50 protein-coding genes, 2 tRNA genes, 3 rRNA genes and 1 other RNA gene (2 of these 56 only partly in view) are annotated in these 57671 nt (G+C 35.7%); 20 read left to right on the top strand and 36 right to left on the bottom strand.

Going from position 1 to position 57671, the window contains the following annotated elements; translation table 11 throughout:
* Positions 1-496: the 3' portion of a lysylphosphatidylglycerol synthase transmembrane domain-containing protein gene (locus tag M666_RS10455; protein WP_029445812.1), read on the top strand. 374 nt of this gene lie to the left of the window's left edge; only the last 496 of its 870 coding nucleotides appear in the window; the start codon falls outside the window, past its left edge; it ends in the stop codon at positions 494-496.
* On the opposite strand, the gene M666_RS10450 is transcribed toward M666_RS10455, so the two are convergent.
* From M666_RS10450 to mnmA, 7 genes are all read right to left on the bottom strand, one after another.
* A complete protein-coding gene (locus M666_RS10450; RefSeq protein ID WP_029445811.1) occupies positions 493-2154 on the bottom strand; it encodes an ArnT family glycosyltransferase in 1662 nt (553 codons plus the stop codon). The genes M666_RS10455 and M666_RS10450 overlap by 4 nt on opposite strands.
* Positions 2151-2720, bottom strand: a complete 570-nt coding sequence (locus M666_RS10445) for a phosphatase PAP2 family protein (protein ID WP_029445810.1) — start codon at positions 2718-2720, stop codon at positions 2151-2153. Before M666_RS10445 ends, M666_RS10450 begins: the two co-directional genes overlap by 4 nt.
* Before the next feature lie 5 nt (positions 2721-2725).
* On the bottom strand, positions 2726-2953 hold the full coding sequence (locus M666_RS10440) for a DUF8828 family protein (protein ID WP_013551396.1): 228 nt from the start codon (positions 2951-2953) through the stop codon (positions 2726-2728).
* A 74-nt stretch (positions 2954-3027) separates the two neighbouring features.
* A complete protein-coding gene (locus M666_RS10435; protein WP_029445809.1) occupies positions 3028-4398 on the bottom strand; it encodes an MATE family efflux transporter in 1371 nt (456 codons plus the stop codon).
* A 79-nt stretch (positions 4399-4477) separates the two neighbouring features.
* Entirely contained in the window at positions 4478-5251 is a 774-nt protein-coding gene (mazG, locus tag M666_RS10430; protein WP_029445808.1) for a nucleoside triphosphate pyrophosphohydrolase, read from the bottom strand.
* Positions 5252-5264: 13 nt separating this feature from the next.
* Positions 5265-6206: an NAD(P)H-dependent flavin oxidoreductase gene (locus M666_RS10425; protein WP_029445807.1), complete on the bottom strand. Its 942-nt coding sequence runs from the start codon at positions 6204-6206 to the stop codon at positions 5265-5267.
* A 3-nt stretch (positions 6207-6209) separates the two neighbouring features.
* Positions 6210-7400: a tRNA 2-thiouridine(34) synthase MnmA gene (gene mnmA / locus M666_RS10420; protein WP_029445806.1), complete on the bottom strand. Its 1191-nt coding sequence runs from the start codon at positions 7398-7400 to the stop codon at positions 6210-6212.
* A 251-nt stretch (positions 7401-7651) separates the two neighbouring features.
* Between mnmA and M666_RS10415 the strand changes: the two genes are divergently transcribed.
* Complete coding sequence (locus tag M666_RS10415) at positions 7652-8644, top strand: fasciclin domain-containing protein (protein WP_029445805.1); 993 nt, start codon at positions 7652-7654, stop codon at positions 8642-8644.
* Positions 8645-8921: 277 nt separating this feature from the next.
* Here M666_RS10415 and yidC read toward each other — a convergent pair whose 3' ends face one another.
* From yidC to M666_RS10395, 3 genes are all read right to left on the bottom strand, one after another.
* On the bottom strand, positions 8922-10781 hold the full coding sequence (gene yidC / locus M666_RS10405; protein ID WP_029445804.1) for a membrane protein insertase YidC: 1860 nt from the start codon (positions 10779-10781) through the stop codon (positions 8922-8924).
* 104 nt (positions 10782-10885) lie between these two features.
* Positions 10886-12499: a CTP synthase gene (locus M666_RS10400; protein ID WP_029445803.1), complete on the bottom strand. Its 1614-nt coding sequence runs from the start codon at positions 12497-12499 to the stop codon at positions 10886-10888.
* A 60-nt stretch (positions 12500-12559) separates the two neighbouring features.
* Positions 12560-12796, bottom strand: a complete 237-nt coding sequence (locus M666_RS10395; RefSeq protein ID WP_024479919.1) for a DUF3820 family protein — start codon at positions 12794-12796, stop codon at positions 12560-12562.
* Positions 12797-13021: 225 nt separating this feature from the next.
* Between M666_RS10395 and M666_RS10385 the strand changes: the two genes are divergently transcribed.
* A complete protein-coding gene (locus M666_RS10385) occupies positions 13022-13888 on the top strand; it encodes a hydroxypyruvate isomerase family protein (protein WP_029445801.1) in 867 nt (288 codons plus the stop codon).
* A gap of 11 nt (positions 13889-13899) precedes the next feature.
* Here M666_RS10385 and M666_RS10380 read toward each other — a convergent pair whose 3' ends face one another.
* The 4 genes from M666_RS10380 to guaA form a co-directional block, all read right to left on the bottom strand.
* Positions 13900-14382, bottom strand: coding sequence for a DUF922 domain-containing protein (locus M666_RS10380; protein ID WP_226989901.1), 483 nt, complete (start codon positions 14380-14382; stop codon positions 13900-13902).
* 32 nt (positions 14383-14414) lie between these two features.
* Positions 14415-14819, bottom strand: a complete 405-nt coding sequence (locus tag M666_RS10375; protein WP_024479916.1) for an OsmC family protein — start codon at positions 14817-14819, stop codon at positions 14415-14417.
* A 3-nt stretch (positions 14820-14822) separates the two neighbouring features.
* Positions 14823-16976, bottom strand: a complete 2154-nt coding sequence (locus M666_RS10370) for a LysM peptidoglycan-binding domain-containing protein (RefSeq protein ID WP_029445799.1) — start codon at positions 16974-16976, stop codon at positions 14823-14825.
* A 120-nt stretch (positions 16977-17096) separates the two neighbouring features.
* Positions 17097-18629 (bottom strand): glutamine-hydrolyzing GMP synthase, encoded by a 1533-nt coding sequence (gene guaA / locus M666_RS10365; protein ID WP_024479914.1) that lies wholly within the window; start codon positions 18627-18629, stop codon positions 17097-17099.
* Between the two features lie 140 nt (positions 18630-18769).
* Between guaA and M666_RS10360 the strand changes: the two genes are divergently transcribed.
* The gene (locus M666_RS10360; RefSeq protein ID WP_029445798.1) at positions 18770-19315 is read left to right on the top strand and encodes a pyridoxamine 5'-phosphate oxidase family protein; all 546 of its coding nucleotides are present in this window, start codon (positions 18770-18772) and stop codon (positions 19313-19315) included.
* On the opposite strand, the gene M666_RS10355 is transcribed toward M666_RS10360, so the two are convergent.
* Genes M666_RS10355 through bshC form a run of 3 tightly spaced genes read right to left on the bottom strand, consistent with a single transcriptional unit; the run spans position 19312 to position 23698 of the window.
* Positions 19312-20682 (bottom strand): pyridoxal phosphate-dependent decarboxylase family protein, encoded by a 1371-nt coding sequence (locus M666_RS10355; RefSeq protein WP_029445797.1) that lies wholly within the window; start codon positions 20680-20682, stop codon positions 19312-19314. The two genes, M666_RS10360 and M666_RS10355, sit on opposite strands and share 4 nt — an antisense overlap.
* Positions 20683-20710: 28 nt before the next feature.
* Positions 20711-22090 (bottom strand): ArnT family glycosyltransferase, encoded by a 1380-nt coding sequence (locus M666_RS10350; RefSeq protein ID WP_029445796.1) that lies wholly within the window; start codon positions 22088-22090, stop codon positions 20711-20713.
* Between the two features lie 3 nt (positions 22091-22093).
* Positions 22094-23698 (bottom strand): bacillithiol biosynthesis cysteine-adding enzyme BshC, encoded by a 1605-nt coding sequence (gene bshC / locus M666_RS10345; protein ID WP_029445795.1) that lies wholly within the window; start codon positions 23696-23698, stop codon positions 22094-22096.
* A gap of 161 nt (positions 23699-23859) precedes the next feature.
* On the opposite strand from bshC, the gene M666_RS10340 reads away from it, so the two are divergent.
* Positions 23860-26322, top strand: coding sequence for a M14 metallopeptidase family protein (locus M666_RS10340; RefSeq protein WP_029445794.1), 2463 nt, complete (start codon positions 23860-23862; stop codon positions 26320-26322).
* A 71-nt stretch (positions 26323-26393) separates the two neighbouring features.
* Here the strand turns inward: M666_RS10340 and M666_RS10335 are convergent, their stop codons facing one another.
* The 5 genes from M666_RS10335 to M666_RS10320 form a co-directional block, all read right to left on the bottom strand.
* Positions 26394-29264, bottom strand: a complete 2871-nt coding sequence (locus M666_RS10335; protein ID WP_029445793.1) for a M16 family metallopeptidase — start codon at positions 29262-29264, stop codon at positions 26394-26396.
* A 161-nt stretch (positions 29265-29425) separates the two neighbouring features.
* A complete protein-coding gene (rny, locus tag M666_RS10330; RefSeq protein ID WP_024479907.1) occupies positions 29426-30997 on the bottom strand; it encodes a ribonuclease Y in 1572 nt (523 codons plus the stop codon).
* A 50-nt stretch (positions 30998-31047) separates the two neighbouring features.
* Positions 31048-31156: non-coding RNA, 6S RNA (ssrS, locus tag M666_RS20245), on the bottom strand.
* A gap of 61 nt (positions 31157-31217) precedes the next feature.
* Entirely contained in the window at positions 31218-31514 is a 297-nt protein-coding gene (locus M666_RS10325; protein WP_029445792.1) for a cell division protein ZapA, read from the bottom strand.
* A 14-nt stretch (positions 31515-31528) separates the two neighbouring features.
* A complete protein-coding gene (locus M666_RS10320; protein ID WP_024479905.1) occupies positions 31529-31819 on the bottom strand; it encodes a coiled-coil domain-containing protein in 291 nt (96 codons plus the stop codon).
* A gap of 184 nt (positions 31820-32003) precedes the next feature.
* On the opposite strand from M666_RS10320, the gene M666_RS10315 reads away from it, so the two are divergent.
* From M666_RS10315 to M666_RS10305, 3 genes are read left to right on the top strand one after another with little or no spacing between them, the layout of a single operon-like run.
* The gene (locus tag M666_RS10315) at positions 32004-33695 is read left to right on the top strand and encodes a M23 family metallopeptidase (RefSeq protein ID WP_029445791.1); all 1692 of its coding nucleotides are present in this window, start codon (positions 32004-32006) and stop codon (positions 33693-33695) included.
* Between the two features lie 3 nt (positions 33696-33698).
* A complete protein-coding gene (locus tag M666_RS10310; RefSeq protein ID WP_029445790.1) occupies positions 33699-36143 on the top strand; it encodes a TonB-dependent receptor in 2445 nt (814 codons plus the stop codon).
* Positions 36144-36153: 10 nt separating this feature from the next.
* On the top strand, positions 36154-36807 hold the full coding sequence (locus tag M666_RS10305; protein ID WP_025614478.1) for a hypothetical protein: 654 nt from the start codon (positions 36154-36156) through the stop codon (positions 36805-36807).
* On the opposite strand, the gene M666_RS10300 is transcribed toward M666_RS10305, so the two are convergent.
* The gene (locus tag M666_RS10300) at positions 36804-37952 is read right to left on the bottom strand and encodes a cysteine desulfurase family protein (RefSeq protein ID WP_029445789.1); all 1149 of its coding nucleotides are present in this window, start codon (positions 37950-37952) and stop codon (positions 36804-36806) included. The two genes, M666_RS10305 and M666_RS10300, sit on opposite strands and share 4 nt — an antisense overlap.
* Before the next feature lie 216 nt (positions 37953-38168).
* Between M666_RS10300 and M666_RS10295 the strand changes: the two genes are divergently transcribed.
* Positions 38169-38675 carry a hypothetical protein gene (locus M666_RS10295; RefSeq protein WP_029445788.1) on the top strand — a complete coding sequence of 169 codons (507 nt, stop codon included), beginning with the start codon at positions 38169-38171 and terminating at the stop codon, positions 38673-38675.
* On the opposite strand, the gene M666_RS10290 is transcribed toward M666_RS10295, so the two are convergent.
* On the bottom strand, positions 38672-39217 hold the full coding sequence (locus M666_RS10290; protein WP_025614475.1) for a DUF8465 domain-containing protein: 546 nt from the start codon (positions 39215-39217) through the stop codon (positions 38672-38674). The genes M666_RS10295 and M666_RS10290 overlap by 4 nt on opposite strands.
* Position 39218: 1 nt before the next feature.
* Positions 39219-39401 carry a hypothetical protein gene (locus tag M666_RS10285; RefSeq protein ID WP_024479898.1) on the bottom strand — a complete coding sequence of 61 codons (183 nt, stop codon included), beginning with the start codon at positions 39399-39401 and terminating at the stop codon, positions 39219-39221.
* A 52-nt stretch (positions 39402-39453) separates the two neighbouring features.
* Between M666_RS10285 and M666_RS10280 the strand changes: the two genes are divergently transcribed.
* The 4 genes from M666_RS10280 to M666_RS10265 are packed head-to-tail and all read left to right on the top strand — an operon-like array spanning position 39454 to position 40799.
* On the top strand, positions 39454-39753 hold the full coding sequence (locus M666_RS10280) for a DUF2752 domain-containing protein (RefSeq protein ID WP_029445787.1): 300 nt from the start codon (positions 39454-39456) through the stop codon (positions 39751-39753).
* Between the two features lie 15 nt (positions 39754-39768).
* Complete coding sequence (locus M666_RS10275) at positions 39769-40107, top strand: CCC motif membrane protein (protein ID WP_029445786.1); 339 nt, start codon at positions 39769-39771, stop codon at positions 40105-40107.
* Between the two features lie 36 nt (positions 40108-40143).
* Positions 40144-40476 carry a CCC motif membrane protein gene (locus tag M666_RS10270; RefSeq protein WP_029445785.1) on the top strand — a complete coding sequence of 111 codons (333 nt, stop codon included), beginning with the start codon at positions 40144-40146 and terminating at the stop codon, positions 40474-40476.
* An 11-nt stretch (positions 40477-40487) separates the two neighbouring features.
* On the top strand, positions 40488-40799 hold the full coding sequence (locus M666_RS10265; RefSeq protein WP_029445784.1) for a CCC motif membrane protein: 312 nt from the start codon (positions 40488-40490) through the stop codon (positions 40797-40799).
* Positions 40800-40873: 74 nt separating this feature from the next.
* Here M666_RS10265 and rocD read toward each other — a convergent pair whose 3' ends face one another.
* Positions 40874-42154, bottom strand: coding sequence for an ornithine--oxo-acid transaminase (gene rocD, locus M666_RS10260; RefSeq protein WP_029445783.1), 1281 nt, complete (start codon positions 42152-42154; stop codon positions 40874-40876).
* 237 nt (positions 42155-42391) lie between these two features.
* Between rocD and rlmD the strand changes: the two genes are divergently transcribed.
* The 4 genes from rlmD to M666_RS20795 are packed head-to-tail and all read left to right on the top strand — an operon-like array spanning position 42392 to position 45257.
* Complete coding sequence (gene rlmD, locus M666_RS10255; protein WP_029445782.1) at positions 42392-43807, top strand: 23S rRNA (uracil(1939)-C(5))-methyltransferase RlmD; 1416 nt, start codon at positions 42392-42394, stop codon at positions 43805-43807.
* Positions 43808-43832: 25 nt separating this feature from the next.
* Positions 43833-44330, top strand: coding sequence for a DUF6452 family protein (locus M666_RS10250; protein WP_029445781.1), 498 nt, complete (start codon positions 43833-43835; stop codon positions 44328-44330).
* Entirely contained in the window at positions 44311-45108 is a 798-nt protein-coding gene (locus M666_RS10245) for a DUF6048 family protein (protein WP_029445780.1), read from the top strand. The genes M666_RS10250 and M666_RS10245 overlap by 20 nt, the downstream gene beginning before the upstream one ends.
* Before the next feature lie 14 nt (positions 45109-45122).
* Positions 45123-45257: a hypothetical protein gene (locus tag M666_RS20795; protein WP_255352108.1), complete on the top strand. Its 135-nt coding sequence runs from the start codon at positions 45123-45125 to the stop codon at positions 45255-45257.
* A gap of 86 nt (positions 45258-45343) precedes the next feature.
* Here M666_RS20795 and M666_RS10235 read toward each other — a convergent pair whose 3' ends face one another.
* Positions 45344-46507 carry a THUMP domain-containing class I SAM-dependent RNA methyltransferase gene (locus M666_RS10235; protein ID WP_034659622.1) on the bottom strand — a complete coding sequence of 388 codons (1164 nt, stop codon included), beginning with the start codon at positions 46505-46507 and terminating at the stop codon, positions 45344-45346.
* Positions 46508-46584: 77 nt separating this feature from the next.
* Here M666_RS10235 and M666_RS10230 point away from each other — a divergent pair, with 77 nt between their 5' ends.
* Complete coding sequence (locus M666_RS10230) at positions 46585-47256, top strand: ZIP family metal transporter (RefSeq protein ID WP_029445778.1); 672 nt, start codon at positions 46585-46587, stop codon at positions 47254-47256.
* A complete protein-coding gene (locus M666_RS10225; protein ID WP_029445777.1) occupies positions 47257-47685 on the top strand; it encodes a DUF4268 domain-containing protein in 429 nt (142 codons plus the stop codon). It abuts the gene before it with no gap.
* Between the two features lie 2 nt (positions 47686-47687).
* Here M666_RS10225 and trhA read toward each other — a convergent pair whose 3' ends face one another.
* The 7 genes from trhA to M666_RS10190 all read right to left on the bottom strand — a co-directional run bounded on the left by trhA (position 47688) and on the right by M666_RS10190 (position 54904).
* Positions 47688-48320, bottom strand: a complete 633-nt coding sequence (gene trhA, locus M666_RS10220; RefSeq protein ID WP_029445776.1) for a PAQR family membrane homeostasis protein TrhA — start codon at positions 48318-48320, stop codon at positions 47688-47690.
* Between the two features lie 103 nt (positions 48321-48423).
* Positions 48424-48535 (bottom strand): 5S ribosomal RNA (gene rrf, locus M666_RS10215).
* Between the two features lie 177 nt (positions 48536-48712).
* A 23S ribosomal RNA gene (locus M666_RS10210) occupies positions 48713-51547 on the bottom strand.
* Positions 51548-51782: 235 nt separating this feature from the next.
* Positions 51783-51856 (bottom strand) — tRNA-Ala (locus tag M666_RS10205).
* A 173-nt stretch (positions 51857-52029) separates the two neighbouring features.
* Positions 52030-52103 (bottom strand) — tRNA-Ile (locus tag M666_RS10200).
* A 139-nt stretch (positions 52104-52242) separates the two neighbouring features.
* A 16S ribosomal RNA gene (locus M666_RS10195) occupies positions 52243-53761 on the bottom strand.
* Together the 16S, 23S and 5S rRNA genes with 2 tRNA genes alongside form the textbook arrangement of a ribosomal RNA operon.
* A 417-nt stretch (positions 53762-54178) precedes the next feature.
* On the bottom strand, positions 54179-54904 hold the full coding sequence (locus tag M666_RS10190) for an NUDIX hydrolase (protein ID WP_025615609.1): 726 nt from the start codon (positions 54902-54904) through the stop codon (positions 54179-54181).
* A 210-nt stretch (positions 54905-55114) separates the two neighbouring features.
* On the opposite strand from M666_RS10190, the gene M666_RS10185 reads away from it, so the two are divergent.
* Entirely contained in the window at positions 55115-56605 is a 1491-nt protein-coding gene (locus M666_RS10185) for a mannitol dehydrogenase family protein (protein ID WP_029446812.1), read from the top strand.
* Positions 56606-56677: 72 nt separating this feature from the next.
* Here the strand turns inward: M666_RS10185 and M666_RS10180 are convergent, their stop codons facing one another.
* Complete coding sequence (locus M666_RS10180; RefSeq protein WP_029446813.1) at positions 56678-57559, bottom strand: carbohydrate kinase family protein; 882 nt, start codon at positions 57557-57559, stop codon at positions 56678-56680.
* A protein-coding gene (locus tag M666_RS10175) for a mannitol dehydrogenase family protein (protein ID WP_029446814.1) crosses the window boundary here: on the bottom strand, positions 57559-57671 show its 3' portion. It continues 1384 nt past the right edge of the window; only the last 113 of its 1497 coding nucleotides appear in the window; its start codon lies beyond the right edge, outside the window — the gene reads right to left on this strand; the stop codon is at positions 57559-57561. Before M666_RS10175 ends, M666_RS10180 begins: the two co-directional genes overlap by 1 nt.

Below are 57671 nucleotides of genomic sequence, written 5' to 3'. Positions count from 1 at the left end.
TCGTTTAAGCGGTTTGTTATTACTTTTTATATACGCATGCCTACTTATTACTTTTCTAGATGTAAGCTTCTTAAACGCTATTGAAATCTATGCTGTAGCTGCAATAGTTTTAAGTATCGTCGTGTTTTATGTTCTTACTAAAAAGTTTTTCAACTATGTGCTTCCCATTTTTTGGAAAACATTTGGGTATTCTGCTTTGGTGCAATTAGCACAATTAATAAGCGTCTTATTTATATTAAAAGCATTGAATTTTGAAAGTAATACGGTAGCCTATCTCTTTATCTTTCTTATATCGTCTATTGTATCTGTAATTCCGTTAACCATTGGCGGAATAGGAAGTAGAGAATTAACTTTCTTCTATGGAGCAACACTCTTAAATTTAGATGAGAACACTTCTATAAGTATCAGTATGGTATTTTTCTTAATTACAGCAGCCGTATCTTTTATAGGAATATATTACCACTTTAAAAGACCTAAGCTACAAACCAAGTCTTAATTCACAATATGAATCAAATATTTGTGCTTAATTACTTTCTTGCGTGTCGCAGGATTTAAAAACCTACCCTGAAGTCTAGTTATTCTAAAATCATCCACTTCATATTGTTGATCCCAGTCAAAACCAATATCTCGGAGTTGCAGTAATTCTTCTTCCGAAATATACACCCATGAATCTTCACTATCTTCCAAAGCATCTACTTTAGTAATTTGAACAGGTTTCTGATTGTAAAAATCTAAAGACCATGTGTGTTCTTCCGTTAGTTTAAAAATTTTATCTACTGGAATATCATTCTTAGAAATTACTTTTGCCATAGCAGAACCAGCTTGATATTCTAATAAATTAGGGTAAAAGTGAAAATTTAAAACTGAATTAATCAATACAGAAGCTAGCGCAGCGATAGTAACAATCCTAATGGCATAAGCTTCTCTTTTTAGTGTGAAATAGACGCCAATTACACCCGCTACAGCAAACAAAATATAGGATATAACAGACTCAAATTCGAACACGTAAAAGCAAAATAAGGAAACTACGACGAAGATAAGGCCGAATATAAAATACTGAACCCCTAAAATAATTTTTATCGTTTTATCCTGAGAGTGTACATTTAAACTATGCAAGTATGAGGCAGTAAGTATCGCAAATAAAGGAATTATAATGTTCAAATAATGCGGCAATTTAAATTGTGCAAAACTAATTAGTATAAAAATTAAGGTAATACCTCCTAAGGTTAGAAATTCATATTTAGGCTTATAGGCAAACTTGAGTTTTATAAATGTCTTTACTCGACAATAATAAGCGACCAAACCTATTACCGTCCATGGTAAAAATACCCACAAAAAGGTATGAAAAAAGAAAAAATAATCGCTACTGTTTTTTCCAATTCCTTCACCACTCATGCGTTCAAAACTTTGTTCCCAAAGAATAAAAAATATACCGCTCCTATTGCTACGGCCACGAATAATTTTTTCTGGATGTAGATCAAACTGAAGGTAATATGCATATAATATTGGTCCAATAGTTACTGCAAAAACTACAATAGCCACAAGAACACGCCAGTTTATAAATTGCATCCATTTGCGGGTATATGCCAAATGGCATAAAATAGGTAGTCCTAAAACAACCAAAGCTATTTGGCCCTTTGTAGAAAAAGCTATCCCAGCCCCAAAAGCTCCTAAGACAATATTTAAAAGAGAATTTTTATTGATATAACTAGTTAATTGCCAGAGTGCAAAAATTGTAAACCCCGTTAAAACAGCATCTGTTCTAACATCTATTACAGATAAAACAATAGTTTGAGAGGTAAGAAAAATTAGTGCGGCAGTTTTACCTACATACTCATTATACAACAATTTACCAAGACCGAAGCAACTATAAGCCCCTAAGAAAATGGCTAGCATTCCTGGAATTCTGTACGCCCAATCATGAAGCCCAAAAATTTTAAAAGATAATGCCGCAAGCCAATAGTGCATGTGTGGCTTATCTAAGTACTCATTAGTTCCTTTTATTAAATTTATAAAATCGTTTTCTTGAACCATTCTCATGGCCATTACTGCAAATTGCGCTGAATCATTTTCAAACAATGTAGAAAATAGTCCCGCTATATATACGACACTTATAAGAAACAATAAAAGCCAATACCTTGTATTAGATATCATAAACTAATCTTCTGAGTTGCAAATATATACAACTTTATAAATAACCAACTAAAAATGAAACCAATTACACCACCTGTTAGTACATCTAATGGAAAATGGACTCCAATATAGATGCGACTGTATGCCACTAAAAACGCCCAAAAAAGTAGTAAATAACCTATGAATTTAAATTTTTCTTTTAATAACGATCCTAAAAATAGGGCAATCGCAAAAGAATTAGAAGCATGAGCAGAAAAATAACCATATTGACCTCCACAAGATTTTTTAACCAAACGCACCAAATGCCCAATCTCTTCATCGTGGCAAGGCCTTAAACGTTTAAAACCATACTTAAATAGATTTGCAACTTGATCTGTAACCGTTATCATTAAGGCAACTACAACGAGTAAAATAAGTGTTTTCTTTAAACCGTAAGATTTATAAAAAAGAAAAGCTAATACTAAATAAAGCGGAATAGAACTCAATTTATTGGTTATAAACAGCCAAAAGGCATCCCAATTTGTAATTCCTAAATGATTTAAAAAGAGGAAAAGATTTTTATCGTATTGTAAAAGCTCTTCTAGCATCTGAATTATTCTTCGTAACGAGCTACCTCTCTATCATAAAAAGCTGTTGCCTGTTCTATAAGGTTCTCAGCTTCAGATTCTAATTCGTTCTCATCGTCTGCTGTAAAATCTTCTAACCACTCTACTTCATCATTCTCCAGATTAATGATAAACCTTGGATACTCTGTATGTATTACGAATATTGCGGTTGGGTAATCTGTATTATCGCCTAATAAGAATTTAGGAAACTCCATAGTTATTTTTTTAAGGGTGTTAAAAATACAATTATTTGATTGAAATTGATCAACTTATAGCCTTTAAAAGAAAATTATACTGCGGCTATTTTCTTTTTTGTTTGGGTATTAAATCTAATATATAACAAGATTGCAGAGGCTGTTAAGCCTGCTAATAAACCTATCCAAATACCTATACTTTTTAATTCTGTATACAAGCTCAAATAATAGCTTGTTGGAAACCCAATCATCCAATAGGCAACAAAGGTTATAAACGTAGGCACTTTTACATCCTGCAAGCCTCTTAAAGCTCCTAATATGACAACTTGTAATCCGTCTGATATCTGAAAAATAGCGGCAACAACTAAGAGCTGCGCTGCTATAGAAATCACTTCCATATTATCTACCTGATTGGCAACATCATCTACATTTAAGTATATAGTGGGTAGCCACTGATTAAAAATAAAGAAGATTGCTGCAAATACAATCTCTAACAAAAATGTTAAGAAAAATATCGAAATTGCTATACGCCTCAATGATTTAAAATCAGACAATCCTTTTTGGTTCCCTACCCGTATCATAGCGGCAACACCTAATCCCATTCCTACCATGAATGTCATACTAGAAAGGTTTAATGCTATTTGATTTGCGGCCTGATGATTTTTTCCAAGTACGCCACTCAACCAGACGGCAGAAGTAAAAATTCCAACTTCAAAAAACATTTGTAAAGCCGAAGGAAAACCAAGGTTTATAATTTTACTCATGACTTTATCCTCCAACTTGGCAAAATTAAAGCCTGTAACGTAGTCATGAAATTTCTTTTTACTACGTAATAGAAGCCAAATAAATAAAACCATAATCACCCGAGAAGCCAGCGTACCTATTGCTGCACCTACAATACCCATTTTAGGAAATCCTAGATTACCAAAAATTAAAAGATAGTTTAGTGTTATGTTCACCACGTTTGCTATAATCGTAGCATACATAGGATATTTAGTCTGAGACAGACCTTCGGAGAATTGCTTAAATGCTTGAAATATAATTAAAGGCACTAATGACAAGGCCACTAGATCTAGATACGGTAAGGCTAATTCTACGACCTCTGGAGGTTGCTTCATTAAATACATAACCGGTTTGGCTAACATAATGACCCCAAATAAAAGCAAGCCTAAAATAGTACATAGTAGTAACCCATGTTTCAAGGCGCTTTTTCCGTCTTCTTTTTTTCCTGCAGCATCTGCTTCTGCCACTAAAGGGGTAATTGCCGTAGAAAATCCAATTCCTAAAGACATGGCTACGAAAACAAAACTATTTCCAAGAGATACCGCTGCCAATTCTGCCGTACCCAACTGCCCTACCATGATATTATCTGCTAGTTGCACAAAAGTATGCCCCAGCATTCCCATAATAACAGGAACCGCAAGAGTCAGATTGTATTTAAATTCTTTAGTATATTGCTGTAACAAAGGGCTATTTATTTATTGGGCGGTAAAGATACGTGCTTCCTTTTTCTAATTCTTTGAATTAAAATTCTTTATTTAAATTTTAATGTTTTTTAGCTTCTTCCCAGAAAACATCCATCTCTGCCAGGGTCATATCCTGTAATTCCTTACCCAAGGTTTTTGCTTTACTTTCCAAATATTGAAATCTTCCTATAAATTTTTTATTTGTACGTTCCAAGGCATTTTCTGGATTTATTTTTAAGAAACGTGCGTAGTTGACCATCGAGAAAAATACATCTCCGAATTCTGCCTCCATCGCATCCGCATCTTTCTTTTCTACCTCTACTTGCAGTTCTTGTAATTCTTCTTGCACTTTTTCCCAAACCTGCTCTGGTTTTTCCCAATCAAAACCAACACCGGCAACCTTATCCTGTATTCTACTTGCTTTGACCAAAGCAGGCAATCCTTTGGGAACACCTTCTAAAACGCTAGTTTTCCCTTCATTAAGCTTTAATTTTTCCCAATTCTGTTTAACTTCCTCTTCATTCGCTACTTGTACATCGCCATAGATATGTGGGTGTCTATGAATTAATTTATCACAGATTTCATTTGCCACATCGGCAATATCAAAATCATTGGTCTCACTACCAATTTTTGCATAAAAAATGATGTGTAGCAACACATCTCCTAGTTCTTTTTTTACTTCTTGTAAATCATTCTCCAGGATAGCATCTCCTAATTCGTAGGTTTCCTCGATAGTTAAATGTCGCAAGGTTTCCATGGTCTGCTTTTTATCCCACGGACATTGCGCCCTTAATTCATCCATTATAGTTAGTAAGCGATCAAATGCTTCCAATTGTTTTTTACGCGAATTCATTATGCTATGTTCTTTATAAGGTACTTACTCTGGCTTTTGCTGTATTGTATTCTTGAACCATGTCTTCAATAATATTTTTTGCGGGTTTAATATCATGAATTATAGCAGATACCTGACCTATCTCTAATTCGCCCTCCTCCATATCGCCTTCAAACATGCCGCGTTTTGCACGCGCTCTTCCTAACAAAGTTATCAAGTCTTCTTTGGTTGTACCTGCTACATACTTGGCTTGTATATCTTCATAGAATTTATTTTTAAGCAGACGTACAGGAGCCAGTTCTTTTAATGTTAAATGTGTATCTCCTTCCTTAGCTGCAACTACGCTATCTTTAAAAGATTGGTGAGACGATGCTTCTGTACTCGCTACAAAACGACTCCCTACTTGTACCCCATCTGCTCCCAAAATCATTACCGCTAACATAGCATTTCCAGTAGCAATACCACCAGCAGCGATCAAGGGTATTTTAATTTTTTCTTTTACGGAAGGAATAAGTGTTAGTGTCGTGGTTTCATCTCTACCATTATGACCACCAGCTTCAAAACCTTCGGCTACAATAGCATCTACACCCGCTTCTTGTGCTTTTAAAGCAAACTTTACGCTACTTACTACATGTACTACGATAATTCCTCTTTCTTTAAAAAAAGAAGTCCATGTCTTAGGATTACCGGCAGAAGTGAAGACAATTTTCACCCCTAGTTCTGTAATGATATTCATTAGTTGATCTAAATCTGGATACAACATAGGTATATTCACCGCAAAAGGTTTATCTGTTGCTTTTTGGCATTTAATAATATGCTCTCGCAAGACTTCTGGATACATAGACCCCGCACCAATAACTCCTAGACCACCAGCATTAGAGACTGCAGAAGCCAAACGCCAACCGCTAGCCCAGATCATCCCTCCTTGTATAATAGGATATTGAATATCAAATAATTCTGTTATTCTATTTTGCATCATTTATGAGATTACACCTGAACCTATTAGATCATCCTCTAGATACCAAGCTACAAATTGACCTTCGGTTATTGCTGATTGTTTTTCTTCAAAATCTACATACATCCCTCCTTCAACCTTATACAAGGTTGCTTTCTGCAACTCTTGGCGGTAACGTATACGTGCCAGCACTTGCATAGAATCATCAGTTTTAAGGGCTAAATCTGTTCGTACCCAATGTAATTCTTCATTTGAAACAAACAAAGTTCTCCTGTATAAGCCTGGATGAGTTTTACCTTGCCCTGTGTAAATGACATTTTCATCAACATCTGTTTCTATTACGAACAAAGGTTCTTTAGTACCACCAACATCTAATCCTTTACGCTGCCCTTTGGTAAAATAATGCGCCCCTTGATGGTTTCCTACAACTTTTCCGTCTGTTACTTGATAGCTTGGCTTTTTAGAAAAATAAGCCAATTCTTCCTGCTTAGAAGAAAACTCAGAAGGCGCTGCATCAAATTGCGAAATCGTAGAAGGTACTTCTACTATCACCCCTTTTTGGGGTTTCAACTTTTGTTGTAAAAAATCTGGCAACCGCACTTTACCTATAAAGCAAAGCCCTTGCGAATCTTTTTTATCTGCCGTAATCAATTCATTTTCCGCAGCTATTTTACGCACCTCTGGCTTTAACAACTCGCCTATAGGGAAAAGTGTTTTTGCCAACTGCTCTTGTGATAACTGACACAAAAAGTATGATTGATCTTTATTAGGATCTTTCCCAGCCAACAATTGATACGTTTCTGAACCATCCTTATTCTCAATGGTTCCTTTTCTACAATAATGGCCTGTTGCCACAAAATCTGCACCCAATTGCAGCGCAATTTTCATGAAAACATCAAATTTTATTTCTCGATTACAAAGAACATCAGGGTTTGGTGTACGCCCTTTAGCATATTCATCAAACATATAATCAACGATACGCTCTTTGTATTCTACACTCAAATCTACCGTCTGAAAAGGTATTCCTAATTTTTCAGCAACAATCATCGCATCATTACTGTCTTCTAACCAAGGACATTCATCTGATATGGTTACCGTATCATCATGCCAATTTTTCATAAAAAGACCAATCACCTCGTACCCTTGCGCTTTTAATAAATACGCAGCAACACTAGAATCAACACCACCCGAAAGGCCTACAACAACTTTTTTCATTTTTTAAATAAATAGGAGCACAAAAATACAAAATTAGATGCTCAAAAACACGTACTCGCAGGCTCAGTTCCTAATTTCATTTCTGTTCCTTTAATTTAAAAGAGACAAGAATTCGATTAAACAATTCATGTTATTTTGTTAAACTTTTATTAAAATTAGTTAAACAAACGCAACCTTTTCAAAAACTTCTATCTTTATATTGTTTAACATTTAACTCATAACATTAAACAATTATTTAAAATTAAACATTTATGAAAACAAATTTCAAATTCAAATCCGTATTTTTCGCCCTATTCTTATTGACTTTTATTGTAGCTTGCGATGATGATGATTCCGATGATCCTGTAGTACAAGAATCTACTACTATAACAGCACTAGCTATTGCAGATCCAAACTTATCTAGTTTAGTAGCTGCACTTACTGCTGCAGATGGCGGATTACCGTCTGTATTACAGGGCGATGGACCATTTACCGTATTAGCACCAACAAATGAAGCGTTTGATGCCTTTTTGGGTGACAATTCTTTAGAGGACATCCCAACCGATGTATTGACACAAGTATTATTAAATCATGTAATTAGCGGTAAGATTGAAGCTGCAGACTTAGCTGCGCTTACTGCTGAAGGAAGCTACTATGCTTCTACGCTAGCAGATGGAGCCAAAGCAGATACTAACATGAGTATTTATTTTGAAACAGAAGGCGCAGTTACCTTTAATGGAATTTCTGAAGTTATCGATGCTGATATTCAAGCAAGTAATGGTGTAATTCACAAAGTGGATGCTGTTATTACACTACCTTCAGTTGTTGATTTTGCATTAGCAGATGATCGTTTTTCTTCTTTAGTTGCTGCTTTAACCGCCGATTCATCATTTGAATATGTAGGCGCTTTAAGCACAGCAAATGGTACTGCACCAGCACCGTTCACGGTATTTGCACCAACAAATGATGCCTTCACTGCGCTCTTAACAGATTTGGAATTAACACAATTGAGTGAAGTTCCTGTGGCAACACTACAAACAGTTCTAGAATTACATGTAGTTCCTAGTGCCAATGTAGTTTCTTCAGAATTAGCAAGCTTAGACGGTCAGGCAGTAGCCACACTAGGAGGTAGTGACATTACTATCAGTGCATCACCAGCTGGGATTGTAGGACCAGGGGAAGATACTACTCTAAATCCTATCGTCATTGCAGATGTACAAGCATCTAATGGAGTAATACATGCTATTAGCAGGGTTATTAGATAATACTTTAGATACCTTATTGGTATTATATAACAATATAGCAAAGAGGCTTACTAATATAATTAGTAAGCCTCTTATTTTATACCCTATATTTTTATGTTACAACACCATAGGTTTATTTAATATACAGAAATGGGCATTTGGCAACTATTATTTTAAAAAACTTAGTCTTTGTCGCATCTTTGAAGTCCCAAATCTTACCAAACAAACCGCAATAAAAAAGCTCCTAAGCAAGTATAAACTTGACTAAGGAGCTTTTTTTATTTGTAACAAATCTAGCTTACTTTTTTCCTGTATTTTTCTGAGCTTCTGCCTGTTCCATCATCTCACGCATTTTACGTTGGAATTTATTTTCTTTCTTAGGCTTCTTCTTATTCTCTTGAATTTGTGCATGTATTTTTGCATCATCAATGATGAAATTCTTGATCGCTAACATAATAAATATAGTAATTAAGTTAGAGATAAAGTAATACAAACTCAATCCGCTAGCATACCCGTTGAAGAATACTAACATCATTAATGGAGAAAGGTACATGATAAACTTCATGTTCGGCATTCCCGGTTGTTGTGTCATATTCTGTCCTGTAGTCATCATCATATAAAAGAAAATTGCAATAGATGCTAGAATTGGAAACAAACTAACATGATCACCATACACAGGTATTGTAAATGGCAACTGAGCTATTACATCATAAGATGATAAATCATCTGCCCATAAAAATGGCTTTTGACGTAAGGCAAAAGAAGTTGGAAAGAAACTAAACAGTGCGTAAAAAATAGGCATCTGAATTAATGCTGGAATACATCCACTTAATGGACTTACCCCTGCTTTGCTATTCAGTTTCATGGTCTCTTGCTGCTTTTTCATAGCATTGTCTTTGTATTTCTCATTGATCTCTGCAATTTCAGGTTTTAACACCTTCATTTTAGCTTGAGATAAATAGGATTTATACGTTACTGGAGACATGGCCAAACGTACCATTATAGTCATAATGATAATCGCTATCCCTGCAGGCAACATTCCACTTAAAAAAGTAAATAACGGAGTAAACACATACCTGTTAATCAACCCAAAGATTCCCCAACCAAAAGGAATAGAATCTTCTAAATTTAATTCTTTGTATTGCGCCAATACCTTTACATCCGTAGGACCATAATACCAGTTCATTGCATAGCTTAATTCACCTCCTACTAATTTCAGTGGTGCCTCAGAAGCATAATCTTTCATATATTTTTGCGTATGCGACTCATCTTCTACTAAATTCTTAGAAGACAAATTTGCGGTTGCAAAAGGAGTATCTGTGACCAAAATAGAACTAAAGAAATGCTGACGGTATGATAACCATTCTACATTCTCTTCCGTTTCATCATCCTCATCGCTACTATCCGACAATTTACTAATCTTACCATCCTCATGACTGTAGGTAAGTCTTGTATATCTGTTAGAGTATTTTATACTTTTAGAATGACGGATTGCTTTTAGTTTCCAATCTAAATTAATTGGCTTTTGAGCATTAATAATACTATTTAATCCTTGAGATTTTATAGAGAAATCTACCAAATAATCATCTGGTTTCATTTCATAACGGTACTCTAAAAACTGATTTTGAGAAACCTTAGCTTTCATAGAAAGCACTTGGTTAGCACCACTTGTAGTTAAAGAGGGCTCAAAAAATAAATCAGCAGTATTTAAATTGCGATTATCACTAGTAGAAAAATTTAAAGCGAATGAAGCATTACCATCTTTTACTAAGTAAACGGGAATAGAATCATAAGTATTGAAATTTTTCATCTTAGCCTCTATAATCTGGCCTCCTTTATTACTTATAACTAAATAAACAAGACTATTTTCTAGAACTGTAGTTCCTTCTGAAGGCTTTGTAAAACCAAAGGCTCCAATGGTACTCTTATAATTTGCTACAGCCGTAGAATCCTGTAAGTTTAGTACTGGTGCTTTTTCTATTTCGGTATTTGTTTCAACTTTTTGCTCCTGAGCTTTAGCATCAATTAGCTCTTGTTCTGCTTTTTTTGCGGCTACCTCTTCATCTGATGGCTGGTTTTGCCAAAACATAAAAAGTAATATTCCAAAAATTAATACAAAACCAATTATCGACTTAACGTCTAATTTCTTTTCTTCCATTTATCACTATTAAATAAATCTAATGCTATTGTTGCGCATTTCTATTTTGAACCGATGCAAATATAGCCCCAATTCTATTGTTTGTGCCATAGTGGCAGGTAATCTTATATTTTATGATCTAATGCTGCTTTCACAAAGCCAACGAATAAGGGATGCGGATTTAATACCGTACTCTTATATTCTGGGTGGTATTGTACACCAACAAACCATGGATGGGTAGGAATTTCTACAATCTCTACAAGTCCCGTTTCTTTATTTATCCCAGAGGCTATCATTCCTGCCTTCTCTATTTCTTCCTTATAATCGTTATTAAATTCATAACGATGGCGGTGACGTTCAGATATTTCTGTAGCCCCGTGGTAAATTTTACTAGCAAGACTTCCTTTTTTCAATTCGCAATCCCAACTCCCTAAACGCATCGTACCTCCTTTATTGGTAATATTTTTTTGCGCTTCCATTAAGTTAATAACAGGATGCTCTGTACTCTCTAACATTTCTGTAGAAGTAGCATCTGTGTACCCTAATACGTTTCGAGAAAATTCAATCACAGCCATTTGCATTCCTAAACAAATACCTAAAAACGGAATTTTATTTTCTCTTGCATATTGTACTGCTTTGATCTTACCCTCTATTCCTCTCTCTCCAAAACCAGGCGCAACTAAAATTCCGTTTAACCCTTTTAATTTAGCTTCGAAATTTTTATCGTTAATGTGTTCTGAATGAATAGAACGTACATTAACCTTTACTTCATTCACAGCTCCGGCGTGAATAAAAGATTCTAAAATAGATTTGTATGAATCTTGTAATTCTACATATTTACCAACCAAACCAATGGTAACTTCATGTTTGGGATTTTTATGCTTATTCAAAAATTGATTCCATTGATCAAGGTTCGGTCTTGTAGTATCTGGCAAACCTAAACGTTGTAAGGTTACCGTATCTAAACCTTCCTCTTGCATCAAAATAGGCACATCATAAATAGTAGATGCATCTATAGATTGAATAACAGCTTCTCGTTTTACATTACAAAACAAAGCTAATTTATGCTTAATCTCATCAGAAATCTCATGCTCTGTTCTACACACAAGGATATCTGCTTTAATACCGCTTTCCATCAATGTTTTAACGGAGTGTTGTGTAGGCTTTGTTTTAAGCTCGCCTGCAGCAGATAAGTAAGGAACTAATGTTAAGTGAATTACGATACCATTAGTATCTCCTAATTCCCAAAGTAATTGGCGTACCGCTTCAATGTATGGTAAGGACTCAATATCACCAACAGTACCTCCTATTTCGGTAATCACGATATCATAATCGCCACTTTTACCTAAAATCTGGATTCGCTCTTTAATTTCATTAGTAATATGAGGAACAACCTGTACTGTTTTACCCAAAAACTCTCCTCTACGCTCTTTTTCAATAACACTCTGGTATATTCTACCTGTCGTAACATTGTTGGCTTGAGAAGTTGTAGAGTTTAAAAAACGCTCATAGTGGCCAAGATCTAAATCGGTCTCTGCACCATCATCAGTCACATAACATTCCCCATGTTCATAAGGGTTTAATGTACCTGGATCAACATTTATATATGGATCTAATTTTTGGATGGTGGTTCTATAGCCTCTGGCCTGTAATAGTTTGGCTAAAGAAGCTGCAATAATACCTTTACCGAGCGAAGAGGTAACCCCACCGGTTACGAAAATATATTTTGTCTGTGACATGAAGCGTTAGGTTGTTTTCTTAACGCAAGCAAAAATACAAATTGCTACCACATATATTGCTTATTGTTTAGGAAAATCTTTCTGAATTTTATAGATAAGACCTTCTAAGCCATTTATTTTAATCTCCGTCATGGCTTTTAATAAGTCTCCTAGCTTACCTTCAGGAAACCCTTTTTGCTGAAACCATATTAAATACGGCTCTGGAAGCGCTACCAAATAGCGGCCTTTATACTTCCCAAACGGCATACGATAATGCGCTAACTCTATAAGTTTATCTGTATTTGGTTGTATTTCCATGAAAATGACGGATTTAAAAACTTTTCAAAAGTGAGGTGTAAACTTATTGTTTTAAAAATAGAAAACTTTAAATTACAGCATCAATTTCACGAATACTTTCTTATCATTTATGCAAAAGAATTTCAAAATGATAAAAAGATGTTCGCTAAGTTTATTAAATGTCTAACTTACATTTATTGATCAAAATACTATATATTTGATTCTTATCACTTAAACTATCGGAAAATGGAAAGACGTAAATTCATTGGAACTGCTGCTGTTGGATCATTAGGTATTGTTTCTTGCCAAGCTGCAAACACCGCTGTGACTTCCAAAAAGAAAGACTTTGTTTTGAAAAATAATATTAATCATAGCGTTTGCCATTGGTGTTTTGGCAAAATTCCATTAGAAGATTTTTTAATTACATTAAATGAACTGGGTGTTAAAGCTGTAGATTTAATGGGACCAAAAGAGTGGCCTCTATTAAAAAAATACAACATTCACTCCACCATGTGTAATGGTGCCGAAATAAGCCTTACTGAGGGCTGGAATGACCCGCAGTACCACGAGGTATTAATCAAAAATTATTCTGAAATGATTCCGAAAGTAGCTGAGGCCGGGTACACCAACCTCATCTGTTTTAGCGGCAACCGAAGAGGAATGGACGATAAAATAGGGTTACAAAATTGTATTGACGGACTATCTAAAATAATGCCCTTGGCAGAGAAGCATGGCGTAGTTATACAAATGGAGTTATTTAATCAAGTGAATCATCCTGATTATATGTGTGACACCTCAGCTTGGGGAATTGAACTTTGTAAAGGTTTAGGGTCTGAAAGTTTTAAATTACTGTATGATATTTATCACATGCAAATTCAAGAGGGAGACATTATCAGAAGCATTCAAAATAACCATCAGTACTTTGGTCACTACCACACTGCTGGAGTTCCGGGAAGACATGAAATTGATGAATCTCAAGAGTTATATTACCCAGCAATTATGAGAGCTATTCTCGCTACTGGCTATACGGGGTATGTTGCTCAGGAATTTATACCTGAAAGAGAAGATAAAATTGACTCTTTGAAACAAGGCTTTCTAATTTGCGATGTTTAAAACATTGCAAATTAGTTGCTCAATAATTTCTGAAGTTTAATCTGCCAAGCTTCTTGCTGGTCTCGGTTACGAGAAAAATTAGTTTCAGAATCATACAGATTCTGATACTCATTGAGCTCTTTATTGATTTGATTATAAATGGCTTTTACTTCCGCTTTTGCCTTATCAGTAAATCTTGCCTTATTCAAGCGTTCTAAAAATTTCCTGGCATATAACTCTGTAATGTCAAAATGCAACTGCTCATGCTTCAAAATTACATCATTACACACCTCTGGCCGGTACCAAGATTCCTTAGGATAGAAATGTGATTTTACTTCAAAATTTACTTCCACAGCAGCATCATTTTTACGAAGTGTAGAAAAACTATACGTTAATCCGCTTGCCGTTACCGCTGCAGCCCTAGTATTTGTAGGCTCCCCTTTAAAATCTGCCCAACTTAATTTGACATCGGCATTCCATAAAATGATGTCTTCATCTTGCGCTGAAAGCGGCAAAACAAAAAAGAATAAAAACGCGGATAAAATTTTTATAAATCCCAATGATATGTTATTACTTTTTCAATATCTGGATGCAAACTAAAATGAACAGGACAGGTATTTGCTGTATGCTCTAATATTTTTCTGTTTTTATCAGAAATAGCATTTGGCAAATGTAGCTCTACTTCTATTTTAGAAATTCTTCTAGGATCTATTGCCATATGTTTTGTCACTGCCGCTGTAGCACCCTTTAAATCTACCTCTAGGCCATTTGCTTTAATACCCATCATAGTCATCATACAACTTGCTAAGCCTGTTGCAACTGTATCTGTGGGCGAGAATGCTTGCCCTAATCCATTATTATCAACAGGAGCATCTGTTGTAAATTTATTTCCGGAAGCCATATGCTCACAGCTATTACTTAATGCTCCTAAATAGGTAACTTTTGATGTCATCTTTTAATCTAATTGTTTAATCCACATTTCGTCATACGCCATAATATAACTGGAATGATTGCGGTATCCTGCAGCGCCTTCTCTTGTGTAATTGAATTTATTTGCACTATACTTTGTTTCCCCAACAAATTTTGAAGCTTCAAAAAGATTTTGTTTGTACGCTAATTTTAATAAAACATCAAACGTAATATCAAAACCTCTACGTGCAAATTTATCTGGAGATTTCCCTTTGTTCATTCTCTTATAAGCAGCCTCAAAAGAATCTGCCTTATCTTCCCCATCAACAGATGGGTACGTAAATGATAAATAAGAAAGGTGTGTGTGATTTATTTTATCACTATCAAAAGCTTTTCCTTTATTGGTAGTAAATACACGAATTTTTCTTTTATCAGTAATAGAAGCATTCAATACAGAAATTACACTATTAATAGTATTTAACTGATCTGTTTCTAAGAAAACCCAATTCTCTTGACTGGAAGATAGTAAAGCTACAATTTTATTTTTCATTGCATATTTCTCTACCAACTGTAAAGACTTTGCATTTGGAAATTCTTTGAGAATCAATTCCTTTGTTGCCTTATGCTCATCATCAGCAATAACCACTATATTTTCTGTTCCTACATTTTCTTTTACATAAGAAAACATATGTTTCATCAAATCATTATCAGAAGGCACTGTATAAAATACATTGGAAAGACTAATATCGCTTTTAGCTGGCAACGGCGCTATCACTGGAATTTGGTTTTGCCCTACACGAACCGCAACCTCTTGTAATGACTGAGAATCTAAAGGACCTATTATAGCATCCGCATTTTTAAGTTCTGGCTTAGCCAATAATGCTCTAGTTTTTTCAACACTTTTCTCGGTATCAAAAACAGATACATTCACATTTAATCCTAATTTTTTAATAGAATCTAATGCCACCAATGCTCCACTATAGAGCCCTAGGCTATAATTAGCATCTTTTCTTTTGACAATAGCATCACTAGCAGCTGTCTTATTACTCACATCTATCATATCCAACCTAAACGGTAATAATAACACCAAGTTGGGTTTTGTTGCTAAATTCATTTTACTAACAAGATCTACATTCTCGATAATTAATGAGTTTTTTACTTCAAAATCTCCATCACTATCTTTCGGAATTTTTAAAACCATTCCTGCTTTCAAACCATTTTGCAGCTCCGGATTTAAAGCCAATAATTCTTTGTACGAAAGTCCTAATTTTCTATTTAAAGAATACTCCCCTTCACCTTGTTTTACTTCATAGAAATTAAAATTCTCCGTATTAACCGACTTTTTATCCGTTTTTTTCTGAGGTATTCTAATCACCATACCTTCTTGCAAGCCTCTATCTTTGACTTCAGGATTTAAGACTTTAATTTCTGCTTCGGTAGCTCCAAATTCTTTTTCAATACTATAGAATCCTTTTTTTGCCGGAACGGTGTACGAAATAAATAACTGAGAAGTTTGATCTGCAATAGTACTACCTGCTTTTTTAGGCAAACGCAATTCCTGACCCGATGCCAAATAGGTATCTTCTTTTGATAGGTCTGGATTAAGTACCAATAAACTATCAATAGTAATACCGTATTTGTTTACGATAGACCATCTGGTTTCTTTTGGTTTTACTGTATACATTTCAAAAAGATCACTATTAAAAGGATTCTCCTCAGGCTTCATCTTTTTGAATTTAGGAATTTTTAACGTCATTCCTTTTTTCAATTGCACAGAATACAATTCTTTATTGTATTTCTTGATAGCATCCTGGCTCACATCAAATTTTTCTGCTAGTCTAAATAGATTATCTTTTCTTTTAACCTTATAAGAAATAAAACTTGTAGGCTCTTCTTGCACAAGTATAACCTCTCCTGCTGTAGCACCACCCGCTGTCTTGACGGCAACTCCAGAAGATTCTGCTGCTTTAGCATCTAAAGGAATAATTAAAATGGTACTGGGTTTTAATTCCGCTACATTTTTTATTTCTTTATTTAAGCTTAGAATACGCTCTGGTGTTGTTTTATACTGTGTAGAAATACTATGAATAGTTTCTCCTTTTTTTACAGCATGTGTTGTAAATTTCTGAGCTACTGCCGAAAAGCTTACCAACATAAACAATAGTGTTGGTAAAAAGTATTTCGCGAATGGTCTCTGCATCTTTCTTTATTTTCTTTAGTATTGATCCTCTATAATTGAAGCTCCAAAAATTACACTTGTATAATCCTGTTGCTTCAATAAATGTTTACTTCAAATTATTAGTACTCTAATTTTCTATTCTTATTCCCACTCAATAGTTGCTGGTGGTTTTGAACTAATATCATACACCACTCTATTGACACCTCTAACTTTATTTATAATATCATTAGATGTCTTTTGCAAAAACTCATAAGGTAAATTTACCCAGTCAGCAGTCATACCATCCGTACTTTCTACAGCACGTAAAGCTACACATTTTTCATAAGTTCTTTCATCGCCCATTACTCCTACACTATTTACAGGTAAAAGCATGGCTCCAGCTTGCCAAACTTTATCATAAAGTCCCGCTGTTTTTAAGCCGTTAATAAAAATAGCATCTACCTCTTGTAAAATAGCCACTTTTTCTCGTGTAATATCTCCTAAGATTCTGATGGCTAAACCAGGACCAGGAAAAGGATGTCTACCTAACAATAAAGGGTCTAAGCCCATACTAGCTCCTACTCTTCGTACTTCGTCTTTAAACAACATACGTAACGGTTCTACCACACTTAATTTCATAAAATCTGGTAACCCCCCTACATTATGGTGACTTTTAATAGTTGCCGATGGTCCACCCGTTGCTGATACAGACTCAATAACATCTGGGTATATTGTACCTTGGGCTAACCATTTTGCATCCTCTACCAAATGAGATTCATCGTCAAATACTTCAATAAAAACACGTCCAATTATCTTACGCTTCTTTTCTGGATCACTCTCTCCTGCCAACTCATCCAAAAAGCGTGCCGAAGCATCTACGCCTTTAACGTTAAGCCCCATTCCTTCATATTGCTCCAATACACTAGGGAATTCATCTTTACGCAATAATCCGTTATTTACGAATATACAGTGTAAATTTTTACCAATTGCCTTATGCAATAGCATTGCAGCTACAGAAGAATCTACCCCTCCTGAAAGCCCTAAGATGACTTTATCCGTACCTATTTTTTCTTGTAATTGTGCAACGGTAGTTTCTACAAATGAATCTGGCGTCCATGTTTGGGCCACCCCTGCAATATGTACTAAAAAGTTTTCTAATAGTTGCTTTCCATCTTTAGAATGATAAACTTCTGGATGAAACTGAATTGCATAAGTCTCTTCTCCTTCTAATTTATATGCGGCATTCTCTACATCATTAGTACTCGCCAAACGTGTAGCGTTTGCCGGCAATTCTTTAATTGTATCTGAGTGACTCATCCATACTTGACTACCAACATTGATAGCATCAAAGAACGGTTCGTCTGTTTTAATAAATGATAAATTAGCTCTACCATATTCTCTGGTATTTGAAGGCGCTACATTACCACCTTGAAAATGTGCTAGATATTGCGCTCCGTAGCATACTGCCAACATCGGTTTTTTACCTTGTATTTGTGATAAATCAGGATGTGGTGCATCTTCTGCTCTCACAGAAAAAGGAGAACCAGAAAGTATCACTGCTTTATAGGTTGATAAATCTTCAGGAAGTTTATTGTAAGGCTTAATCTCACAAAAAATATTAAGCTCTCTAACTCTTCTAGCTATGAGTTGTGTGTACTGAGAACCAAAATCTAAAATCAGGACGTTATTTTGCATCCGCAAAAATAGTAAAATGTAAATTTTAGAAAAGGTTCTTTTCGTTATATTTATATAAAAATTTCCAACACCCTTTTTTTAAGCCTTTTATCTGCCTTTTTTATCAGACAAAAAACATCTTTAAACTAAAAATTCTTCATATGACAACAGCAGTATTTTCCGAATTAAAAGAGGAGTTACAAAAAGGTGTAACGGAGTATGGACACCCTTTTAGATTGGGCACCCTAGGTACTGTGGGCCTAGACAAAATGGCCCGTTTACGAACTGTAGTACTACGCGATTTTTCTGAAGACTTAGAACTGAGTTTCTTTACAGACAAACGATCTAAGAAAGTAACTCATATTATTGAAAACCCAAAAGTTTGCATTTTACTCTATCATCCTGAAAAAAGAATTCAATTAAAGATTGAAGGCAATGCATTCATAATTAAGAACGATAAAAAAATAGCTAAGTATTGGGATCAAGTTAATGACAATGCTAAGAAAGACTATACCACAACAATAGCTCCTGGTAGTGCTATTGAAAATTTGAAGGACATAGATTATTTAAATGACGAAAACCATTTCTGCATCATTACTATTGAAGCGCATAAAATTGAATACTTAAAACTAGACCAACCCAATCATATAAAAATTAGATATTCTAGAGAAGACAACTATTGGAAAGGCGAATTTCTAGTACCTTAATGCATCGTAGCCAATATATCTAAAATATCTTTTTCCGTAGTATCTGGATTGATGAAGCAAAAACGAGCAACCGTTTCAAATTCATCTCCATTTTTCCATTTTGTAGGAGTTACTAATGCAAATCCTTTTCTGTGATTCTCATAGGTCCAGTTTCTATAGTCATCAGGAGTCCACCCTTTTCTTCTAAAAAGCACACAAGACAAGCTAGGTTCCCGAACCAATTCTACATGCTCATCTTTTGTAATAAACGCTCCTGCGGTATTCGCTAATGTAATTCCACATTCTACAGCCCACTTATATTTTTCTACACCATGCATTGCTAATGAAAACCACAAAGGCAGCCCCCGTAATCTTCTTGTTAGCTGTATTTGATAATCGGACGGATTAAAACCGTGTGCACCTTCATCTTTGAAAATTTCAAGATATGATCCTTCTTGCGAATGTGCAGCCTTTGCAATTTCTGGGTTTTTATATAAAATAGCACCACAATCATACGGAGAGAAAAGCCATTTGTGAGGATCTATCGTAATACTATCTGCTTTTTCTATCCCCTTAAACAAATGACGCACTGAATCTGCTAACAACGCACCACCACCATATGCACCGTCTACATGAAACCATAAATTTTGATTCTCACAAAAATCTGCTATACCGTCTAAATCGTCTATAATTCCTGCATTTGTGGTCCCAGCAGTCGCTACCACCGCAAATACACGCTCTTGCTTCTCCTTAGTTAATTGTTGAAATAAACCATTTAAATCTCCCGCATCCATTCTTTCTTCAGAAGGGACTAAGAGTATTTCTGCATCCATAACTTTAGCCATGGCTTTTACAGAAGAATGCGCCCCTACCGAGGCTATAATTATTCCTTTTCTATCATTATTTATGGGATCTTGCCTCCAGTTTTCACGCGCAGCTACCATTGCGGATAAATTTGCGGCTGTTCCTCCACTCGTAAAAACTCCGAAAGATCCTTCCGGCATGCCGGTTAAAGAAACCAACCAATGCATGGCTTCATTCTCACAAAAAATACCTCCTGCTCCTTCCATCCAATAAGCACCATGAATACTGGAGGCAGAAGTCACCAAATCAAACATTATAGCTGCTCTGGTGGGTGATGCCGGTACAAAGGCCAAATGTCTAGGATGATCTATAGGCACTGTTGCTTTCACTAAGACATCACGGAATAATTGAAAAGCTTTTTCACCACCAATACCCTCAGAAGTAATAGTTTCTCCCACCAAAGCTTTTAGCTCTTCTTCTTTTTTTGGTTGCCCAAGCTCGGGAGATGTTTTTGTAATTCTATTAATTACATACTTCATGACATCCAGAGTCATTTCAACTAATTCTATATCAATGTTGTGCATTTTGAAATTTTTAATTGTTGCTGGTTATTTACTCCGAGCGTTTTAAAAAATAGATTGCCTGTTTACGTCTTCCAAAAGCCAAAATACTATCTTGAGGATTTTGATTCTTTAATTGCTCTTTACCAAGCTCTACCTCTACCGTTGTTTTTCCTTGCAATTTAAATTCTGGTAAAGAAAAATCATCCATGGCATATATTTCTCTACCCGTATTTAATAATCTGATGTTTCCTGCATAGGTAACATTAGGAAGAACCCAAATATCTTTAGGGTATTTTGAATTTAAAATTTCTGATATTGGTTGAAATCCAAAATGTACATCGGAAGGAATATTAAATATTTTTTCAACGGGTGTTCTTATCGTCTGGATCCCTACAACTACCAAAAACAAAATAAAAGTTATACGCTCTATTTTTTTAACATTCTTAAAATCAATCACCTTCATCAGTAAAGGTAAAAAAGGCAATAACAACGGCAGAAACCAACGTTCTTCGGTTTTATTAACACCCATCATCACAAAAAATAAAAATATAATGATGATCTGTGCAATCATCATTTTAAACAACCAATCTTGTTGAGCAAATTTTAAATCTATTTTTTTTCGCCATTTTAAAAGAGAAATCAACACAAATAATGGCGCAATAATTATTATGATGTTTTTAACCATTGCAATAATAGGCGATAAAACTGGAATACTATTCTTGCCTTCCATAGACGTTTTTAAATCTACACTAGACTGAAGTTCTTGTAGGTAATTTTGATCTCCTAAAAGCCAATTAAAATGGGGTGCCGCAATTAATAGCGCTAGAAAAATCGCCATCAAAATCCGCGGATTGAGCAGCACTTGCCTTACCTCTTTATCAATTAACATAGTTACTCCTAAAGCTCCTAATACAAAAACATAATTATACTTACTTAAAACACCCAAACCAATTACTATACCTAATAAAAGATAATTAATTAACGATTTTTTCTGAATTAATTTTTGGATAAGAATATAGGTAATAATGATAAGTAAGCACAGAAGGGACGTATGCGATAGTCTTCTAAACGTAAAATCTATAAACACCGGAACTAGCGCTAATGAAAACACCACCAAATTTGATTTAGACTCAGATTTTAAATAGGATAAACTAAACCTAAATAAGCATACTAAAATGAAGGCAAAAATAATAGCTCTCACTATAGAAAAAGAAAGTATTTGAACTCCTAAAATAGCATTAACTCCATATTGCAACCAAGTATATAGTGGTGGCTGATCATCATAACCCCATCGCAACCACTGCGAAAAATAAGCCTGTTCTGCATCTTCCAACTCCATGGCGCTCTTCATAAGAGATATCGCTATTATAGCAATAAAACTTACCATAGCAATAATACGGTTTCTACTGAATAACGTATTTGTGGTCATAGGTTAATTAAATTCAAGAATCGTAAACTCTTGGCTTAATGGCTTCAAATTTTCTACCAAGGCAGGAATTAATTGATCCCCATATTCTAAATAGAATTGCGAAAAATTCTGTTGCCGTTCTTGTAGTGATTTGTTCGGGAATAAATCATTCTGTATTTCCGTTATTCGAATCACATGATCTTTTAGTTTACGTTTCTGTGCTTTCAGCAAGCGTTTCTCAAGATTCTCTAATCCTTTTACTTGCTTTACCTCTTGTGCCTTTACGGCTCCTAAAAAACTTTGATCTGTTTGTGTAGCTAAATCATATAGCGCTTCAAACTGAACTTTCAGCAATTCTTTCTGAGGCGAAAAATCAACATCAATATTAGATATCGCTCTAATCTTTTTATTAATAAAGGTATTCTGTTTCAAAAACAAATCTGAAATATTCAAATCTAACTTGGCTATCTTTTCGCTTTGCTTTCCCGTAACCAATAAAGCTGAGTTTCGCAGAAGTAACATAGGAAAAGTAACGCCAACGGTATCGAAATAAGCTTTAAGCTCCAACCAATAGGCAAGCTCTCCCCCTCCTCCAATATAACACAAGTTTGGAAGTATTACTTCTTGGTATAAAGGTCTACAAACTACATTAGGTGAAAAACGTTCTGGATGATTTTCCAATTCTTTTAATACCTCATCTTTTGTAAACGCAATGTTAGTATCATTTACGAAGTAGACACCTTCCTTTTCTATGATTCGCTCACGAACACCATCAATAAGATAAAAATAATTAATTTCTCTAGGATTCACTTGAATGCCATAATTCTCTGGCAAAGCATTTAAGGCCTCTATAGTAGTACTTACCGCTTTAAATGATTTCTCTTCTACTAAATCTGATTGAACGTAAGGTTTTAATAAGCGTTTTAAGGCTGCGTCATCTCCATCAACAATAACCAATCCGTAGTCTTTGAACAATTCATTTGCTAAAAAACGTGTGGCCTCCGTTAAATTTGCATGATTTAAATAGGCATTTGCAAAAAGAGTCTTGAGGTACTCTGCATTTTTACCACCTCCTAGTTCCGCAGCTAATGTTTCACTCAATAATTCTAGTCCTTTAGTATCTAAACGGCCTACACCACCAGATGCATCTTTATTCCACTGAATTTTCTTCCCGTTTAGGTTAAAGTAATTAATTTCATCAAAATCATGATCTTCCGTTGCCATCCAATAGACAGGAACAAAATTATACTGGGAATGCTTTTTTTGTAATGCCTTGGTAAGGTTTATAGTTGCAATAATTTTGTATAAAAAATACAAGGGTCCCGTAAACAAATTTAATTGATGCCCAGTAACTATAGTAAATGTATTTTCTTCTTTTAAACTAGCTATGTTCGCTTTAGTACCCGCACTAGTTTCAATCTGAGCATATTGGTTTGTTAATGCTTGTGAAAGAATTTCTCTATGGCTACTCGGAAAGTTTTTCTGCTTTTCAATGATTTGCGCTTCAAAGTTTTCAAAAGCTGGAAATCTATTATAAAACGGTTTTAAGGAGTCTACTTCTTCTAAATAATCACACATTATTTTTGAAAAATACCCAGTTTGTTTGAATGGAATACCATCAATCTTCATAATTCTATTTAAAAATGGTTGTAAAGGTAAAATTCTTAAAGCATACCAGAATCTAAAAATACGTTAAGAAGTTAAATTTTCTAGCATAAAATAATTTTTATATCCCTTATATTTCTTCTTTAGAATAATGTTAAATTTGAGTAAAATCAAACGAACACCACATGAAAAAAATTTTAGTCGTACTTTTTTTAACTGCTTACATTGCAACCAACGCTCAAAATATTAAATCTCCCTCAGAATTTTTAGGCTACGAACTAGGCACCGAATTTTCTAGACATCATGAAGTTATAGCATATTACAATTATTTGGCACAAACTGTTTCTGATAGGGTTTCACTAAAACCTTATGGCAAGACCAATGAAAGAAGACCTTTAATGCTAGCCTATGTGTCTTCTGCTGAGAATATGAAAAATATTGAAACCATACGCGCTAATCACCTAAAAAACACAAGAGGGGAAGGCAATACCGAAGTAGCCATTGTATGGTTAAGTTACAATGTACATGGTAATGAAAGTGTAAGTACTGAGGCATCAATGCAAACCATTTATGAGCTTTTAACAAAAAAAGCATCTTACTTAAAAAATACCGTGGTTATCATAGACCCATGTATTAATCCGGATGGACGTGATCGTTATGTGAATTGGTATAATGAAAACAGAAATACCCCAAACAATGTTGATCCAAAAAGCAAAGAACATCATGAGGGTTGGTTAAATGGTAGAGCTAACCATTATATGTTCGATTTAAATAGAGATTGGGCCTGGTTAACGCAGGTTGAAAGTCAACAACGTTTAAAAGTATACAACCAATGGCTACCACATGTACATGTAGATTTTCATGAACAGGGTGTAGATTCTCCTTATTATTTTGCCCCTGCGGCAGAACCTTATCACGAGGTGATTACTAATTTCCAAAGAGACTTTCAAGTGACTATTGGTAAAAACCATGCTAAATATTTTGATGAAAATGGATGGTTTTATTTTACTAAAGAAGTCTTTGATCTTTTCTACCCTAGCTACGGTGATACCTACCCATTGTATAATGGAGCAATAGGAATGACTTACGAACAAGGTGGTAGCGGCCGTGCCGGATTAGGTATTTTAACTCGCAGCGGGGATACCTTAACGTTAAAAGATAGGATTGCACACCATTTTACCACAGGCATATCTACTGTAGAAGTTGCTTCTGGTAACGCAAAAAAACTAAATGAAGAGTTCAAAAAATTCTACACCAACAAAAATTTCAAATATAAAAGTTACGTATTAAACGGTGATAATGATAAGATAAAAGCTTTAACCCAATTACTAGAACAACACGAAATTGAATACGGATCGTCTAACGCTACCACAGTCAAAGGTTTTGATTACACTAGCGGAAAAACTAAATCTCGTAAAATAAAAAACGAATCTTTAGTAGTTTCTACAGACCAACCAAAAGGTACGTTAGTCAAAGTTTTATTTGAGCCTAATGCTAAATTGAGTGACTCGTTAACTTATGACATCACCGCATGGTCTTTACCTTATGCATACGGATTAGATGCTATAGCTTCCGAAGCTAGCGTGAATTCTATTTCGGATAATACTTGGAACATATACCCACCAAAAGGCGCAAATATTTCAGAGGATACTTATGCATATATTTCTGAGTGGAAAGGAATGGAAGATGCTCGTTTTTTAGCCGATCTTTTGAAAGAAAATTTCAAAGTAAAATTTTCCAAAAAGCCATTTACCCTTGAAGGAAAAAAATTCGATAGGGGGAGTTTAATTATTACGAAGTCTGACAATCGGAATAAAAAAGATTTCACGGCAAAACTTTCTGAGATTTCTTTTAACCATACGAAGTACCTAACACCCACTTCTACTGGTTTTGTAGATCGTGGTGACGATTTTGGGTCTAGTTCTGTACACCTAATAAAGAAAAATAATATAGCAGTCCTTACCGGAAAACCAACAAGCACCTTACAATTTGGCGAAGTATGGCACTTTTTTGAGCAACAATTAAAATACCCGGTTACGGTATTAGAAAGTGATTATTTAAATGCCGAAGATTTAGAAGAATATGATGTATTAATCCTCCCAGATGGTTGGTATGGAAGTTTTATGAATACTAACATCCAGAAAGAATTGAAGGAATGGGTAAAAAATGGCGGTAAACTAATTGCTATGGGTGGCGCTATTGAAGGCCTCGAAGGCAAAAGTGGATTTAGTATAAAAAGTAAAAAAGCAGAAAAAGACAGTACTTTAATTAAACACCTAATTACGTATGAAAACTCTGAACGAGAAGGGATTAAGGATTTAATTACGGGTGCTATCTTTAAAACAAAAGTAGACCATACAAACCCTTTAGCCTTTGGCTATGGTGATAGTTATTTTACGTTAAAATTAGGAGATGATTCTTTTGAATATTTAAAAGAAGGCACCGCAGTGTATTTAGAAGAAGAAACAACTCCTGCTGCAGGATTCGCAGGTAGTGAAGCTAGAAAAAGAATAGCGAATACCCTTGTATTTGGCACTGAAAATTATGGCCGTGGTCACGTAGTTTATATGGTAGACAACCCTTTGTTTCGAGGATTTTGGGAAAACGGAAAATTGTTTTTCGCAAATGCCTTATTTATGGTCGACTAACCAAACCCTATTACAATAAAAAAGAGCGTTGCAATACAACGCTCTTTTTAAAGTATAAAATAGAATAATTTTTAATACCTAGCGGAATCTAGATTAGATTCTTCGCCGTCTTTAGTGATTAGTTTCACTTCATCAAAGCCCATCAGTTTAAATTGTTCAAACTGCGTCGCGGCGTCTCCCACTACGATATAAGCCATTTTATCTTGATTAAGTAACTTATTAGCTAAGGCTTTATGATCTTCTAAAGTCATAGTACGAATAACATCTTCTTCTTTTTCTATATAGTCTGACGCTAAACCATATTCACTCATCTCTTGTAACATTCCCAATAATGATCTTTGAGTTTCAAAACGACGTGCATTTGATTTAATTAGAGCATTTTTAGTAAAGTCTAGGTCTTCTTTTGAAATACCTTCTTTATACTTTGCGATCTCATCTTTAAAGATCTTAACAGATTCTCCTGTAGTATTTGTACGTACGCTAGATGATGCTGTAAATGTTCCTGGAACCTTACTTCCACTAAACCCAGAACGCGCACCATACGTATATCCTTTTTCTTCCCTTAGAATTAAGTTTACATTCCCTGAAAATGATCCTCCTAATTTATAATTCATTACTTCTGCAGGGAAGAAATCTTTATCTGTTCGTGATAGTCCAATATTACCAATACTAATAACAGACTGTTTTGCATCTGGTATATCAACAAAATATAAAGAAGCCTTATCTCTAGTATTTACGATAGGATATTCTGGAATAGTCACCTCTTTTGCTGCCCAACTGGTTTCTAATTCTTTTAAGGTTTCTAAAACAGTAGCCTCATCAATTTTTCCAACAACATGCATACTACTAATAGATGGTGAAAAATTATTCGTATAAAAAGTTTTTAAATCAGCTATAGTAATCGCTTCTACAGAAGCCGCTGTACCACTGGTTGGGTAGCTAAATATATGATCTTCTCCATAAAGTATTTTCTTATACACTCTATCTGCTACGGTATTAGGATCTGCATCTGAACGTTTAATCCCATTAATCGTACTCGTTTTAATACGCGAAAATTCTGCCTCATCCCATCTAGGTTCCAAAAGAATTTCTTTTACCAATGCCATAGTTTTATCAAAATTACGAACCAAGGTGTTCCCTCTCATAATAATTGCTTCATTGGTCGTATACATGTTTATGCTAGCTCCAAGCATTTCAATTTCTTCCTCTAATTGTTCTGGAGTCTTATTTTTAGTTCCTTCCATTAGAATATCCGTCATTAGATTTGCGACTCCATTCTTCTCCATGTCATCCAAAAGATGGCCACCATCTATTCTCAAACTAAAATTAACGGTTGGTATTTCGTTCTGCTCAATACCGTACACTTTAAGTCCGTTTCCTAGAGTAGATGTCCAACTTGCAGGCACGTTTAGCGTCGGAGTTTCACCTTGATTGGGTGCTATAGAACGATCTATTTTAGAAGGCGTTTTTACAATTTCTTCAGAAGTTTCTTCAATAACTTTGGTAACATTCTCTTTAATTTCCTCTTCAACAACAGCTGCTTTTGTAGAATTTTCTGCAATTAATTCCATCTGTCCCTTAGGAACAAAACTAGTAATAACAAAAGGCTTATCTTTTATATACGTTTCATATACTCGCATGACATCTTCTTTGGTCACCTTTTTAATGTTTTCAATATCCTTCTCTATAAATCCAGGATCACCAGCAAATGTATTGTATTGCGCTAATTGAAATGATTTTCCTAAAACACTACTGATACCATTATAGAAATCTGTTTCTAATCCTGCTTTAATACGTTCTACATCCCGATCTGTAATACCATCTTTCTCAAAACGAGCAAAGGCTTCGAACATTCCTTTTTCAATATCATTTAAACTCTTACCACTATTAGCTGTTACGGTTACATGAAATTCTCCAGCAAGTACTTGAGAGTTATTATAAGCATAAAAACGTGAAGAAAGTTCTTTCTCTTTTTCTAACACCTTATACATAGGTGCTTTTTTTCCATTAGAAATCAATTCTGATAAAAAGTCTAAAGCATATGCGTCTTCTGTATATTGGTAGGTAGTGGGCCAAACCATATTTAACTGGGCCGTATTAGCGAAATTATCTTCATGATATAATCTCACCGTTTCTGCAATAGTGACAGGTTGAGGCTCTAGAGGCGCTACTTCTTGCCTTCTTTTAATCTCCCCAAAATATTTCTCTACCAAAGCCTTTGCATCTTCTTTTTCAAAATCTCCTGCTAAAACCAAGGTAGCATTATTAGGCCCATAGAATTTATCATAAAATTCTTTTACATCTTCTACCGTGGCATTTTGTAAATCTTCCAATTCTCCAATTACCTGCCAGTTATAAGGGTGGCCTTCTGGATATATATTCTTATCTAACACCCAACCTTCATGCCCGTAAGGATTGTTATCTACCCGTTGTCTTTTTTCATTCTGTACTACTTCTTGCTGATTATTAAAAGCCGATTCGGTCACTGTATTAATCAAATACCCCATACGATCACTCTCTAACCAAAGCACCGTTTCCATAGCATTCTTAGGTACCACTTCGTAGTACACCGTACCATCTTTCCAAGTACCTCCATTTAGGGTTCCACCAGCATCCTGAATTTTTTTAAAAAATTGATCTTGAGGAACATTTTCCGATTCTTGAAAAAGCATATGCTCAAAAAGGTGTGCAAATCCAGTTCTTCCTGTTTTTTCTCGGTTAGACCCTACATTGTATTGAATAGCTACAGAAACAATAGGGTCACTTTTATCTTGATGTAGAATTACATCAAGTCCGTTTTCCAATTCATACTTTTCAAATTCCACAGATAACATTGCTGCATCTTCTTTTGGAACTTCTTGTTTTTCCTTACATGAAGTAAATGTTAATGCTGCTGCAAATACAGTTAACATAGAATAATTAAAGAGTTTTTTTGTTGTCATTATAATAGTTTTTAGTCTCTCTAAAGATACAATTACAAGACCTCTAAATTCAAAATATTCTGTTAAAACACGCAATAAGCATCTGAAAACAGGCGAGTTATGAAACAAAAAAAAGCGAACCCTTTTGAGGTTCGCTTTTTTACTATTATATAATTTATAGACTATTTAGCCACATTCACCGCTCTAGTTTCGCGGATTACGGTTACTTTAACCTGACCAGGATACGTCATATCTGTCTGTATTTTTTGAGAAATTTCAAAAGATAATTCTGCCGCTTTATCATCAGTTACCTTTTCTGATTCTACAATAACACGTAGTTCTCGACCTGCTTGTATTGCGTATGCTTTTTGCACACCACCAAAACCAAAGGCTATTTCTTCTAAATCTTTAAGACGCTGTATATAGGAATCTAATACTTGTCTTCTTGCACCAGGTCGTGCGCCACTAATAGCATCACACACCTGAACAATTGGAGCAATTAAGTTTTTCATCTCAATTTCATCATGGTGAGCTCCAATAGCATTGCATACATCTGGCTTTTCTCCAAACTTCTCTGCCCATTGCATTCCTAAAATAGCATGCGGAGTTTCCATCTCTGCCTCTGTGTTAGGAACTTTACCTATATCATGTAATAAACCAGCTCTTTTAGCCATCTTGGTATTTAAACCAAGCTCTGCTGCCATTACACCACAAAGTTTTGCAACTTCTCTTGAGTGTTGTAGTAAGTTTTGCCCATAAGAAGAACGATATTTCATTCTACCTACCGCTCTAATTAATTCAGGATGCAATCCATGAATTCCTAAATCGATAACCGTGCGCTTTCCTATTTCTACAATTTCTTGTTCTATTTGCTTTTCAGTCTTTTTAACGATCTCTTCAATACGTGCTGGGTGAATACGCCCATCTGTCACCAATTTATGAAGGGACAATCTAGCTACTTCTCTACGTACAGAATCAAAACAAGAAAGAATAATTGCCTCTGGCGTATCATCTACTACAATCTCTACTCCTGTAGCTGCCTCTAAAGCTCTAATGTTACGTCCTTCACGACCAATAATTCTACCTTTTACATCGTCTGACTCAAGGTTAAATACAGACACACAATTTTCAACAGCCTCTTCTGTTCCTATACGTTGAATTGTGTTTATAATGATTTTCTTAGCCTCTTGTTGGGCTGTTAATTTAGCCTCCTCCATGGTAGACTGCATGTAGGACATGGCATCAGATTTTGCAGTTTCACGAAGTGATTCTAAAAGCTGCCCTTTAGCCTCTTCTGCAGATAAACCGGAAATTACCTCAAGCTGTTGTACTTGATTTTTATGCAATTTATCTAATTCTGACTGTTTCTTATCAAAAAATTCATTCTTATAAGAAACCTCTTTAATCTGTGCTTCTAATTGATCGCTAAGTTTTTTGTTTTTTGCTAATTCACTACTAATTTGAGACTCTTTATCTCTTGTTCTTTTCTCCGCTTCACCAATCTTTTTATCCTTGGTGTTAATTACTTTTTCATGCTCTGCCTTTAATTCTAAAAACTTTTCTTTAGCCTGAAATATTTTATCTTTCTTAATATTCTCTCCTTCTACATTGGCATCTCTTAATACCCTTTCAGCCTCTTTTTTCGCACTCTGTATGGTTTTAGAGGCCTTCCCTTTTTCCATAAATTTTGCAACAGCAAAGCCAATCGCTACACCAACCAACACTGCTATTATCCCTATTGTTATACCATCCATAATTTTAACTATTTATATAAAAAAACCCACATTGGGTCGAAGTTTTGTACAAACTCCAAAAAAACAAGTTTAGGGCTAACAAATTGCTCAAGGGTCCTGGACTAGCAGGCATGCTTTTACAACTTAAACTCACCCTTTTTAAACAATTTAACGTTGAGTTTGTCAAAAATAATCACCAATGTGGGTAGTAACTTTATTTATTTTAAAGAACGTATTTACTCTATTTTACACCTAGCTTTTCAGAAACCAATTCATCTAAGGCTTTTAATTTTGCCGTGACTTCCGTGGTATCTTCCATTTGTTCAATACTTCGTTGTTCTATCTTCGAAGCAAATTGCAAGGCACACATTGCCAAGACATCTTGCTTATCTCTTACTGCATAATTACTCTCAAAATTCTTCGCAAGCTGCTCTATATTTTTAGCCGCTTTACGCAAACCTTCTTCCTGACTAGGATCTATCGTTAAAGGATAAACTCTATCAGCAATAGAAAGTTTTATTTTGAGCTTTTCCGCCATGATATTGTTACGTATTATTCAGACAATTGTGCGATACAATGATCTAATTCTCTGATTAATGTATTTATTTTAAGCTTAGCTTCCGTTTTATTCGTATTACTACCCAGCATCGAATTTGCTAGCTTAAGAGAATTATATTTTTCCTCCCAAACAACAAGCGTATTATTAGCGTCGATTTTTTCATTTTCTACGTTAGCAACCTCTTCTTGTAATTTAATGTTCTCTTGCTGCAAAAGTTCTAACTTGTGCAGTAACTTACTAATTTTGTTTTCTAAAGAGTCTACTATATCTACTAATTCACTCATGTGCAAATAGCAATGCATTTTACACAAAGTTAACACACATCTTAAGACTTCCCAATTCTTTTTTTAAATATTATTTTTTTTGCGTCTTTTTTACAAAAAAGTACGATCCTTCATTTTTTAACACAACATTGTTTTCACGTTTTAAAATGTATTAATTACTTTCGTACCACAAGTTATCTTAATTATGAAAGCAACCATATTTGGTTTAATATTCCTATTTATTAGTACTGCATTTGCTCAAGAAAATTTTCCTCAAGATGCATTTAGATCTCCATTAGATATTCCGCTAGTATTAGCAGGAACTTTCGGCGAATTAAGAAGCAATCACTTTCATAGTGGTATTGACATAAAAACACAACAACGAGAAGGTCTAAAAGCTTATGCTATTGCTGATGGAACCGTTACGAGAATAAAAGTATCTTTATGGGGCTACGGTAAAGTAATCTATATTGCGCATCCTAATGGATATACTTCGGTCTATGGACACTTGCAAAAATTTTCTCCTAAAATAGAAGAATACATCAATAAAACACAATACAAAAAACAAGCATTTGAAGTAGAAGTATTTCCTGATTTTGGCGAGCTTAAAGTAGACCAAGGAGAACTTATTGCCTATACCGGGAACACAGGAGGCTCTTCAGGACCACATTTGCATTTTGAGATTAGAAGTAGTGTTTCTGAAAAACCAACGAATCCGTTATTATACGGTTATGATATTAAAGACAATACTGTACCGGTATTATCAGGACTTTATGTTTACCCATTAAGCAAAGACAGCCAAGTAAACCAAAGTGCTAATAAATTAGAATTAAAATTTTCTAAGCAAAGCGACGGGAGTTTTCTTGCTGAAAAAGTATATGCTACAGGAACCATTGGTTTTGGCATCAATTCTTTTGACAGGCAAGACTTAGCTGCCAACCAAAATGGCTTGTACCAAGTGCAGCAACTAGTCAACGGAAAGATCTACACCGATTACGATTTAGAGTCTTTTTCTTTCGGCGAAACAAGGTATATTAATACCTTAATAGATTATCAACACTTTGGAAGGTACCGTCAGCGCATTCAAAAATTGTTCAAAACGCCACGCAATACCATGAGTATCTATAACGAAGTCTATAATAATGGTGAAATAGATGTGGCAGAGGGTCTTAGTTACAATGTTGAAATTCTTATGAAAGACATTGAAAACAATACCACCAAAGTGGTTATCCCAGTTGAAGGAAAAAAGGAAGTCTTAAAAATCTCAAAAAAAGAAGATAAGACAGCACATTATTTGGTAGCCAAAAAACCGAATACTTATGATTTAGGAGGAGCACAAGTTTATTTCCCATCCAATACTTTTTATGAGGATTTTTATATCGATTTAAAGAAAGGAGCAGATACGGTTACCATTCATAATAGCACCGTTCCTGCACATCAGAATTTCACCATTACTTTTGATGCTGCTAAATTTTCCCCAGAAGAAAGAAAACAATTATTTATTGCTCGTTTAGATAGCAAACTGCGCCCTAGTCATATGACCACATACAAAAGAGGCAATACCTTTTCTACACGTACCAGAAATTTAGGAACTTATACTATTGCAAAAGATAGCGTTGCCCCTAAGGTCCGTGCTACCAATTTTAAGGAAAAACAATGGTTAAGTAATTACAAATACCTGAGTTTACAAATTACGGATGATTTAAGCGGAATAGACACCTACTCTGCTACCTTAAATGGAAAGTGGATTCTTATGGAATATGAACCAAAAAAGAATACCATTACCTATAACTTTGATGCTAATATCGTAGATCAAAAAGAGTGTAACTTAGAAGTTGTAGTGACAGATAATGTAGGAAATAGCACTACCTTTAAGAGTTCATTCTACAGAAAATAGATTTTGAAATGTATTAAATTATTTTGTTTTCTTTTATTTCCAGTTGTTCTACTCGCCCAAAAAGCAGTGATTACTGGAGTTATTTTAGATGCTACTAATGTACCTCTTTCAAACACTAACGTCCGTACTGCTGCAAAAGGAACCATCTCTGACGAAAATGGCTTTTACTTTTTAGAGGTTGATGCAGATCAGCAAATCAACATTAGCTTTTCTCATGTTGGTTATAAAAATGTGGTTTTAAACAACGTACTTCTAAGTACAAATGAAACTTTTGAATTCAATCCGGTTTTAAACACTGCTATTACTCAAATAGGTGAAATAACCATTACAGCTTCCGGAAGAAAAACTGTGGACGCTATCACCACAATTGAGCCCGAAATTATCCGACTGTTACCAGGGGCAACTGCAGGAGTAGAAAATGTATTAAAACTATTACCAGGAGTATCCTCTAACAATGAGTTAAGCACACAGTACAATGTACGCGGGGGTAATTTTGACGAAAACTTAGTCTATGTAAATGAAATTGAAGTATACAGACCATTTTTAATACGATCTGGTCAGCAAGAAAGCTTGAGTTTTATCAATAGTGCTATGATTCAGAATGTAAGCTTTTCAGCTGGAGGTTTTCAAGCAAAATACGGAGATAAACTCTCATCTGTTTTAGACATCACCTATAAAAACCCAGTTTCTTACGGTGTGCAGGTAGATGCAAGTTTATTAGGTGCTAATGCCACTATAGAAACTAGTGGAAGAAATAAAAAATTAGGCACTATAACCGGTGTGCGATACAGAGATAATAGTTTACTGATAAACTCACAAGAAACAGTAACGAATATTAATCCGGTAGCTTTTGACTTTCAAACCTATGAGAGTTATACAATTTCAAAAAAAATAAATATTGGCTTTTTAGGGACGTTTTCTGTAAATGATTATCAAAATAAGCCTAGCGCAAGAACTACCAATTTTGGAACCTTAAATGACCCTAAATCTTTGACGATTTTTTATGCAGGCCAAGAACACAATCAATATAATACGGCGTCCGGTGCTTTAAAAATTACTTACCATCTCACTGAAAATACAACACTTAAATTTATCCCATCACTATACCATACTATAGAAGAAGAATCTTCTAGTATTATTGCACAATACCAGTTGGGCGACTTGAATTCTGAATTAGGCACAGTTTCTAATACCAAAAGTTTAGGAACACAACTTAATAGCGCTAGAAACACCTTAGACGCCTTAATCTTTAACCTAGAACACAAAGGTATTTATCATAAAAATACAAGTAAATTAGAATGGGGCACAAAATACAGTCACGAGGACATTAGAGACCAATTAAGAGAATCAGAATTCTTAGATTCTTTAGGATTCTTAGTAAGACCAAGTACGAGCGAGTTTACCAATAATGAGCCCGCCACGCCTTTTAATACTCCTATAACTGCTTTAGAGAGTGTAAATGCCACCAATTACGTTCAGACAAATAGATTGTCTGCGTATCTACAGTACAGCAAACAGATTGATTGGCAATCTAATGCACTATACTTAAATATCGGAGCAAGGACACAACATTGGTCTGTTTCTGGAAAAAATATAGCGCGCAATGCTCAAACAGTTTTCAGCCCTAGGGCGCAAATAGCATTTAAACCCAACTGGGAAAAAGACATGTTTTTTAAAATTGCAGCTGGAGTATATCACCAACCACCATTTTACCGTGAGTTTAGAGATTTGAATGGCAGAGTAAATCCAAATGTAAAAGCACAGAAATCTATCCACACCGTCCTTACCAATGAATATAGCTTTATGCTTTGGAATAGCCCTTTTAAACTTGTAAGCGAAGCCTACTACAAAGATTTAAGTAACGTAAATACATATACTGTTGAAGATGTACGGATACGCTATGCCGCAAACAATAATGCCAAAGCCTATGTGTATGGTACAGAGTTTAGATTAAATGGTGCCTTTGTACCTGGAACAGAATCTTGGGTAAGTCTTGGTTATATGAAAACAGAAGAAAACAGCGACAATCGCGGATATATCGCCAGACCCACAGATCAACGCATAAAAGTCGGCGTTTTATTTCAAGATTACATTCCTTCTATACCCAATGTAAAAATGTATTTAAACTTGGTATACAACACAGGTCTCCCTGGCGGTTCTCCAAATAATGCAGACCCGTATTTATTTAATAGTAGATTAAGAGATTATAAACGGGCAGATTTAGGAATTTCCTATACTTTTGTAGACGAAAACAAACAAGCATCCAAAAATAGTTGGCTTAGTGGTTTTAAAGAACTGTCTGGCGGATTTGAATTATTTAATTTATTCAACAACCAGAATTCGATAACGAACACATGGGTTCGTGACATAGACACAAAACAACAATTTGCAGTGCCTAATTATTTAACAAGTCGGATTTTAAATTTAAAAGTTCGCATGCGATTTTAGAACCAGTACAATGAAAAAATTAAGTATCATACTCGTATTATTTATCACACAGTTTTCTTTTTCTCAAAAGGATATTTATGAAAGTCCTAAATTTAATGAGCTTTCTAAAGATCATAAGGAATTAGCAATTTTACCTTTCTTTACAAATTTAGATTTAGAAGAAACTTTATCGAAAGAAGAAAAAAAGGCCTTGGAACAGAAAGAAGGTTACGCAGTACAAGATGCTCTTGAGATTTACTTTTCGCAACCTAAAAAGAAAAAGAAATTTACGGTAGAGTTTCAGAATACTAAAAACACCAATGCTATTCTTGCTCAGAATAACATTAACTATGATAACATTGATATCTATAGCATCAAAGATTTATGTAAGATTTTAAATGTAGATGGCATTATAAGCGGAAATACGCATTTAAATATTTTACTATCGGATGGTATTCCTACGGAATTTAGTTTTATGGACTATATTTTAGGTGAAGCCGATTATGGCCGAATCGGCATTAAGATAAGTGATGGCGAAAGCGGAAAACTGTTATGGCGTTACGAAAAGAAAATCAATAAAAAATCTGGTAAGAATACCCGAGATTTAATTGATCTAATGATGAAACAGGCCACAAAAAAATTCCCTTACGATACCGAAAGAGTTAAAAACAAGAAGCAGAATTAATTTTCGGCAAAAGCTTTTAGTTCTCCAATAACATAATCTAAGTCGTCTTTGGTCGTATATTTTGAAAATGAAAAGCGAATTGACGGCTTTTTCATTTCTTCAGGACTCAAAATCTCCGTAAGTACGTGTGATCCTAAATCACTACCAGACTGGCAAGCACTTCCTTTAGAACAAGCTATACCTTTAATATCCAATTGAAATAAAAGCATTAAAGATTTTTGCGCATCAAAAGGTAATCTAGCATTAACCAAAGTGTAGGTACTCTTTTCTAAATCTCCTGAATGTCCATTAAATTGAACTTCGGGTAGCGCCATTTTGAGCTGCTCTATAAAGTAAGTTTTCAAATCTGTAACATAGGCTTTTTCTTCTGCTAGATTATCATACGCACATACAAACGCTTCTTCTAAACCAACAATATTATGAAAAGCTTCGGTGCCTGCTCTAAAACCACGCTCTTGTGACCCTCCAAAAATCATAGGTTTTAGACCAGAATTTCGTCTAACAAAAGCAAAACCTATACCTTTTGGTCCATGAAATTTATGTGCTGCTGCTGTTAAAAAATCTGCAGAGACCTGCTGAACATCAAAAGGTAAATGCCCTAAAGATTGCACTGTATCTGAATGAAACAGCGCATTATTAGTCTTACAAAGTGTTGCGATTTCTGCTAATGGAATAATATTCCCTATTTCATTATTTACATGCATTAAACTCACCAATTTCTTGGCATCATCTTTTTGCAACAAAGCTTCTAAATGTGATAATTTAGGATTACCATAGGCATCTAAATCTACATAAGCTACGGTAATCCCGTATTCCTTTTCAAGCTCTTCTACGGTATGAAGTACCGCATGATGCTCAATTTTAGTAGTTATAATTGTGGTTACTTTTGCATCGCGCACAGCGCAACGCAAAATCATATTATCAGCCTCGGTACCTCCAGAAGTAAATATGATTTCAGAAGGATGTGCATTAATGTATTTAGCAATAGTTTTTCTGGTTCTCTCTATAGCTGTCTTTGCCGTACGACCAAAACTATGGGTAGAAGAAGGATTACCATAGCATTCTGCCAAAGCATCTTGCATTTTTTTGATAACAGATTCTCTAACCTGTGTTGTAGCCGCATTATCTAAATAAACTTTTCGCATTCTCTAACATCTAATAAGGAGTGCTAAATTAAAAGAATTAAATTTTATTACACCCCAATTAGGAAATAATTAGCGCGATAAAAAAATGAATTAATTCGTTTGAAAAAAAATTACCCCTGTAAATTTATAGCTTTTCATAAAATGAACATAAACCACTAGGTAATTAGCAATTAAAACTTGTAAATTTGAAGCAGGATAATAAATTAAAACTTGGTAATGAAGAAGCTATATATTGTTTTTATATTCATATTCATCTCTTCTTGTGATGATGGTGATTTACAAATTGAATCTCTTGATTTTGATGATGTAAGTATACAAACTTGTACTGCTATTGATATTGCACAAGCAAATACACTATTCAAGATTAATGATGATGAGTCTTTAATTTTAATTTTAGCGGCTAATGTCTTAACGCAAGAAGAAGGTAGTATTACTGTTGAATTAACAAGCTCAACAGCCTCTACCATTGTTTACAGGCTATTCTCAGATACTGTTACTAGTGATTATTTTTGTGATGACATTCCTCCAAGTACCCCAACAGTACTTGATGAAATTACAGCTACACAAGCAACACTTACCATTACCACTACTTCTACAGGAACCGTGGATGCTCCAGAATATGAGCATAACATACAACTGAATACCATTAGTTTAATTACGAGTAGCAATCAACGAATTACAGATTTAGCAGTTGAGGAATTTGGAACTGTTACTTCCAATTAACTGTTTTGATAAATATAAATTTCAGTAGCACCTAATCCGTACTTCTGATAATCTGCATCGTAGTATTTTACAGCATCATATCTACCAAACAAGTAATGTAGTTCTTCTTTAAGAACTCCTTGTCCTACCCCGTGGATAAATACTACTTTTTGTATTTTTTTCCGAATAGCAAATTCTAATTGTCTTTTAGCGGTATCCAATTGTATGTTTAACATATCATAGTTAGACATGCCTCGTTGCGATGGGACTAGATTATGAATATGCAAATCTACTTCCATCTTGGGAGCGCTTCGTTCTTTTGGCTTAACAAGCTGAGAATTTCTTTTTTTAGGGATTGCTTTTTCAGATTTAATTTTTGCAATTTCAAAATTAGAAACGGTAAGATTACGATCGTCTATAATTTTAATTAACTCTGATGGTTGGTATATCAGCAGAAATCCATCATCACTTAAAACCGTAATTTTATCACCCTTCATTTCTTTAATGATACCTGTGATCGTATCATCCATAGCTTCTACCCTATCATCAATTTTAAAAGACATATTATAATTCTTTTGATTTTTCCTCAGGTTCTTTCCAAGAAGTACTGGTCTTATAGGCACCAAACATTATGAAAACAACACCAATAGCTAAGGCATATTCTTTCACGATAAACCTAGGGCCATACCCCATAATGAGAGCCCCCATTATAATTAAGATAAAATAAATGATTTGTTTTATTTTCATTGGTTAAAAATAATAGTAATTTTCGGCAAAAGAATTCAATTTAAAGTAAAAAATGCAGCTGGCAACTTATATTTTAAAATTAGACGAGTACATGCTCCCGTGTTTTAGTAAAAAAATATTGGGTGTTGACTGTCCTGGCTGCGGTATTCAACGCTCAGTTGCGTTAATTCTTCACGGAGAATTTGGAGCTGCTTTTAAAATGTATCCTGCTATTTATACTCTGCTATTACTTTTTGGTTTTCTTATTGTCAATAATTTTTTCACCATTAAAGGGTCTAACAAAATAATCATTTCACTTACAAGTATTACCGTTTTATTAATACTAATCAATTATATATTAAAATTTTTATAACCAAAACCCGAAACTATGGAACAACAAAAACTTCCCAATGCAACAATGATTATTGTATTAGGAATATTGGGATATTTGTGCTGCTGTTTTGCTGCACTTGGAATAATACCTTCTGCAATTGCCTTTTTCATGGCAACTAAATCACAAAAACTTTATGAAGAAAAACCAGAAGTATATGATAATTATAATATAATTAAAACAGGTAAAATTGTTGCTTTAATTGCATTAATCTTAAATATATTAATTATTATTATTATTATTATTTATACCTTATCTACGGTAGGATGGGAAGCTTGGACTACAGAATTTTCCAGACAGTGGACTGAAGGACTTGAATCTGGAGGTAATTATTAAAATTAATTAATAACTAAATTTTAAAACAACTAAACAATGGAACAACAAAAATTACCAAAAGCAACTGCTGCATTAGTACTATCGATTATTTCCTTTATTGGCTGCTGTTGCAGTAATGGATTTGGTGGTTTAATACTGGCAGGTATTTCTCTATTTCTTGTGAAAAAGGATACTGAATTATACAATGAGAATCCAGAAGAATACTCAAATTATGGCATTGTAAAAACTACAAAAATTATTGCGATTATCAGTTTGGTGCTAAGTTTAATAATGGTAGTGTTTTATATTTATCTTAAAGCAACAGGTAAAGATGCCGAAATGCAAGAAAGATTAATGGAATGGGCAGAAGAAATGCAACAACAACAATAACAAACTAATTTATTCATCAACAATCATTACCCGGATCTAGTGAAGCCCTAACTTACGGGATTCTATCAATTGCATTGACCCTTTTTTGTTGTGGTCCCTTTGGTGCTATATTTAGTTTCCTTGGACTTTCAAGTGCTAAAAAAGCGCATCGGATTTATGCGGAAAGCACTGGTGAATACACAGGGTATGAAAATTCTAAAACAGGCAAGATATTATCTTATATCGGTTTGGCAATAGCGGCCATTTACCTCCTGTTTTTCCTTTTATACTTTGGCGTTATTATTGCTTTTATCGTTGCTGCAGCAGCAGACGGAAATTTTTAATAAAAGACAACACTTTAAATCAAAAAATCCCGAGGCAAAAGCTTCGGGATTTTTTTTATTAAACAGTGAAAATATTATTTTTCAAACTTCTGAAGTGTATTGGTAATAATGGCAACACAATCTAACAACTGTTCTTTAGTCATAACTAAAGGCGGTGCAAAACGAATGATGTTTCCATGCGTAGGCTTAGCTAAAAGTCCGTTTTCTTTCAAAGCCATACAAATATCCCAAGCCGTTGAGCTCTCTTCTGTATCATTAATTAAAATAGCATTTAACAACCCCTTACCACGTACCGCATTAACGATAGAACTAGTAGGAATAAACTTGTTTAGTTCTGCTCTAAATAATTCTCCTAAATCAAAAGCATTCTGCGCAAGGTTTTCATTTTTAATAACCTCTAACGCTGCAACGCCAACCGCCGCTGCTATAGGATTACCACCAAATGTAGAACCGTGATTTCCTGGCTGTATTACCCCCATAATAGCATCATTAGCTAAAACGGCAGATACTGGATACGCACCACCAGATAATGCCTTTCCTAATATTAAAATATCAGCTTTTACTTCTGGAGTACCACTACAATGCTTGTCTGCACAATCGCAATTACCACAAGTAGCCAAAAGCCTCCCTGTTCTTGCTATACCAGTCTGTACTTCATCTGCTATAAACAATACATTATGCTTTGCACAAAGTGCTTTAGCGTCTTTCAAATAATTCTCGGAAGGCACATAAACCCCTGCTTCTCCTTGAATTGGTTCTACTAGAAAGCCTGCAATATTTTTATTGTTCTCTAAAACTTCTTCTAAAGCCTTTAAATTATCGTATTCTATTTTTAAGAATCCGTCTGTGTAAGGTCCAAAATTCTTACGAGCAACAGGGTCATTAGAAAATGAAATAATTGTAGTAGTTCTTCCATGAAAGTTATTCTCACAAACCACAATCTGTGCTTGATTTTCTGGAATTCCTTTTTTCTCATAAGCCCATTTTCTACAAATCTTCAAAGCGGTCTCTACTGCTTCCGCCCCTGTGTTCATAGGTAACAACTTATCAAAACCAAAGGTTTCTGTTGCATACTTCTCATACTTCCCTAACACATCATTGTAAAATGCTCTAGAAGTTAATGTAAGTGTTTGCGCTTGTTTGGTCATTGCCCCAACAATTTCTGGATGACAATGTCCTTGGTTTACTGCAGAATAAGCAGATAAAAAATCATAATACTTTTTACCTTCTACATCCCAAACAAAAACGCCTTCTCCCTTACTTAATACTACAGGTAATGGATGATAATTGTGTGCTCCATGCTTGTCTTCTAAAGCAATTACGTCCTTAGAAGTCATAGTTTCTAAAATAGCCATTCTAATAAAATTTAAATATGAATAAAATAACCATTCCTCCTCTACCTTTATCCTTTCGAAGTTTCGAAAATTCAGCGTGGGAGAGAAATCACCCCTAGAGACCGCAAATTAATAAATATAAAAATACTACTAAAGTTTTTTATCAAATTCGTGATTATATCGATGAATTTCGCTTTTAAAAGTTTATAAAATTATAAACTTTTATGTACTTAAATAAAAACAATCTATTTTTGCGGCATGCGTAGAAAAAGTAATAAAACAAAAACTATTTTTGAAAATGTAACGGTAGTAGATGCAGGTGCAAAAGGCAAAACTATAGGTAAGGCTCCAGACGGCCGTGTTATATTTTTAAACAATACAGTCCCAGGAGATGTTGTTGATGTCCAAACTACAAAAAAAAGAAAAGCTTATTTTGAAGGTACTGCTACAAAATTCCATACACTTTCCGATAAAAGAGTAACTCCAGTATGCCAACATTTTGGTACGTGCGGTGGGTGTAAGTGGCAAGATATGGGTTATGACCATCAACTTTTCTACAAACAAAAAGAGGTAGAGAATAATTTGATACGTATTGGTCATCTAGAACTTCCTGAAATAACACCTATTTTAGGATCTAAAAAACAGTATTTCTACCGGAACAAAATGGAGTTTTCATTTTCTGATAGCCGTTGGTTATCCCTAGAAGAAATAAATTCTGACGCAGAAATAAAAGATAGAAATGCCTTAGGTTTTCATATTCCAGGTATGTGGGATAAAATATTGGATATTGAAAAATGCCATTTGCAAGAAGATCCTTCTAACGCCATACGTTTAGAAACAAAAGATTTTGCCTTAAAAAATGATATGTCTTTTTTCAATCCAAGAAATCAGCATGGTTTATTAAGAACAATGATGATCCGTACCACCTCTACTGGAGAGATCATGGTGTTGGTTCAATTTTTTGAAAACGATAAAACAAAAAGAGAACTACTTTTAAATCATTTACAACTAAAGTTCCCTGAAATCACTGCTTTATTGTATGTTGTTAATGCGAAGCAGAATGACACTATTTACGATCAAGAAATAATTTGCTTTGCTGGTCGCGATCATATTTTTGAAGAAATGGAAGGCTTAAAATTTAAAATTAATGCCAAATCATTTTATCAGACAAATTCTGATCAAGCTTTTGAATTATATAAGATAACGAGAGATTTTGCGGGGCTAACAGGAAATGAACTGGTGTATGACTTATATACCGGTACAGGAACTATTGCACAGTTCGTGGCTAAAAAAGCTAAGAAAGTTGTGGGTATAGAAGCCGTTCCAGAAGCTATAGAAGATGCCAAAGCAAATGCTGTTTATAATGAAATTGAAAATACCTCTTTCTTCGCGGGAGATATGAAGAACATCTTTAATGAAGAATTTATACGTGAGAATGGTACTCCCGATATCATCATAACAGATCCTCCAAGAGACGGGATGCATAAAGATGTTGTTGCTCAAATTCTAGCTATTTCCCCTCAAAAAGTAGTCTATGTTAGCTGTAATAGCGCCACACAAGCACGTGATTTAGAATTGATGAAAGACGATTATAAAATTACAAAAACTCAGGCCGTAGATATGTTTCCACAAACACATCATGTTGAAAATGTTGTACTTTTGGAAAAGCGATAATAATCTAGTGATGATCTATTAATTTATGAGTACACTAAAATATATACTAGCCTTAGCTGTTATGGTATTTGCCTTTAATTCTTGTGAAAAAGATGATATCTGTGTAGATGGTGATACACCACTTCTAGTGATTAGGTTTTACGATGCCACTATAACTACAGATTTAAAAGCACCAAGCAACTTACAAGTTAAAGGCCTTTTAGATACGGGTGAGTATGGCGATATCATTACAAATACGTCTACTGATTCTATTCAAATTCCGTTGCGTATAGATGGTTTATCTACGACTTATAATTTATCTATAAACGCCACGACGGATGCCGAAAATGCAAATGAAGATGTTTTGGTTTTTGATTACACTACTAAAGAAGTTTTTATATCAAGAGCCTGTGGTTATGTAGTTAATTATGAAGAGTTATCCGATGAACTAACTACGGATACTGATAATTGGATTAAAAATATAGAAATAACAAATACTACTGTTGAAGATCAAACCACTGCGCATGTTAAAATATTTCATTAGTCTTAGTTTTATTTTTGTTTCTTTATTGGGATGGTCACAATCTAAGCCTATAGATTTACAACCGAAAGATACGGTACAAAAAACAGATCGATATGGTTTACGCGTAGGTGTAGATTTAAGCAAGATTTTAATGTCTACGTTAGATGATGATTATACGGGAATAGAGTTGGTAGGAGATTTTAGATTAAAACCCAATTTATATTTAGCGGCAGAGTTAGGGAATGAAAAGAAAACAAAGCAAGAAGATTTGTATAATTTCACTACCTCTGGGAGCTACATAAAACTAGGAGTAGACTTTAATTCTTACGAGAATTGGTTTGGGATGAATAATTTAATTCACCTTGGTGGCCGTTATGCTTTTAGTAGTTTTAGCCAAACCATAAATGACTATCAAATTTTTAGTACTAGTCGTTATTTTAATGAAGACAGCTTTGCTTTAGGATCAGAAAATATTGGTGAATACTCATCACTCAATGCCTCTTGGCTAGAAGCTGTACTAGGATTGAAAGTTGAACTATTTTCTAATATTTATTTAGGTGCTAGTGTACGCTTAGGTCTTTTAATAACTGATAAAGCACCTGATAAAGATGCTTCTGATGCTTTCCAAAATTTGTGGATTCCCGGTTTTAATAAGGTTACAGATAATAGTAGATTTGGCAGCAGCTTTAACTATTCTATTACCTATTTTATCCCGTTGTATAAAAAGAAAAAACAAACACGTAAAAAGTATGTAGACGAAAGTGGAAGTCAACCACCTCCACCACCGCCAAGAAATTAGACTATAATTTTTTGATGCTTTTAGAAAAAAGCCACTTCATCACTATTCTAGTGCCTTCCTTATTTTTAAGGACTGCAAACTTAGGCGCAAATATCATGGTTACCAGTGCAGAAACGATAGACTTCACCACGGTACTCTCATACAGGTAATCCAATATAAAAAAGCGAAGTACTATAAATAATATAGCAAAGCTTAAAAAATTATAGAGTAAAGCCTTATTCTTTAATGACATCATTTAGGATTCTTTATTTTGAAATTTCGCTTTCTTACTTCCTTCGTACATCACATATTTAACGAGTCTAGATTCTAAGTGACTATTAAATACTTTGATCTTACGAGAAGGTCTCAGACCAACAAACTTCAATGCTTCTAGATTAGACGTTATAAGCCAAGCATCTGTGCCTGCATAATGATTTTTAAGGGTATCACCTATATTCTTATAGAAGTCTTCCATATCTATATCTAAACGCTCTCCATAAGGCGGATTAAATAAAATATGCAAGTGGCTATCTACCGCCTTTTCAGTTTCAAAGAAATTAAATTGTCCAACCTTTATGTATTCTGATAAATTTGCATTTTCAATGTTGTCTTGAGCTTTACGTATGGCGGAAGGCGCTTTATCGTATCCTGCAATTTTAAAATGAAATTCTCTTGTCTTATTCAAACAGCTCTCTACTATTTTATCAAACAACTCTTGATCATAATCTGGCCATTTTTCAAAAGCGAACTCTTTCCTGTTAATATTTACAGGAATATTACACGCAATCATTGCTGCTTCCACTAAGATAGTTCCACTACCACACATAGGGTCTAGAAAATCACTCTGACCATCCCAACCGCTTAATAATAGAAGACCAGCTGCCAAAACTTCATTAATAGGCGCAATATTGGTAGCTGTTTTATACCCACGCTGGTGTAAAGACCTACCTGAGGTATCTAAAGAAACATTACAATGCTCTTTCTGAATATGTATATTTATTCTAAGATCTGGAAACTTGATATCAACGTCTGGACGAATACCATCTAAATCTCTAAATTTATCTACAATAGCATCTTTAACTTTTTGAGATACATAAAGTGAATGCGTAAAATTTTCTGAGTTCACGGTAGTATCAATAGCGAAAGTGGTATGCGGTGTTAAATACTCGGTCCAATCAAACGCATATATTTTCTTATAGAGCTCTTCTTCATTCCTAACTGTAAATGAATGTATTGGCTTAATTATTTTAATAGCCGTTCTTAGGCATAAATTGGCTTTATACATAAAACCCATATCCCCTTCAAAACTAACGCTTCTAACGCCTTCTTCTATATTTAAAGCCCCAAGCTTTCGTAGCTCTTTAGCCAAAACTCCTTCAAAACCAAACATTGTTTTGGCAACCATTTTGTAATTCTCCATACCTATCTAAAACATTACGACAAAAATACATTAATTTTGCGGCCTCAGGTTACATTTTAAAAAAACCTAATTCTGGCATGACCTATTTATTACCCATTTTAGCTGTATTAGTAAGCTTCCTATTTGTTTATTTAATAAAACCTAAAAAAAAAGAAGGCATAAAACTACTACTAGCCTTTAGTGGTGCTTTCCTTTTAGCATTAACTGTTTTTGAGCTTCTACCTGAAATATATGAAGTAACAGATCAAAAAAAAGTGGGAGTATTTGTAATGCTTGGAATATTATTACAAATATTTTTAGAATTCTTTTCTAAAGGAGCAGAACACGGCCATATGCATATGGATAGCAACAAGACAGAATTTCCTTGGCTGCTATTCATAAGTTTATCTGTTCACTCTCTTCTAGAAGGTGTACCTATAGGCGATCACCACTCAATGTTATATGCCATATTGGTACATAAAATTCCGATTGCCATCATTTTAAGCATTTTCTTAATTGGCTCTAAAATGAGTAAACCATCTGCTTATTTCTTTATATGTTTATTTTCAATAATGACCCCTTTAGGAACCTATTTAGCAGCAAATATTGAGTTACTTTCCACGATAAAATCAGAATTAAATGCGGTAGCCATTGGCGTATTTTTACATATATCTACCGTAATTTTATTTGAAAGTTCTGAGGGGCATAAATTTAACCTAAGTAAATTACTCGTAATTATCATCGGTATCATAATCGCATATTTCTTATAGATGTTTAGTAAAAGTGAATCAAAAAAATTAAGAGAGGATTTTTGGATATCTTTTGGCAAATCATATCCTAAAAAATGGATACTTTACAATACGAAAATTAAAGATTTTTCATTTAAATTTTATTTTGACACGTCAAAAGCCATGGTAGCTTTAGATATAGAAAGCAAAGATCTAGAGAAGCGTATTAATTTATGGGAAAAAGTAATCTCTTTGAAATCCGTACTTATAGCAGATTATCTACCAGAAGCACACTTCGAAGAATATACCTTTTTAGAAAACCAGACAGAAATTTCCAGAATCTATGTACGTTTAGATCAGGTAAGTATTCACAATAAAAATACCTGGCAACAAACCATGATATTTATGAATGAGCATATGATAAAATTTGAAGCCTTTTTTGAGGATTTTGAGGCTGTTTTTATAGATTGATATTACACAACATCTAGGTAGATAAACAACCAGTGACTAATACTACCACCTAAAACAAATAAGTGCCATATAAAATGATTGTACGGTATTTTTCTAATAGCGTAGAAAAGTATCCCTACGGTATAAAATCCACCGCCCAACATTAATAGATTTATCCCTAAAGGGCTAGTAGCCGCTATTAAGTTCTGAAAGTCGAACACAATTAACCACTCCATTACCAAGTACAATAGTAAGGATACAATTTCCAACCTTCCTGTAAAAAATAACTTCAGTATAGTTCCAAACAATGCTATACTCCATACTACTGTAAATAAAGTCCAACCGTTTCCATATACTAAACTTATAAGCGCCACAGGAGAATACGTTCCCGCTATGAGAAAGTAAATACTGATATGATCAACAATCCTAAACTTTTTTTTCAAACTAGGATTTGCAATCGCATGATATAATGTAGAAGCCGAATAAAGTAATAGTATGGAAAAAGAATAGATACAAATACCCAAAACAGCATACTCACTTTTAGCAGAATTTTTATCTAATAAAAAATAGAAGCCAAATAACCCCAACAGAATTCCAATTCCGTGGGATAACGTATTAAGAAGTTCTTCTTTTTTGTAGGGAGAAATCTCTTGCATGAGGTAAAGTACGTTTGTATGCTTAAAAATAAGTTTTATGTGCAATATGAACCCTATATAAACAAAAAAAGTCCTCAATATTTCTATTGAGGACTTGATTAAAAAAAGGCGACGACCTACTCTCCCACTTGGTATAGCAGTACCATCGGCGCTGATAGGCTTAACTTCCCTGTTCGGAATGGTAAGGGGTGGACCCTATCGCCATGGTCACCTTAAATCGTTGTACTACACAAATGCATAGTAACTAATATTGTTAACATATTAAAGGGACAAAATGGTGTATAAAACACGCACTATAAACACAGTTTTAGATTAAATCTAAAGTAAGCTACGATTTTTGGTTATTATATCTTTAAAAAAAGGAAGTCCGCCCCCTAATCAAAGGGGGCAAGTTGTGCAAGCCTATGGGCTATTAGTATCACTTGGCTACAGACATTACTGCCCTTCTACCTATGACCTATCAACGTAGTCATCTCCTACGGCCCTTTAAAGAAATCTCATCTTGTGGCTGGTTTCGCGCTTATATGCTTTCAGCGCTTATCCAATCCCGACATAGCTACCCAGCAATGCTCCTGGCGGAACAACTGGTGCACCAGAGGTCAGTCCAACTCGGTCCTCTCGTACTAGAGTCAGATCCACGCAAATTTCTAACGCCCGCAGTAGATAGAGACCGAACTGTCTCACGACGTTCTGAACCCAGCTCGCGTGCCACTTTAATGGGCGAACAGCCCAACCCTTGGGACCTTCTCCAGCCCCAGGATGTGACGAGCCGACATCGAGGTGCCAAACCCCCCCGTCGATATGAGCTCTTGGGGGAGATCAGCCTGTTATCCCCGGCGTACCTTTTATCCTTTGAGCGATGGCCCTTCCATACGGAACCACCGGATCACTATGCTCTTGTTTCCAACCTGTTCGGCCTGTATGCCTCTCAGTCAAGCACCCTTGTGCCATTGCACTCTACGTACGATTACCAACCGTACTGAGGGTACCTTTAGAAGCCTCCGTTACTCTTTTGGAGGCGACCACCCCAGTCAAACTACCCACCACGCACTGTTCCCTAGTGTTAGGGTTAGGCCCTAGATAAGCAAAGGCTGGTATTTCAACAATGACTCCACAACGCCTGGCGACGCCGCTTCAAAGTCTCCCAGCTATCCTACACATTACTTACCCAGAACCAATACGAAGCTATAGTAAAGGTGCACGGGGTCTTTTCGTCCCACTGCGGGTAACCGGCATCTTCACCGATACTACAATTTCACCGAGCTCATGGCCGAGACAGTGTCCAGATCGTTGCACCATTCGTGCAGGTCGGAACTTACCCGACAAGGAATTTCGCTACCTTAGGACCGTTATAGTTACGGCCGCCGTTTACTGGGGCTTCAATTCAATGCTTCGCCGAAACTAACATCTCCTCTTAACCTTCCAGCACCGGGCAGGTGTCAGGCCCTATACTTCATCTTTCGATTTTGCAGAGCCCTGTGTTTTTGATAAACAGTCGCCTGGACCTCTTCACTGCGGCCCTCCTAAAAGGAGGGCGACCCTTCTCCCGAAGTTACGGGTCTATTTTGCCTAGTTCCTTAGCCATGAATCTCTCGAGCGCCTTAGAATACTCATCCCAACCACCTGTGTCGGTTTACGGTACGGGCTGCTTCACTTGTTTTTCTCGGAGGATGTTACGCTGGATTATCGACGCAGCCGAAGCTTTGTCGTACTATCGGGGTGTTACCACTCCCTTCAACGTGCTATTCCGTCAGCACGCACCAACACCACATCCCCGTCACTTTTAGCGTGAGCAGGTAGCAGAATATTAACTGCTTGTCCATCCACTACCCCTTTCGGGTTCGCGTTAGGTCCCGACTGACCCCCAGCTGATTAGCATAGCTGGGGAAACCTTGGTCTTTCGGCGTGCGGGTTTCTCGCCCGCATTATCGTTACTTATGCCTACATTTTCGTTTCTATGCGTTCCAGCAACCCTTACAGATCACCTTCAACACACATAGAATGCTCCCCTACCCCTCTGTACCGAGTACAGAAGCCATAGCTTCGGTGGTATACTTATGCCCGATTATTATCCATGCGGAATCGCTCGACCAGTGAGCTGTTACGCACTCTTTAAATGAATGGCTGCTTCCAAGCCAACATCCTGGCTGTCAATGCAATTCCACCGCGTTATATCAACTTAGTATACACTTGGGGACCTTAGCTGATGGTCCGGGTTCTTTCCCTCTCGGACATGGACCTTAGCACCCATGCCCTCACTGCTGCAAAACATTTTATAGCATTCGGAGTTTGTCAGGAATTGGTAGGCGGTGAAGCCCCCGCATCCAATCAGTAGCTCTACCTCTATAAAACTATTGCAACGCTGCACCTAAATGCATTTCGGGGAGTACGAGCTATTTCCGAGTTTGATTGGCCTTTCACCCCTACCCACAGGTCATCCCAAGACTTTTCAACGTCAACGGGTTCGGTCCTCCACTTTGGGTTAACAAAGCTTCAACCTGCCCATGGGTAGATCACACGGTTTCGCGTCTACTACTACTAACTATGGCGCCCTATTCAGACTCGCTTTCGCTACGGCTCCGATTCTTAAAATCTTAACCTTGCTAGTAAAAGTAACTCGTAGGCTCATTATGCAAAAGGCACGCCGTCACCCCAAAGGGCTCCGACCGCTTGTAAGCGTATGGTTTCAGGATCTTTTTCACTCCGTTATTCACGGTTCTTTTCACCTTTCCCTCACGGTACTGGTTCACTATCGGTCTCTCAGGAGTATTTAGCCTTACCGGATGGTCCCGGCAAATTCATACAAGGTTTCACGTGCCCCGCACTACTCAGGATACCACTATCAATAACGTTCTTTACTTATACCGGGCTATCACCGTCTTCGGCCTATCTTTCCAAATAGTTCTAATTCATCGCGCATCAAATATCGTGGTCCTACAACCCCAGCATTGCCGAAACAATACTGGTTTGGGCTAATCCGCGTTCGCTCGCCACTACTAACGGAATCACTTTTGTTTTCTCCTCCTCCGGCTACTTAGATGTTTCAGTTCACCGGGTTTGCTTGATCTTACGATCACGACTGGCCTTCAACCAGACAGGTTGCCCCATTCGGATATCCGCGGATCACAAGTTGTGTGCACCTCCCCGCAGCTTTTCGCAGCTTATCACGTCCTTCATCGCCTCTGAGAGCCTAGGCATCCCCCATACGCCCTTTTCTAGCTTGTCACTAGTCCTTTTTATTCTATTATATATAATTACTACTGTATAAATACAGCAGTACCTCTATCGTACTTTACTCTATTTTTAAATTTGTGTTTACTGTGATTACAATATCCCTGAAGATAATTGTAATTCACTTTGTCCCAATATGTCAATGAACTTTTTCCCCCTCCTACTCCCCCAAAGAGGGAGAGCACTTACTCGTGCTTACTCCTTCCCTTAGGGAAGGCTAGGATGGGATAGTGGAGAATATCGGAGTCGAACCGATGACCTCCTGCGTGCAAGGCAGGCGCTCTAGCCAGCTGAGCTAATCCCCCGTCTTTTAGTGATCAGTTAACAGTTATTAGTTAACAGTACTTATAACGGCTATACTCAACCTCTAAAATTTCCTTTCAAGTGATACTAATTTAATTAGCATCCTTATTTTAATGAACGTTTTTCTAAACCAAACTCTTAATCAATTCCTTAACTAAAAATCTACTCTAGGCAGTAGTCTCAGGCAGACTCGAACTGCCGACCTCTACATTATCAGTGTAGCGCTCTAACCAGCTGAGCTATGAGACTCTCACTTTGCGAATCTTGCGACCCAATCAATATTATAATAACATAATTATAAGACAGCAATTTAAACTACATAACATAACTAAAAAAATATAAGGACTAGAACTCTTTCGTTTTTATTAATTGAGATGTCTTTCTCTAGAAAGGAGGTGTTCCAGCCGCACCTTCCGGTACGGCTACCTTGTTACGACTTAGCCCTAGTTACCGATCTTGCCCTAGGCCGCTCCTTACGGTGACGGACTTCAGGCACTCCCGGCTTCCATGGCTTGACGGGCGGTGTGTACAAGGCCCGGGAACGTATTCACCGGATCATGGCTGATATCCGATTACTAGCGATTCCAGCTTCACGGAGTCGAGTTGCAGACTCCGATCCGAACTGTGATCGGTTTTATAGATTCGCTCCTTATCGCTAAGTGGCTGCTCTCTGTACCGACCATTGTAGCACGTGTGTGGCCCAGGACGTAAGGGCCGTGATGATTTGACGTCATCCCCACCTTCCTCACGGTTTGCACCGGCAGTCTCGTTAGAGTCCCCATCATGACATGCTGGCAACTAACGACAGGGGTTGCGCTCGTTATAGGACTTAACCTGACACCTCACGGCACGAGCTGACGACAACCATGCAGCACCTTGTAAATTGTCCGAAGAAAAGTCTATCTCTAAACCTGTCAATCTACATTTAAGCCCTGGTAAGGTTCCTCGCGTATCATCGAATTAAACCACATGCTCCACCGCTTGTGCGGGCCCCCGTCAATTCCTTTGAGTTTCATTCTTGCGAACGTACTCCCCAGGTGGGATACTTATCACTTTCGCTTGGCCGCTCAGTCCGAAAACCGAACAGCTAGTATCCATCGTTTACGGCGTGGACTACCAGGGTATCTAATCCTGTTCGCTACCCACGCTTTCGTCCATCAGCGTCAGTGTATAGTTAGTGACCTGCCTTCGCAATCGGTATTCTAAGTAATATCTATGCATTTCACCGCTACACTACTTATTCTAGCCACTTCACTATAACTCAAGACCGCCAGTATCAAAGGCAGTGCATACGGTTGAGCCGCAGCATTTCACCTCTGACTTAACAGCCCGCCTACGGACCCTTTAAACCCAATAATTCCGGATAACGCTCGGACCCTCCGTATTACCGCGGCTGCTGGCACGGAGTTAGCCGGTCCTTATTCTTACAGTACCGTCATCAATCTACACGTAGATCTTATTCTTCCTGTATAAAAGTAGTTTACAACCCATAGGGCAGTCTTCCTACACGCGGCATGGCTGGATCAGACTTCCGTCCATTGTCCAATATTCCTCACTGCTGCCTCCCGTAGGAGTCTGGTCCGTGTCTCAGTACCAGTGTGGGGGATCTCCCTCTCAGGACCCCTACTCATCGAAGTCTTGGTAAGCCGTTACCTTACCAACTAACTAATGAGACGCATGCTCATCTCTTACCGTAACCTTTAATATTAAACCGATGCCAGTCTAATATCACATAAGATATTAATCCAAATTTCTCTGGGCTATCCCTTAGTAAGAGGTAGATTGCATACGCGTTGCGCACCCGTGCGCCGGTCGTCAGCGGAGCAAGCTCCCTGTTACCCCTCGACTTGCATGTGTTAGGCCTGCCGCTAGCGTTCATCCTGAGCCAGGATCAAACTCTTCATCGTTGTTTTGTAAATATTATATAACATCTATTAACCAACTAATAAATCATCCGAATCCTAGCCCTCTATATTCTTTAAGCTATTATGTTAATTCAATTTATTTAATTACCGTTTCCAGTAATTAAACGCTGTCTTACAATATGTCAATGAACTTTTTATCTCTTTTACTCTCCGCCTAATTAAGTATCGTTGTTTCCCTAAGCGGCTGCAAATATACACCCTCTTTTAAAACCCACAAGCGTTTTTGGAAAAAAAATTCAATCTTTTTTTTGACGTTTTTATAACACCCTAGAAACAAAGACTTAACAACAAATTAATTTCTGAAATTATAGCAAAGAAATTTAAAATTACCTCTAAAAGAATAACAACCTATCTACACAGCGACAAGTTTACTATTAAAAGAACCAACCACAAAAGTCGCTATACACTTATTATATAATCTTTCTCTTTTACCGTATTATACACGTCTTTACTAAACACGTATAATTTAGAGGGTTTTTTAGAAACCCCTTTCCTTTTTTCATTCAAGGGTACTATATAAGGTTTACCTAAAGACTTCTTTCTAAAATTGCGGTTATCAATCTTTATATCTAATATAGACTCATAAGCAAATTGTAAATCATTTAATGTAAACTTCACTGGAAGGAAATTAAAGATGATAGGCTCCGTCATTATCTTTTTCTTCAAATCCTCATAAGCATCAGCCACAATTTTCTGATGATCAAAACCTAACTCTGGCAATGATTGATATTTGAACCACTTAAAGCCATCATGTTTAAGACTTACCACATCTAATGGCAACGCATAGTAATACCCTATTGCCATAGTCTGTGCTTGCACACCCCTACTTCGTATCCAAAGCAAATCTTTCTCTGATTTAATCCTACTAGGATTCCCATACGTTCTAAACTGAATCTTGTCTGCATTTGACACCCCTGTGATTTCTTTAAAAATAAGATCTGCCGATTCTTCAAGTGTTTTACTTTTAAAAACATAGTAGCCGGTAATCACCCAATCATTAATCTCCAAAAACTCATCATCATACAAGTTTAAAGTTCTATTACGCAACAACACATGAAGTCCGTTTGCATCCAAAGCAAAAACAACACAATCTACCGTAACATTATCTCTTTTTCTAAAATCCATATTAAACCAAGCTGTGATAAACAAATATAAGAATTAAAACAGCCAATACCTGTATAAGATTAGACGAAGAAGGCTTCCAATGATTAGCGCTTTAAATTCATTGATTTGAGTTCCTTTTTTAGTAAATTTATCCTCTGATCTAAACTCTAGCAAAACAACATACCGCCATAAGAGTCTCTAGATTCACATTATAAATCATTAATAGTTTTTATGCCAAATTTGCTCTATTTAAATACTGAAAACACCAATTCCTTACCCAACAGTATTTTAAAATCTAACGTAGACCGTGACAAAATAAAAACAGGGATAGCACATATTGGACTCTCCAATTTTCATCGTGCCCACCAAGCCTATTACATGCACGAACTTATAGAACAACATCAGGAATTAAACTTTGGAATTTGCGGTATAGACCTATTAGAATCGGATAGAAAAATATACAACATCCTTAAGGACCAAGACGGACTCTATACCTTAATTACTAAAAAGGCAAATGGCACTATAGACTACAAAATAATAAGCTCTATTATAGAATACTTTTATGGCCCTGAAAACCCACTAGCTGCCATAGAACGTTTAGCACGACCTGATATCAAAATAATTTCTCTCACCATTGCTGAAGACGGTTATCATTTAAATGAAACAACTGGGGAATTTAATTTAACACATCCACAGGTTAAAGAAGACTCCTTAAGCAAGTTTAACCCCAAAACAGTTTTTGGGTATTTAACACAGGTATTTAACCTACGTAAAGAAAGAGGCTTACCAGGCTGCACTATTTTGAGCTGTGACAACATACAAGCAAATGGAGATACGGTAAAAAAATCTTTCTTTAATTATGTAGAAAAGACCACTCCTTCTTTATTACCATGGCTCCAAGAAAATACCAGCTTTCCGAATTCTATGGTAGACCGGATAACCACCGTTACTTCTGCAAAAGACATAGAGCTATTTAAAGAAACCTATAATATTTATGATCAATGGCCGGTAGTCTCAGAACCGTTTAGCAAATGGATTATAGAGGACAACTTTATTTCCGGAAAACCGGATTGGGAAAAGGTAGACATTCAATTTGTAAAAGATATTGAACCTTTTGAAAATGCTAAACTTCGAATTCTAAATGCTGGTCACTCTATTCTAGGAATTTTAGGTACTTTAAACGGATACAAATATGTACATGAAGTAGCTAACGACGAAGATTTTATTTCCTTTCTAGAAAATTACATTAAAACTGAAGTAACTCCTAGTTTGCAAAACACAGAACAGCAAAATCTAAAAGCCTATAAGAAAGAAGTCATTGATCGTTTTAAAAACCCACATATTAATGATAGCCTTTCTAGGATTTGCAAAGAGAGCTCTTCTAAAATTCCAATTTTTGTATTCCCTACATTACTAAAACAGCTCAGCAATCAGGAATCCATAGCCCACGCTACATTTGTTATGGCTGCTTGGTGTAAATATTATGATGGCGTTGATGATTACGGCAAAACTTTTGACATTACAGACAACTTAAGCAATCAACTTATTAGAACCGCTGCACTTTCACAACAAAACCCACAACTGTTTTTAGAAAACAACAGCCTATTTAAAGACCTAGTGCATCATGACCTATTTAAAGAACGATTTGAATACTACCTTTCTAAACTAAGATCATTACCCATTAAAGAATGTCTAGTCTTAATGAATACCAAAAAACTATAATAACTAAAAAAACGCACTTTAACCATGCCATGATTAAAGTGCGCCACTCAACAAAAAAACAACTCTAAAAATTTACGAGGTCATCATAACCTCTACTTCTTCTTGACTTATCTCAGGATTAGCTCCTGCTTTACTCGCCACAAGGGCGCCGATAGCACAGGCAAAATCTATAGCATCTTGAGGATTCTTTTTCTTTAATAATTTATCTATTAACCCTGCCAAAAAAGAGTCTCCTGCCCCAACCGTATCTACCACCTCTATATGATAGCCACTATTATGGTAAAACACCCCTTTAATATAAAGGACAGCTCCATGCTTACCTTTAGTAACACATATAGTATCTGTGTTTGTGCTTTCTGCTATAAACTGAATGGTATGCTCCAAACTTATAGACTTAGAACCCAACATTTCACTTATTTCATAAATTTCGTCATCATTGAATTTGACAAAATCTGCCTGATGCATTAAATACTCAAGAATCTCTTTCGTATAATAGGGCTCTCTTAAATTGACATCAAATATTTTATATGAAGCAATCTTAAGCAACTCATAAAGTGTGTCTTTAGACTTTTCATTCCTAGCCACTAAACTACCATAGATAAAAGCATCTGAATCTTTCACTGTTTTCTGAGCTGTAGAAGACAATTCTATTTGATCCCAAGCTCTAGGAAACATTATATCATAAGATGCCGATCCTTTAGAATTCAATATCACTTTAACGGTTCCTGTCTTTAACGTATCATCTACCTGCAAGCCATTTCCATTAATTCCGTTTTCTTTGATATACTCATAAATTCCTCTCCCATCTGCATCCGCACCAATTCTACTAATTACAGATACATTATTTCCTAAAGAATTTAAACGAATTCCCACATTTAATGGTGCTCCTCCAATTTTCTTATGTTCCGGAAATTCATCCCACAACACTTCACCAAAACAAGTTATATCACTCATTATATTTTATTTAAGATCTCATTATTTAAATCTAGCACGCATTTCTCAACACCATGTTTCAAAATATCATCATACGATTCTCGGTACGCATCAACAAAGACTTCTGATTTTT

This window comes from Cellulophaga baltica 18 (genome assembly GCF_000468615.2).
Taxonomy (GTDB): Bacteria; Bacteroidota; Bacteroidia; order Flavobacteriales; family Flavobacteriaceae; genus Cellulophaga; species Cellulophaga baltica.
The sequence above is the reverse complement of the archived record's forward strand: the minus strand, read 5'-3'. Positions and strand labels throughout refer to the sequence as shown.

Coding starts and splice junctions, on each gene's coding strand:
- M666_RS10450 (WP_029445811.1), bottom strand. CDS start 2,154: ATGATATCTAATACAAGGTATTGGCTTTTATTGTTTCTTATAAGTGTC.
- M666_RS10445 (WP_029445810.1), bottom strand. CDS start 2,720: ATGCTAGAAGAGCTTTTACAATACGATAAAAATCTTTTCCTCTTTTTA.
- M666_RS10440 (WP_013551396.1), bottom strand. CDS start 2,953: ATGGAGTTTCCTAAATTCTTATTAGGCGATAATACAGATTACCCAACC.
- mazG (WP_029445808.1), bottom strand. CDS start 5,251: ATGAATTCGCGTAAAAAACAATTGGAAGCATTTGATCGCTTACTAACT.
- M666_RS10425 (WP_029445807.1), bottom strand. CDS start 6,206: ATGCAAAATAGAATAACAGAATTATTTGATATTCAATATCCTATTATA.
- mnmA (WP_029445806.1), bottom strand. CDS start 7,400: ATGAAAAAAGTTGTTGTAGGCCTTTCGGGTGGTGTTGATTCTAGTGTT.
- M666_RS10415 (WP_029445805.1), top strand. CDS start 7,652: ATGAAAACAAATTTCAAATTCAAATCCGTATTTTTCGCCCTATTCTTA.
- yidC (WP_029445804.1), bottom strand. CDS start 10,781: ATGGAAGAAAAGAAATTAGACGTTAAGTCGATAATTGGTTTTGTATTA.
- M666_RS10400 (WP_029445803.1), bottom strand. CDS start 12,499: ATGTCACAGACAAAATATATTTTCGTAACCGGTGGGGTTACCTCTTCG.
- M666_RS10395 (WP_024479919.1), bottom strand. CDS start 12,796: ATGGAAATACAACCAAATACAGATAAACTTATAGAGTTAGCGCATTAT.
- M666_RS10385 (WP_029445801.1), top strand. CDS start 13,022: ATGGAAAGACGTAAATTCATTGGAACTGCTGCTGTTGGATCATTAGGT.
- M666_RS10375 (WP_024479916.1), bottom strand. CDS start 14,819: ATGACATCAAAAGTTACCTATTTAGGAGCATTAAGTAATAGCTGTGAG.
- M666_RS10370 (WP_029445799.1), bottom strand. CDS start 16,976: ATGCAGAGACCATTCGCGAAATACTTTTTACCAACACTATTGTTTATG.
- guaA (WP_024479914.1), bottom strand. CDS start 18,629: ATGCAAAATAACGTCCTGATTTTAGATTTTGGTTCTCAGTACACACAA.
- M666_RS10360 (WP_029445798.1), top strand. CDS start 18,770: ATGACAACAGCAGTATTTTCCGAATTAAAAGAGGAGTTACAAAAAGGT.
- M666_RS10355 (WP_029445797.1), bottom strand. CDS start 20,682: ATGCACAACATTGATATAGAATTAGTTGAAATGACTCTGGATGTCATG.
- M666_RS10350 (WP_029445796.1), bottom strand. CDS start 22,090: ATGACCACAAATACGTTATTCAGTAGAAACCGTATTATTGCTATGGTA.
- bshC (WP_029445795.1), bottom strand. CDS start 23,698: ATGAAGATTGATGGTATTCCATTCAAACAAACTGGGTATTTTTCAAAA.
- M666_RS10340 (WP_029445794.1), top strand. CDS start 23,860: ATGAAAAAAATTTTAGTCGTACTTTTTTTAACTGCTTACATTGCAACC.
- M666_RS10335 (WP_029445793.1), bottom strand. CDS start 29,264: ATGACAACAAAAAAACTCTTTAATTATTCTATGTTAACTGTATTTGCA.
- rny (WP_024479907.1), bottom strand. CDS start 30,997: ATGGATGGTATAACAATAGGGATAATAGCAGTGTTGGTTGGTGTAGCG.
- M666_RS10325 (WP_029445792.1), bottom strand. CDS start 31,514: ATGGCGGAAAAGCTCAAAATAAAACTTTCTATTGCTGATAGAGTTTAT.
- M666_RS10320 (WP_024479905.1), bottom strand. CDS start 31,819: ATGAGTGAATTAGTAGATATAGTAGACTCTTTAGAAAACAAAATTAGT.
- M666_RS10315 (WP_029445791.1), top strand. CDS start 32,004: ATGAAAGCAACCATATTTGGTTTAATATTCCTATTTATTAGTACTGCA.
- M666_RS10305 (WP_025614478.1), top strand. CDS start 36,154: ATGAAAAAATTAAGTATCATACTCGTATTATTTATCACACAGTTTTCT.
- M666_RS10300 (WP_029445789.1), bottom strand. CDS start 37,952: ATGCGAAAAGTTTATTTAGATAATGCGGCTACAACACAGGTTAGAGAA.
- M666_RS10295 (WP_029445788.1), top strand. CDS start 38,169: ATGAAGAAGCTATATATTGTTTTTATATTCATATTCATCTCTTCTTGT.
- M666_RS10290 (WP_025614475.1), bottom strand. CDS start 39,217: ATGTCTTTTAAAATTGATGATAGGGTAGAAGCTATGGATGATACGATC.
- M666_RS10285 (WP_024479898.1), bottom strand. CDS start 39,401: ATGAAAATAAAACAAATCATTTATTTTATCTTAATTATAATGGGGGCT.
- M666_RS10280 (WP_029445787.1), top strand. CDS start 39,454: ATGCAGCTGGCAACTTATATTTTAAAATTAGACGAGTACATGCTCCCG.
- M666_RS10275 (WP_029445786.1), top strand. CDS start 39,769: ATGGAACAACAAAAACTTCCCAATGCAACAATGATTATTGTATTAGGA.
- M666_RS10270 (WP_029445785.1), top strand. CDS start 40,144: ATGGAACAACAAAAATTACCAAAAGCAACTGCTGCATTAGTACTATCG.
- rocD (WP_029445783.1), bottom strand. CDS start 42,154: ATGGCTATTTTAGAAACTATGACTTCTAAGGACGTAATTGCTTTAGAA.
- rlmD (WP_029445782.1), top strand. CDS start 42,392: ATGCGTAGAAAAAGTAATAAAACAAAAACTATTTTTGAAAATGTAACG.
- M666_RS10250 (WP_029445781.1), top strand. CDS start 43,833: ATGAGTACACTAAAATATATACTAGCCTTAGCTGTTATGGTATTTGCC.
- M666_RS10245 (WP_029445780.1), top strand. CDS start 44,311: ATGTTAAAATATTTCATTAGTCTTAGTTTTATTTTTGTTTCTTTATTG.
- M666_RS20795 (WP_255352108.1), top strand. CDS start 45,123: ATGCTTTTAGAAAAAAGCCACTTCATCACTATTCTAGTGCCTTCCTTA.
- M666_RS10235 (WP_034659622.1), bottom strand. CDS start 46,507: ATGGAGAATTACAAAATGGTTGCCAAAACAATGTTTGGTTTTGAAGGA.
- M666_RS10230 (WP_029445778.1), top strand. CDS start 46,585: ATGACCTATTTATTACCCATTTTAGCTGTATTAGTAAGCTTCCTATTT.
- M666_RS10225 (WP_029445777.1), top strand. CDS start 47,257: ATGTTTAGTAAAAGTGAATCAAAAAAATTAAGAGAGGATTTTTGGATA.
- trhA (WP_029445776.1), bottom strand. CDS start 48,320: ATGCAAGAGATTTCTCCCTACAAAAAAGAAGAACTTCTTAATACGTTA.
- M666_RS10190 (WP_025615609.1), bottom strand. CDS start 54,904: ATGGATTTTAGAAAAAGAGATAATGTTACGGTAGATTGTGTTGTTTTT.
- M666_RS10185 (WP_029446812.1), top strand. CDS start 55,115: ATGCCAAATTTGCTCTATTTAAATACTGAAAACACCAATTCCTTACCC.
- M666_RS10180 (WP_029446813.1), bottom strand. CDS start 57,559: ATGAGTGATATAACTTGTTTTGGTGAAGTGTTGTGGGATGAATTTCCG.